Here is a 57671-nt window from a genome sequence, read left to right as displayed (position 1 = left end):
AGCGAGCGCCCCGATCTTCCAAGAAGCGCGATATTGATGAGGAAGAGCAGCAGACCACGGTCATGGAGCCCCTGCCCCCCAGCTTCACGCCTGAGATCCACTCCATGCCGGCGCCGGTGACCTATTCGGAACTTCCGGACGATAGCCAGGACGAGGATCTGGATGACGAGACAGACATGGCCGACACCCGTCTATTCGGCCGTTTTACGACTCGCTCCGTAGTTATTGCGGTAGCGGCCGCAATCATCGTAGTGGCCTTGGTTTGGGCGATCTCGACTATCTCCGGCTCTCGGCCCAACGCCGGCAAGGAGGAGGGCGGCTGGCCGGTCATGTCCAACGTCCCCTTCCCCGGTGGGACTGATGGGGACGAGGAGGCGACAACTTCCAACAATGGCAAGGCCAAGGCTAACGGCAAGGCCAAGGCCGGAGCCGACAAGGTCAGCCATGCCGACAAGGAGGCCAAGAAGGTCCCCGACCCGCCCAAGCCCAAGAACACCACAGCCTATCAGTCGGATCGGCAGCTCTTCCTGAACAAGCCCGCCGGCCTGCAGGGATTCGGATGGTACATGCACCTGACCAAGCCGGAGGAAGTCTCCCGCCTGACCATCGTCATGCCCCAGAGCGGCGGCCATGCTCAGATCTACGCGAACTCCACAGCGGCCCAGCCCAACCAGGGGCAGCCGCTGGCCGACTTCAGCTTCGATCCCTCGGGCACCACCCAGGTCACCCTGCGTGAACCGGTCACGACCCAGGACCTGGTCGTCTGGGTGCCCATGGACGGCATGCCGGGCAACTCCCTACGCTTCACGTCTGTCCAGGCCTTCTAAGCAGGTCCGTCACACGTCCTTGGCGAAAAACTTGGCTGTTCATCCTTACCGCTGCCTTGCTGTTGCCGATCTTCAAAGCAGCTAGGATTGATAGTTCCTGGAAAATGGGCAGGAATCCCAGGCGGGGTTCCGACCATGGGTGTACCGAAATGGTAATGTGTTGGATTTTTCCTCCAACAAAGCCCTTGCAGGTAATACAGTTTCCTTAGACAACGGCGGCAGGAAGGCGGAAGTCAGTTATGGCGGATGATCCCAATATCGCATCCAAGGTCATCAAGAACGATCCCTGGTACAGCTCCTATGCGGCACGGGCCGAGCAGATGCGCGCCTCCGAAATTCGTGCCCTCTTCGCTGTGGCCAACCGGCCCGAGGTGGTCTCCTTGGCCGGCGGCATGCCCTACCTGGGCCGGATGCCTTTCGATAAGCTGGCCGACCAGCTTGGCGACATGCTGCGGAACAAGGGCCAGGTGGCCTGGCAGTATGGGTCAGCACAGGGCGATCCCCACCTGCGCGAGGATGTGCTGCCCATTATGGAGCTGGAAGGCATTAAGGATGTCCAGCCTGATGATGTGGTTATCGTCAACGGCTCCCAGTCGGGACTGGATCTGATCACCAGGATTATGTGCGACCCCGGCGATGTCGTGCTGGCTGAAGCACCTAATTATGTGGGTGCTCTGGGCGTCTTCCAGTCCTTCCAGGTCGATGTGGTCAATGTGGCCATGGACGGAGACGGACTGATTCCCGAGGCTCTGGAGGAGACCATTCTGGAACAGCGCCGCCAAGGCAAAGCAGTCAAATTCCTCTACACTGTACCCAACTTCCACAATCCTGCCGGCGCCACCATGAGTGTTGAGCGGCGGCCACGGATCATCGAGATCGCCAGAAAGTACCACGTGCTTATTGTCGAGGACAATCCCTACGGACTGCTGGCCTTCGACGGCCAGACCTATCCGGCCCTGCGCTCCTACGACTCAGAGGGCATTGTCTACCTGAGCAGTTTCTCAAAGATCATCGCCCCGGGCATGCGCGTGGCCTGGATGGTTGCGCCTCCTGGCATCCGACAGAAGCTGGTTCTGGCCAACGAGTCAGCCATTCTCTGCCCCTCCAACATGAGCCAGATGACCATCACCACCTACCTGGACAACTTCGACTGGAAATCGCAGATCAATGATTACCGGGGGATGTACAAGGAACGCTGCGATGCCATGGACGAGGCTTTGAAAAAATATTTGCCCTACTGCTCATGGCTCAAGCCCAAGGGCGGCTTCTACATCTGGCTGAAGATACCCCAGGGGCTCAACGCCAAGGACATGCTGCCCAGGGCGATCACCGCCAAGGTAGCTTACGTGTCAGGCACAGCCTTCTACGATAACGGGGAGGGAGCGGACCACATGCGCCTGTCCTTCTGCTACCCCACCCCCGATCGGATCCGGGAAGGAATACGCAGACTGTCCACAGTCATCGAGAACGAACTCGCCACCGTCCGGCTGTTCGAGCCTGACAGCGGCAAGGAAAGGGGCTGAATCATGGCGCCCAAGCACAGCAAGACACCTCGGCAGCAGACCGGGGGCAAAACCGCGGCAGCAAGCAAGGCCAAGGCAACCGCGAGCGCGACGACGACCACGGTCGCAAGCCCGACCAGCACTGCGGCCACCACTTCAGCCACAGCTGCTGGCGAAGTGGCCAAAAAAGCCAGGCGGACCTCACATCGCTCCATCCGTGAGGCTACGCCAGTCACCATGGACGATGTCACCTCCCTGGCCAGCAAGGCCACTAAGCGTGCTGATAAGTCGATCCTGGTGATCTGCGGGGGCCTCAGCCATGAGCGTGATGTCTCCATCAGCTCGGGACATCGGGTCCAGGGATTCCTGGAGGAGGCCGGGTGGACAGTCCGCGTCCACGACATGGATGGCTCGCTTCTGCCGTACTTGACCGACGAGTCGACCCGCCCCGATCTGGTCTGGCCTCTGCTGCACGGCGCCAACGGCGAAGACGGCTCCATCCGCGATGTCTTGGAGATGGCGGAACTGCCCTACATCGGATCCCGGGCCAAGGCCTCACGGACCGCTTGGAGCAAGCCCATCGCCAAGAACGTTGTCCGCATGGCCGGATTGCACACTCCGCATTCCGTGACGCTGCCCGAATCCATGTTCCGCGAACTGGGTGTCGAACCCGTTATCGATATGCTTCTCGGCTCGCTAGGACTTCCGCTCTTCATCAAACCCACCATGGGTGGCTCAGCCATGGGTTGCACCATGGTGACTGAACAGGGCCAGCTCACTCAGGCACTGATCAACTGCTTTGCCTATGGTGATGTAGCGCTGATCGAGCAGGCTGTCACGGGTACCGAGGTCTCTGTGTCCATCCTCGAGTTTGACGGACACCCCCTGGTGCTGCCTCCACTTGAAATCTGGACTCCCTCAGGCACCTACGATTTCGAAGCTCGTTCCACACCCGGCCCGACAGAGTTCTATGTTCCAGCCCGACTGGATGCCAAGACCACGCAGGCTGTCAGCAATGCCGCACTGACTGCTCACCGTGCTCTGGGGCTCCGCGATATTTCACGAACCGATTTCATCGTTGATGCCCAAGGTCAGCCGCAATTCCTGGAGTCCAATGTGGCGCCCGGCATGACGGACACTTCGCTGCTGCCACAGTCAGCGCAGGCCGCTGGTTACAATCTGCCAGAGCTATACACGGCATTGGTTCAATCAGTTTTGAATCAAAAGCGAACCGATTGAGATAGCAAAGCATCTCTGGTCCCGCCTATCGTTCGACTGGCACGAGCAGGGTCCGCCTGGTGCATAGTTTGCAATTCGTGCAATATGCGCCAGGCGGATCTGCAATATACACGGATTGCAATACAGGCCGAGCGGATAGCACCCAGGGCAGGCACCATATTCTCATTAGCATCGTTTTCAGGACATCGAATGACGGCTGTTCACCATTCACCATTCATTGTCGGTTATTTCCTTCCTTCTATTTGATGTGCTCGCCTCTCCGCATCTGCTGTATTCTCAACTTCTTCTCTACTACTCAGCCAAGGCCAACATTGCCCGAAAGGCATGTTCAATCAGGTTCCGGCTTTTATATTGCCGACAAGACTTACTCGCAGAAGCGACGCGGACTAATGAATTGTCGATGCTGCAATAACTGGGTCATCCTCCAAGACTCCACGCTCAGTAAACCGCAGTATTGATACACACCCTTGAATACAAACACAGTCGATATCGAATGTTTCACGTGAAACATTCCGAGGTGATCAACTTACGTCATCAACTCCAGCGAGAGCCTCACACGATATAGCGGTCTATGACCGGCAACGGATTCTCCCGTTAAAAGTGCTAGTCGGATAAAGATATGATCGAGCGAGAATGAAGACAGCCTTCATAGGGTTGCAATCACAACAAGTTTCGCATCATGTTGCTCAAGTTATCTCACCAAGATATCTCATCAAAAACCCGCAAGGCGGCATATAGGTGATGCTGCTTTTAAAGCATCGAGAATCAGGCCATTTCGACTATGCCATCATGAACTGAGAGCGAAAGGTGTGTTTTCACCTGCGAATTATCATTCGGTTCTAGACATTGTTATCCCAGTTCATTTGCCCTAGTTTGTTCATCGCCCTCGCTGAGAGCATGATCTTCCTATCAGAATTCATTTATCGAGTCATATTGTGCTGACGCGGTTTGCTCCCCCTTGCCCGCTTCAAGACCTATAGATGCAAGCCCATAACTACTCTGCAAATCAGTGGATCAATATATCCAAGTGCATCAATCTGTCCTTGTTCAGGGACTGCATTTCACAAGATCAACCAAACAATCGAAACCGCACCCCACTATGATTGAACAGTCTGCGGCCTTGCTCAATATGCCTTACTTATCTCCGCCGCTTTCCTCGCCCTTGTCCGATGCGCGCGAAGAACTTTCACCCGGTTCTTCTTGAGTCGAGGATGTGTATCGGTCGGCAGACCTAACCGTCATATCATCATCAGCCCCAAGGCTTTTGTCTGTTACCGGAGAATCTGCGTCCAACTTGTCTTCATTGCCATCAGAGCTTGGAGGATTCCAAAAACGCCAGCTATGCCAGCTGTCATCCTCATCCTTATCATCTGTCTGATGGCTGGGATGCTCCCGCAGCAATCGATCAACTCGGAGCATAAACCAGATCAGCACCAGAATCGTCCCAAGATTGGTTACAATAGCCACTATCACGGTTTTCTCCATGGTTTAAGAATAGCCTGCTCTGTCAGGAACGGACTTACAGTGAGATAAGTAAGGACCCTTTTCGCCCACCGCGTGTGACCCGGTCATCATGCATGGATACAGTAGCGTTATGAAGCAAACTGTTCACGATGCCATTGTCATAGGGTCCGGACCAGCGGGTTACACCGCCGCCATTTATCTTGGCAGAGCCGGTTATGCTCCCCTCGTTATTGCTGGAGCCCTAACGCCCGGCGGTCAGCTTATGAACACGACAGAAGTAGAGAATTTCCCAGGATTTCCAAAAGCTGTACTGGGACCGGATCTGATGGATCAGATGCGCGAGCAGGCCGAACATTTTGGTGCTCAGATCGAATACGATGATGTCGTCTCAGTCGACTTGAGTGGAGACATCAAACGGATCACCACCGATGGCGGTGATGAATATCAAACTCGAGCAGTCGTTATCACCACTGGTTCACAATATCGAAAGTTGGAGATTCCCGGAGAGCGCGAATTTTCTGGGCGAGGGGTTTCCTACTGCGCCACATGTGACGGATTCTTCTTCAAGAATAAGCCGATCGTGGTCGTTGGCGGCGGCGACTCTGCCATGAGTGACGCAGACTTTCTGACCCGTTTCGGCTCCTCTGTCACGTTGATTCACCGTCGCCAAGGCTTCCGCGCTTCAAAAATCATGGTGGACCGAGCCAAGGCCAATGACAAGATCAGCTTCCTTCTCGATTCAGTCGTCACGCGGATCAACGGCGATGGTAGCGGCGTAACCTCTTTGGATGTACGCAATACAGCAACAGGTCAGCAGTCCAATATTCCGGCGAATGGAGTTTTTGTTGCCATTGGATTCACCCCTCAGACTGCTTTCTTTAATGGCCAAGTCGACCTGGATCAGGACGGCTATATCCTGGTCAAGGGTGGGTCAACGAAAACCTCCGTACCCGGAGTCTTTGCCGCTGGTGACGTAACCGACAAGATCTATCGTCAGGCCATTTCTGCTGCCGGTATGGGTTGCCGTGCAGCCTTGGATGCTCAAGAGTATCTTACGAGCCTGGATAAGCGATAAGGCCTGATACGCCTTGTAAACAAGAATTCATGTGCCCGGCAGTTTACGATTGCCAGGCACATCGTTTATTGACCATCACAGCCGCCTATTCAGCTGCCCTTAATTGTCCATTGGCCACGACGGAATAGCCCGCTCAATAGGAACATCACTGACCTTACAGCTGCTACTATCGCCCCCACTGAAATAACTGCTCCCCGTTGAGGAGACATTGCACAACCCAGCCCCCCTCGCCACATCGAAAATTCTAAAGGCCCTGCCAGCTCAGGTATACTATCGCCCTACCAGACAAGAGCGATGCTTGCTCTAGAACCACCTTTAAGCGGTGAAGACTCACCTATCTAGCTGACACACACAAGCCATTCCAGTATGCCCCACTAGCTGGCTGGCTAGTCAACGACTCACCGCACGCCCCCACTATTGGAGGCACTCATCCATCTATGACAGCTAAAGAGCTGAGATACCGATCGAATCTGATGTCGTGAGCCCGCAACATAATCTGGTTGCTCGGTTAGCAGTCATTCGGAATCCGACAGTCTGGCAGTGTATATATTGCACACAGCCTTTCAGCACCGATATATCTGTGCAGAGAATGGCACATACTAACGGCATTCAACCATCCCGGGTTTAAGACAAATGCAGCGATTGCTCATCAGCTCATACAAAACCAAATTGAGCTATGAAACAATCGCTTGCCTTATCGGCAGGGTTTGGTTGACCAACCCCTGCGGTCGCAGTTTCAGAATGGGATCAAACCCAGCCTTTGTCGCCTGAATGACTGCTATTACTCGCGGATTGATCCTTTTCCAGGAGTATGGCAACAATGCGGTCCATATCTTCAGGCGAAGAAAACACGATTTCTATTTTCCCGTGCTTTTTAGTGCCCTTAATAGCCACCTTTGTATCAAAGCGGCTTTCCAAATCTTGGCGTACAGGACTATCTACCCATGCGTTGACCTTAGGCTTTTTTGCTCTCTTCTTCGTCTGCCCGGTCTGCAATGCTACGAGTTCCTCCGTAGATCTTACCGACAGTCCTTCAGCAATAATCTTGTCTGCCAGAGCCGTCATGGATTTTTCATCTGGCAAAGTAAGCAGGGCACGGGCATGTCCAGCTGACAACACCCCGGAGCTTACTTTTTTCTGCACACTTGGAGGCAACTTCAACAATCGAAGCGTGTTGGTGATCTGAGGTCTGGACTTAGAGATTGACTTAGACAAACCGTCCTGAGTCAAGCCGAACTCATCGATCATTTGCTGATAAGCCGCTGCTTCTTCCAAGGGATTAAGAGCTACTCTATGGAGATTCTCGAGCAATGCATCACGCAACATGGCGTCATCGCTCGTTGTTTTCACAATTGCAGGTATGGTATTTAGGCCAGCCAACCTAGTAGCACGCCACCGACGTTCGCCCATTATGATTTCATAATGGGTTGTTTGCCCCAGATTAGCGTTTCTCTGGTTTAAATGCTGGTCCGATTGCTCTTCACTAGTCTTAGTGTCAAATGCTTCGGATTTACCTCCTGCACTGGCAGCGGAAGTTGTTTTATCCTCGATTGTTCTTGGCCGGTCTGCAAAAGTTGATTTTCGCACAACTATGGGCTGCAATACACCGACTTCCTTGATGGAGCGGGACAGCTCCAACAGTTCATCTTCATCGAAAATCTGCCGTGGTTGCTGAGCATTGGGCCTAATGTCGTCCACACGCACTTCAGCCAAATACCCGCCTTGGACAGGCTTCAGCTCCTCTTGGCTATTGCCCTCCGCTTTATTTAGCCCACTATCATTGTCGATAGCAGCTGCTCGGTTAATGCTTTGCCGAGTTTCCTTTGTCCGAAGGTCATCAGCCTCTATCGATCCCGCAATCGGCGATGTTTCACGTGAAACATTTGTCGTCGTAGAACCGAAGAATAGATCACTCGGATGCTCCAAGCTGCTGATGGATGGGACAGACCTACGCTTGGTAGCCCTCTTAGAGGATGATGTTTCACGTGAAACATCACCGTCGAGCGACTTGGAAATACTGACTCGCTTTTGTCCTGTGTTGGTATGTTTACGACCGCTTTTAGACAATCTTTCAGAATCCGCGAGCTCTGAGCTAGCAGGATCCGAATGCCTAGTTCTTCTTTCTGGTTTTGCCTCGCCTTTTGCTGTGTCGTCCTTCTCTAGGCGCTTTCGTCCATTCGACTCCGCACCCAAACCTTGAAGAGCAGGCTGTTTATTGCTTGGATTTGGTACTTTGTTATCTTCTCGCCGACTATTGTCAGCATTGGTTTCATCATCTTCACCTGGCAGGGCAGGGAATAGAGCCCCCAAGCCTTTGCCTAACCGTGAACGGCTTGTCATGTCCTCACTCCCCCTGTCTTCTATTGGCAATATGTTCCAGCACTTGCTCGGATCTCTGCGCGATTTCTAACGCTGCCTCTTCATAAGCGATAGCGCCGGCTCCCTTAGGGTCGTAGGTGACAACGCTTTGCCGAAAGCTGGGAGCTTCAGAGATTTTGACAGAACGCGGAATGGTCGTATTCAGCACTATCTCTGGATAGTGTTCCTTGACTTGATCAAACACTTCTTTGCTGAGCAACGTTCGCCTGTCGTACATCGTCAACAACATGGTAGAGATTACGAGATAAGGATTATAACTTTGCTGAACAAGTCCGATAGTATGCAGTAGTTGTTGCAGTCCTTCAAGAGCATAATACTCAGCTTGCACTGGGATCAATACTTCGTTGACTGAACACATGGCATTCAGAACTAGCAGTCCGAGACTAGGTGGGCAATCAACGAGAACATAGTCATAGTGTTGGTGACAGACTTTGAGATAGTCGGCAACTGCTTTTTTCATCAACTGATTACGGTTGGGCATATCCGCAACTTCCAGCTCAGCACCACTTAGATCAATAGAAGATGGGACCACCTCGAGGTTAGGGAATTCAGGGGAAACCACCTTAACGTCATCGATCCCAAGACGACCCTCAAGCACATCATATGTTGATGGTGTACCAGACTCATGGGCCACACCCAATGCAGTAGAAGCGTTGCCTTGTGGATCCATATCGATGACCAGCACCTGTTCATCGAATTCAGCAAACGCGCATGCCAGATTGACTGTGGTCGTGGTTTTCCCTACCCCGCCTTTTTGATTGGCAACGGCAATGAATCGGGTTTTTGAAGGATGAGGGAATTGAGCCTGGCGTAAAGCCTGATAACGTGCAGAAAGATCTGCCATCTCCGCACCGGACACCGAACCTGACCCGTCAGCGAATATTCGATTCAGAATATCCGTTGCCGACTCCATACCTGATGCGTTCGGCGTGCTTTGCTCACCGCTATCCGAGGTATTTCTCGTAACGGGTTTCACCTTCTTCGATGCGGCCACGAACCTTCCTCCTTTTGATAACAACTCAATTTTCCCGTCCTAGTTGGACATGTCAGAATAACCGCTAGTTACACACAGCCGTTGTTCATAACTGTGGATAAGTGTGGATAGTTACATTGGTGCCTCCAGCGCTGTCGCTTTCTATAGATTATTAGCTTTGCCTTGTGATTATTGACAATTCTGGCGCTACCCACAAGGCGGCATGGTCTACAAACGATAATGTGGATAATTCATTTGTGAGGTCTAAATTGTGCATAACTTAAAAGTCGGGAATCAATAAATTCACTACCTCACTTATTCATGCAATACTATTCATGGGACTTATCAATGAATACATCAACATGTCGGATAGCGGTTATAACACTGCTTCAACGCTCCTATTAAACCTCTTGGCGACGGACCTTGTACAGCTGTACTGCAGAGTAGTGTTTCACGTGAAACATCTCTACTGTCTGGGAAGTACTATTACCTTGTTGATTGTTGGCTCACGTAGTTGCGTGCTTTAATCTTGCCGGTTGTATCTTCAAAGCCTGCCCTTCTACAAGCAGTCAATATTACGGATTCAATAGACACTTTTCAATTTTAAATTATAAAAATGTATTTATAATTGTTAAGCGACAGGTCTTACTAACCGATAAGCGTCGTATTCTACCTGGTATAAGTGTGGTTGCATAAAGGACTCTAAGAAAGAGATCACGGACTACCCGTTTCCTAATGAAGATATAGAAGCTAGTGCCGTATTCTTTCACATGTACTCCAATAACCGTGATCTAGATTATTGAATTCCGCGTCGATTGTTTCACCTGAAACATTGCAAACAATCTCCACTAAGAAATCATCCACTAGGATCAGCAACAACTGAATAGGATCATGGCTAAGATGCTGCTGAATACAGCTGTCTCGGATACCTCTCTTGGATACCTCTCTCTTATGTCACATACCCTCAGCGATCAACTCGGGTATTAACCTGTGACATCGGTAAGCAACGAAGCATGATTTTTCAGTTAAATGTTAAATAAGATGTGTATTTACAATGTTTCACGTGAAACACTCTCTAGTGCACACATCAGGAACTAGTGAATATCTCTCTTGTGCTCAGTGCAGCCCTCCACTCTATCTCCAACATCAGAAGAATATTCAGTGTTGGGGAGTGATTCCGGAGTTTCTCCGGGGCTGATCAATCGATTACTCCAGCTATCGCTCATACATGTGCAAAGATCAATATTGCTCTGTAAGTGTTAATGATTAGACAACGAAGGGCGATGCACAGGTTCAAATACGTTAAATCCCCTGTATGTAATGGGACCTGCAAATGAACACACCATGGCGAGTATAAATAGCATGGTCTACGCAAGAACTGGGTAAAGCAGGTCAATTTATAAATCACTGAGCACCAAAAGGACAACGTCGCGAGAGACGGTTAATCAAGCATCAGAAAGTTGGCGGTATATATCAAGTTCGAAGATATATCCCATACAATTAGCCCAACGATGTACGGGAGGCAAAACCAGCATCAACTAAGACTCGGAGCGAAGCAACCGGAAGATACAAAGCGTTGTGCTCAATCGCAAATGAGACAGGTATGACTATTTCAAATATTATAATTATGTGTAAACAGCTGCAGCCTTACTCTTTGACACAGGATAGATACTGGAGTGTCAAAGTTCATAAAAGCTCCGGAATGACAACCATTCTAAGGAAGGCAATACAGGATCACAAGTGTGCTTGCACTCCCCTTAACTGAGCATGGCGCCCATTACGATAAGGAGGCAACCACTCATGTTGCTGTCCGGAAAAGGCAGTTTCGATCAAGAAGAGTTGTTCAATAATTTCTCATTAGCTTTGACATGACTCTGTTTGAAGGCTGATAATTTATTCTCTGATATAGCAAATTCCTAGGTTGCCTGATTTTTATCACGCTATTAGGTAAATGCTCTGACAAGGCAGTCATAAAATAATGTTGTATCGACGTCGTGTTTTAGCGTTTGTCCACAAGAACTACGTGGGTTTCTTCAAGACCAGGTGCAACTGGAGCTTGGCTGACCCGTGGATTCACTCCATGATATTTTTTTATCTCTTTAGCAGCTTTATCAAGCTCATTTTGCGCCGAACGGCCTTTAAGAGCAATAAGCTGACCCCCTGATCTCAAGAGAGGTAGGGTCCACCCAGCGAGCTTTGTCATAGGTGCTACAGCCCGGCAGGTCACGACATCAAAAGTCTCAGGTACCGAAGGCGTGGAACCTACCCTTGCCAGACTTTCTCCGCCCATCGCTGCCGATGATTTAGGACCATTCACGGTTTGCTGACTATCACCATTCCTGGTGGTGACCAAAGTTGAAGAACCATGGCCAGAAACAGAATTGGACCCTTCCTCGCTTCGGCGACGACCATGACGGTGGCCTTGTGAAGCTCTTTTCTTGTGCCGATTCGATGCGTGAGAGGATTGCGGGGCCAGATCCTCTGCATGTTTGCGAAGCACTGAGGCATTAACCAGGTGCAACTCATCAATGACTTCCCGCAACCAGAGCACACGCCGCTCCATTGGCTCGACAAGCACAACACTGCACTGCGGAAGACATGCAGCTAGCACAATGCCCGGAAAGCCCCCACCAGAACCTATATCTGCCACCGTTGCTGTCTGACCATCAGTAGTCAATCGTTCTCGCACAAAAGGCACAATGGCAGCTGAATTGAGTATGTGTCGTTCCCAAATAATGTCTTCATCGCGAGGGCCGATGATGCCCCTCTCCACACCCTCACCTAAGAGCTTGTCGTGAAAACGCTGCATGGGTGCCAAAGCATCGCCAAGCACCTGCCTCAAGAGGGGACTATCGTTCAGTTCGTCATCCACAACAGCCATTTCAACTCCTCACATTCACATTCGACGCGCAGTCAATCACAGCCACAGACCCCGACAGCGTCATACTGTCTTGCATCTTGCATCCAGGAGATTCCACCATGTCAGAATCTGAAACCACTGGATTCTGAAGGCAGTTACCAACATGCGGTTTTCAACTACAAAAGAGCGTCGAAGGCACACATCAGTATCCTAACGGAACCAGCATAGGAAGCGGCCTGCTATAGGGGATGACCAACCAAGATCATTCCGAATTAAGCAGCATGGCAAACTCAGCACCATCATGAGCCAGACAAGGCAATACATCTGACAGATGGCACGACCCTGGCCGATAGCACAGCAAACTTAGACAGTCTGTCTGCAGCAAACAATGAAACAATCCAAACAAGGCGGACGTCACCAATACTTCATCGGCGCACAGCCCTACTTGGTTCTGCAATCACTCCCTGTCCGCGCCAGCAGGATCGTCATCAGCCGCGTAGTTAGCCGAATCATCGGCCTGATCAGTTTCATCCGAGTCCAGCGGGGCATCATACCCGACTGGTTCGTCCTCAACATCGTCAGGCAGGTCCTCGTCTTCGCTCTTGACCTTCAGGTAGACGGTGACGTACCGGTGAGGCTCCTCACCGTGGGAGCGTGACTTCAGCCCCTCCTCTCGGACCATGTCATGGACGATCTTGCGTTCGAAGGAGTTCATGGGCTTCATATTGACGGGATCGCCGGTCTCACGGACCTCGTCGATCACATCCAGGGCCTGCTCGCGAAGATGCTCGCGCTTGCGCCGCAGGAAGCCGTCCACATCCACGATCAGATGGGAGCGCTCCCCTATCTTCTGCTGCACGGCTAGCCGCGTCAGCTGTTGCAGGGCATCCACCACCTCGCCATCCTTGCCGATCAGATGCTTGATATCCGTGTCGTCGTCAGCCACAATCTGCACGGTCGGACGGTGGTTGCGCACCCCCATCTCGATATCGCCCTCGTAATCGACGATGTCCAGCAACCCCTCCAGATAGTCGGCGGCGACATCCGCCTCCTCATTGAGTTGCTCGATGGTCTTTCCCTGGTCCAGAGACTGAGACATCTATGCTCTCCTTACACGCGTTTACATCCGATTCATAACCTCAGGTCCACTGGATTCCTGGTCACCAATCGAGTGTCCAGTACTGAGGATACACGGACGTGATGATTGCAGACTACTCCAGTATCCGCCCGACCGAAAGCTTGGTCGCCGCACCGGCCACCGCTGCCAGTAGCTGCATCAACGACCGCGACGCTTGCGGTGGGGCTGAGAACGCTGGTGGGAGACGTTCTTGTTGTTGCGGGCTTCCTCCTCCAGCCGCTTGGCCTCCATCAGCTGCTCCTCCTCCAAAGAGGGCAGCCCCTGGCGCTTGCGACGAGCGTTCTCACGGCGGTGGTCCCGCTCCTCCTTGCTCTCTGCAGCCGGCGAGCCCGGCGTAGGCATATGGCGGACCTGGAAGAGGGTTCGGCCCAGATTCCAAAGGTTGTTGGTCAGCCAGTAAATCAGCACGGCGAAGGGGAAGTAGATGCCTGAGAAGATGTACATGACCGGGAAGATGAAGGCCATCATCTGCTGCATCTTGTACTGCTGTCCCTGCATGGCCGACCTGGGCATGTTCCGCCGGACGTTGTGGAACTGCGAGTAGAACATGGCCAGGCACATGAGCACGATGAAGACCACTATGACTATGCGGCCCGCACCCTGGGCGGACATGAAGTTGTCCGAAATCCGCAGCCCGAAGAAGGTGGTCTCCTCGAATTCTCGCGCCACCTGTCGGTTGAAGGCTCCAAGGGGCGCCCGCTTGCCCCGGGCGATGAAGGGCACAGCCGAAAGCACGTAGAACATGGTCATGAAGACCGGGCCCTGGACCAGCGCGGGCAGACAGGAACTCATGGGGTTGGCATGGTTATCCTGGTAGACCTTCATGGTCTCCCGGCTCATGGCCTCTCGGCTGGCTGGATCCTTCTTGTTGCGGTACTTGTTCTGGATCTTCATCAGCTTGGGCTGCAGGGCCTGCATCTTTTGCATGGATCGCAGCTGCTTGATGAAGAGCGGCAGCACGCAGAGGTTGACGACCAGCACCAGCATCACTACCGAAAGCGCCCAGGCCACCCCGGGACCCTTATGGAGCCCGATCAGGGTCAGGAACTTGTGGCAGTAGGTCATGATGTAGGTCATGAGCCACTCGATGGGGTAGAGGATCTTATAGAAGAAGCCGTATATGCCCGTATCGAAAGTGAAAGTGTCGTTGTTCTGGAACATTGTCAGGCCGTCTCCTTGTCTGGGGCCATGGGGGTCAGCCGGGCCTCCTCATGGGCCTTGGACCACGGGAACCGATAGAAGATGGAAAACCTCTGGGGCACGTCATCGATCCCGCCGTTGTTGAAAGGCGTGCAGCGCAATAGCCGCAGAACGGCCAGGATGGTTCCACGCAAGGCCCCGAACCGCCTCAGAGCGGTCAGAGCGTACTGGGAGCAGGTCGGGTAGTAACGGCACTGCGGCGGCGAGAGGGGTGAGATGTGGCGCTGATACCAGCGGACTGCACCCTGCAGAGCCCGGGAGGCCAGGCCGCTCATGCCCTGCATCCTTCATTGGCTTCCAGCCGTTGAGCCGGTTGACGCTTGGACCCGACGAGCTGCAAACCTGATTGCATTCGCCCTTCAGAGCCGCCGGCAATCTTGCCAGTCTTGCGCATAAGGTCACGGAAGAGCCTGTCCACTTGCTCCTCCAGCTGCTCATAGGTGGCTCTGGCAGCGCTGGGCTTGGCGCGCATGACCAGATCACAGGAGGATGGCAGCAGGCCCTCCTTGGATCCGGCAAGTTGCCTGAATCTGCGCTTGACCTTGTTCCTAGTCACGGCCTTGCCTACATTTTTGGATACAGCGAGCCCCATGCGGCGTCTGCCCGCAGGCAGGATGTCATGCCGCCCTTCGTGCGCAACCGATGCCACCGGCAGCGGGGTCACCGTCTGGTCAGATCCAGGGATCGAATAATGAATGACCAGATCCCGGCTGCTGACCCGATGGTGTCGCCTGAGCACCGCCGTGAACTCCCGGTGGCTCCTCAGCCGTTCCACCTTTTGCGAAAGGATCGAAATCCGATTCAGGCGGAGAGCGTCCGACGGCCCTTGGCCCGGCGACGATTGATCAGAGCGCGGCCAGATCGGGTGCGCATGCGAGCGCGGAACCCGTGCTTCATGTGACGACGGCGGTTATTGGGCTGGAATGTCCTCTTCATAATTCGTTGCTCCCGTGTGTAGACATACTCGAGTACGGCTCGTTATGAGTCAAGCTATATCACGGTACACAGGAGCCGGGACGGAGTCAAACAGGCATCCGCCCCTCAGATGACAAGGACCGCCTCGTATCCTGCACAAACCCTGTCATGGCGCGAGAAAGCGCATCCTCACTTATCCACAAATTACATCACTGTTATTCACATTCAGCGCAGACACAACACGCTATCCTGTGGATAACCGCGCAAAGTCGGTGTAACAATGGGCTACTGTCGACTTTGAGAGAAGCAGGAAACACGGGAAATCCGTCGTCGAGAAGAGAGGAGCACACTGATGGCGCAGGATCCGCTGGATGCCGCTGCCCAGGCCAAGAGAATCTGGGATGCGGTCCTGCAGGTGCTCCGCTACAGCAGTTCGCTGACCTCCAGGGACAAGGGCTGGCTTGAAGACATCACCCCCGAGGCGGTCTTCGGCACCACCATCGTTCTGCGGGTCTCCTCCAAGGCCACCCAGGAAGCTATTCAGGGACCGCTCAGCCAGCCCGTCCTCAGCGCATTGCAACTTGTCACCAATCAGGAAATGTTCCCGGCCATCAAAATCGTCTACCCTGAGCAGATGGCCAAGCAGATGGCTGCCGACCAACAGAACGACCAACGCGCATCCGCCATGGCTGGCTCCGCCCCGGGAAGCGGCGAGTTCCGTCAGGTCCCCGGCCCAGCCCAGGATCCATACGGCGACTACCAGCGCCAGAACAGCACCGGCCGATCCTCCTCCGACACAGAGACCCGTTCAAATTGGAGGCCTGAGACCGCAGGAACCGCCAAAACCCCGATCGTCTCGGCCAATGATTTCCATCAGGGCACCTACGTGCCCATGACTTTGGACATGCAGGCCGAGCTGTCCGAATCCTCCCCCGCTACCAGATCCACGGCCAGCGCCGATGCCGATCAGCAGACCGAGGCCGAGCGGGCAACGTCTCGGCCCGCTTTTACCGTGCCTCGCTTCCCCATGAGCCAGAACCGGGTGGAGCGCGATCCGCAGACTCATCTGAACAAGAACGCCACTTTCGATACCTTCGTCCCTGGCGACTCCAACCGCTTCGCGCGGACCGTGGCCCTGGCCGTGGCCGAAGGCTCGGGCCAGGACTTTAATCCCCTGTGCATCTATGGCAGTTCGGGTCTGGGCAAGACCCATCTGCTCAACGCCATTGGCAACTATGCCCTGGTTAAGGATCCTTCGCTCAAGGTCCGGTACGTCAACTCGGAGGAATTCACCAACGAGTTCATCGACGCCCTGCAGAACTCAACCCAAGGCTCGGGCCAGATCGCGGAATTCAACCGCCGCTACCGGCAGGTGGATGTGCTCCTTATCGATGACATCCAGTTCCTGGGGGGCAAGGAAGCCACCCTGGACCAGTTCTTCCACACCTTCAACGCCCTGCACGACGCCAACAAGCGCATCGTCATCGCCTCGGACGTGGCCCCCAAGAATCTGAAAGGCTTCGAATCGCGACTGATCTCGCGCTTCGACTCGGGCCTGACCGTGGACGTCAAGCCGCCAGACCGGGAGACCCGGGTGGCCATCCTGAGAATGATGGCCTCCATGAACGGGGTCAGCATTCCCAACGAGGTCCTGGATCTGATCGCGGAACGCTTCACCGAGAACATCCGAGAGCTTGAGGGCGCCCTGACCCGTGTCACCGCCGTGGCCAGCCTCAATAACCAGCCGGTCACCACAGCTCTGGCCGAACAGACCCTGCAGGACTTCTTCTCTACGGACGTAGAGATCAAGCCCACCGACATCATCTCCCAGGTGGCCAAATACTTCCATCTGACCTTTGACGATATCGTCGGCCGTACGCGTACCAAGAACATTGCCCTGGCCCGGCAGATCGCCATGTACTTGGCCCGGGAAATGACCAGCATGTCCTTGGTAGACATCGGCGAGGTCTTCGGCGGCCGCGACCACACGACAGTCATGCACGCCTACACGCGTATCTCCAATGAGATGCAGGAAAAGCGAGAGATTTACAACTACGTCATGGAACTGACTGTCCGGCTCAAGCAGCCTCAGAATTGATGCGACACGCAGGCACCAGTGTGGATCACCAGAAAAAGATATCCACCTTCTTATCCCCAGATGTGGGCAAACCTTGGGAATAACCCACCGATTTTCCGGGGACAAGTGGTGGATCTTCAGCGAATAACCACCATGCATTTGTGGATAACTCAGCAAAAATCCGACCTTGTGGATAATTTGGCTTTTTAGTCACATCGATCTCACCACTTATCCACAACGCCTGGAGGAGGTATATCCACCGCATTGCAAGGATTTAGAAACTTATCCACACCATCCACCGAGCTTATTACGATGACTCTATGTATATTTATGCAATGATCATCGTCACATTCAAGCACACTTCTTCACTCCAACCACATCCCCAGGCCTATTCGATAGAATGAGTCCAGTTCATTCATCGACAAGAAGGCTCCCATGAAAGTAGAAGTGAATTCATCCGCACTCTCAGATGCAGTGGCTTGGACCACCCGCATCATCCCTTCCCGACCGGCTTCGCCGATTCTGGCGGGCGTGAGAATGGAAGCCTCTGACGGAACATTGAAGCTCTCTGCTTTCGATTACGAGGTTTCGGCGAGAAACCACATCGAGGCAGGCATCGACGAATCCGGAACGGCTCTGGTGTTGGGCAAACTTCTAGCGGACATCACTAAATCACTGCCTTCGGAGAAGACCTACCTATCAACCGAGGGATCCAAGATGACCATCACTTCGGGCAAATCCACTTTTTCCCTGCAGCTGATGCCTGACAGCGAGTATCCCGACCTCCCTGCCGTTCCCGAACCCATGGGCCAGGTGGATGCTGAGACCTTTATCCAATCTATCTCCCAATCCATCGTCGCAGTTTCCCGGGAAGAGAGCCGTCCAGTCCTGACTAGCGTAAAAACCGAAATCAGCGGGGACAAGGTGGTCATGACCGCCACCGACCGTTTCAGGCTGTCCCGTTCGAGCTTCACCTGGACTCCTCGCGACGCCGACTTCTCCACCTCGATGCTGATCCGCGGTTCTCTGCTGCGAGACATCGCGCGCTCCCTCGACGAACACCAGAACGTGACCATGGATTACGAGGCTGACAACCCCACCATCATGGGCGTGGAAAACGCCGGCAAGATATCCACCACCCAGTTGATTGATGGGGAATTTCCGGCCGTGGATCGTCTCTTTTCGGACGAGTACCCCATCCAGGCGGTCATCGCTCGGCAGGATCTGATCGATGCCATCAAGCGCGTGGCCCTGGTCGCCGAACGCAACGCCCCTATTCGCATGGTCTTCTCCGGCAATGAGGTGACCCTGAGCGCAGGCACAGCTGACGAGGCACAGGCCCATGAGGTTTTGCAGGCGGATCTAGATGGCGAGGACATCACGGTGGCCTTCAATCCCAGCTATCTGATCGACGGGCTGGGCGCCATCGCCGAGCCCTATGTCCGCATCAAAATGACCTCGGCGGTCAAGGCCGTGGAGTTCAACGGCCAGCAGGAGCAGGATTCCGAGGAGTCCATGGATTACCGGTACCTGCTGGTGCCCATGCGTTTCAACAACTGACACCCGGGCAGGTTCGAGGAACGATCGCCGTGCACATCTCCCGTCTGGTTCTGGATCATTTCCGTTCCTGGGAGCATTGCGTCCTCGATCTGGAGCCCGGAGTGACCATTCTGGAGGGGCGCAACGGCCTAGGCAAGACCAACCTGGTCGAAGCCATCGAGGTCCTGTCCACCGGCGGCAGCCATAGGACCTCATCCTCGCTGCCCCTGGTAGAGCGTGGGCAGTCCAAGGCCACTGTCAGGGCCAGGCTGGAGCAGGACGGGACTGCCACCGACTATGAGCTGACGATTGCCGCCAAGGGGGCCAACCGGGGAAGAATCAACGGCGGGCCTTCCCTCTATCAGCGTGACCTGGTAGGCCGGGTGCCCTGCGTGACCTTCAGCCCCGAGGATCAGCTAATGGTCTCCGGAGAGCCGGCAGTCAGGCGGGCCGTGCTGGACCAGGCCGGCAGCCAGCTCGATGCCGACTACTTCCAGGTTCGGCAGGATTTTCGCCATGTGGCCAGGCAGCGCGCCGCCCTGCTCAAGCAGCTCTCCCAGGCGGGCCGCGACCCCTCGGGTGACGGGCGTGACGCAGCCCTGTCCGGCCTGGAGGTATGGACTGGGCAGTTCATTCGCACCGGGCTGGATCTGAGCCGACGACGGGCGGCTCTGGTAGAGGCTCTGGACCAGCCCTTCAGTGATCTGTATGGTCGGCTGGCAGGCCCTGATCAGGATGCTCGATTGACCTACCGGCCCTCCCTGGAGGAGATAGGACCCGATGGGCAGACCGGTCCCGAGGTCGCCGAGGCCGTCAGCCGCCACTTTCAGCGGATATACCCGGGAGAAGTGGCCCGGGGCACCAATCTGATCGGCCCCCAGCGCGATGATCTGGCCTTCACCCTCAACGGCATGCCTGCCAGGGAGTTCGCCTCCAACGGTGAGATGTGGACCCTGGCCCTGGCTCTGAGGCTGGCTCTGCTGCAGGTGGTCAAGGATCGTCGCGCCCTGGAGCCGATCGTCATTCTGGATGATGTCTTCGCCCAGTTGGATCGGGGCCGCAGGGATCAGATCCTGGACTTTGCCCGCCAGCAGGACCAGGTGCTGATCACTGTGGCCGCCGACAGCGATATCCCCTCCCTGCAGGGTGCCAGCTTGGTGGATGTGTCCGCACTGAGGCCCGTGCAGCCATCCGATCCGGCTGCCCAGGATCCGGCCATCGCCAGTGCCATGCAGGATCTGCGTCGAACCAGAGGGACGGCTCATGACGACTCGGATATGAAGGATGGGCCAGAGGGGAACGACCTGTCATGAAGGCTCCCATGGTTGAGACCCTGCACCTGGACCAGCGTCGATTGCCGGCCTTGGTCTTCGAGGATTGCACGCGACGGGCGGCTACTCGTCGGCAGCGGGAGGATGACTCCCGCAAGGCCTGGTATGCATTCGGCAAGCCAGGCCGCGACCCCGCCAAACTGGGAGGAGTGGTGACCAGCCTGGCTGCCGGGAGCGGGTGGACCAGCCATCTGAAGGTGGCCCGGCTGCGCAACCAGTGGGACAGTGTGGTGGGACCCGGCATCGCCGCCCATTCGAGAGTGGTCTCCTACCGGGAGGGCGTGCTGATCATCCAGGCGCAGACCACAGTCTGGGCCACCCAGCTGACCTACCTGGTCCCCCAGCTCAAGGCGACCATTGTCAAGCGGCTGGGCATGCCGGTCAAGCAGATCCGGGTGACCGGCCCCCACAACTACAGCTTTCGCCGTTCACGGTTCGATCCGCCGGGCCGAGGCGTGCGCGACACCTACGGGTGAACCCATAATCTGCGGATACCGTCTTCCCAGCTTTCTGTCAGCCTAAAGTCCCCTAGCGCTGGTAATCTATAGGTTATAGGGTCAAACGCTTCCAAGGCCCCTTTATGGACGATTTGGAACCTGGTGACCATGACTCGATCCCCCGCTCGACCACGAACGGAAGCTGCTTTGTCGTCAGTGGGCGACCATGGGGGTGCAGAAAGGACTATCCGTGGCAGATCTCAACACTGACCCGTCCCGGACCCCGCAAGAGGGCCGGGAGCATGAGGAGGACAAGCCTCAGGATGACGGCATGACGGGCCAGGATCAGCTGGACGACGCGCAGCTGGATGACTCGCTCTCCCCCGAACACTATGACGCCAGCGATCTGAAAGTGCTGGAGGGGCTGGAGGCGGTTCGCGTCCGTCCCGGTATGTACATCGGTTCTACAGGTCCCAGGGGCCTGCACCATCTGGTCTACGAGATCGTCGACAACTCGGTCGACGAGGCTCTGGCCGGGTACGCTGATCACATTGAAGTCACCATCCTGCCCGACAACGGCATCCGGGTGGACGACAACGGCCGTGGCATACCTGTGGACGAGGTGCCAGGCGAGGGCAAGAGCGGCGTCGAGGTGGTCATGACCAAGCTGCATGCCGGCGGCAAGTTCGGCGGCGGCGGCTACGCGGTCTCGGGCGGCCTGCACGGCGTGGGCATCTCCGTGGTGAACGCCCTGTCCACCCGGATCGACGTCCAGGTGCGCCGTCAGGGTTACCACTGGCATCAGAGTTTCCACAACCAGAAGCCCACCGCTCCCCTGTCCAAGGATCAGGCCATGGGACCGGACGAGGGCACCGGCACCTCCGTGACCTTCTGGGCCGATCCCAAAATCTTCGAGACCACGGTCTACGACTTCGAGACCCTGCGCAGCCGTTTCCAGCAGATGGCCTTCCTCAACAAGGGCTTGAGAATCACCCTGACCGATCTGCGCCCCAACAACCAGGCCGGTGACGAGGTGGCGGGCGAGGAGCAGACCCCTGAGCAGAAGGGCCAGTCCGTCAGCTACCAGTATGCCAACGGCATCAAGGACTATGTGGACTACCTGGTCAAGGTCAGGAAGGCCACGCCTGTGGAGGCCGAGGTCATCGACTTCGAGGCCGAGGACCTGAAGCTGGGCATCTCCGCCGAGGTGGCTATGCAGTGGACCACCGCCTACTCGGAGTCGGTCCACACTTTCGCCAACACCATCGCGACCACCGAGGGCGGCACCCACGAAGAGGGGTTCCGTGCAGCTCTGACCAGCATGATCAACCGCTACGCCCGGGACAAGAACATCCTCAAGGACAAGGATGACAACCTCTCGGGCGATGACGTGCGCGAGGGGTTGACCGCCGTGGTCTCCGTCAAGCTGACCAATCCGCAGTTCGAGGGCCAGACCAAGACCAAGCTGGGCAACTCCGAGGCCAAGACCTTCGTCCAGCGGGTCATGACCGAAAGGCTGAGCGACTGGTTCGACGCCCATCCCGGCGAGGCCAAGTCCATCATCCAGAAGGCCATGGAGGCCTCCCGGGCCAGGATCGCGGCCAAGAAGGCCCGCGAGAACACTCGCCGCAAGTCCATCTTCGAGACGGCCGGCATGCCCGACAAGCTCAAGGACTGCCAGTCCAGCGACCCCGAGGAGTGCGAGCTGTTCATCGTGGAGGGCGACTCCGCAGGCGGCTCGGCCATCCAGGGGCGCAACCCCATGACCCAGGCCATCCTGCCCTTGCGCGGCAAGATCCTCAACACGGAGCGGGCCAGTCTGGACCGCATGATGAAGTCCGACACCATCGAATCCCTGATCACGGCTGTGGGCGGCGGATACGGCGAGGACTTCAACATCGACAAGGTGCGCTACCACAAGGTCATCATCATGGCCGACGCCGATGTGGACGGCGCCCACATCGCCACCCTGAATCTGACCCTCTTCTTCCGCTACATGCGGCCCATGATCGAGGCTGGCTACGTCTACGTGGCCATGCCCCCGCTCTACCGGCTCAAGTGGACCAAGGGGCCCCACAGCTTCGTCTACACCGATGCCGAGCGCGACAGGGTCCTGGCCGAGGGCAAGGCCTCCGGCCGACAGCTGCCCAAGGGCGAAGGGATCCAGCGTTACAAGGGTCTGGGCGAGATGAGCTACCAGGAGCTCTGGGAGACCACCATGGATCCGGATCACCGCATCCTCAAGAAGATCCGCATCGATGACGCCGAACAGGCCGACGAGACCTTCACCATGCTCATGGGCGACGAGGTCGAACCTCGGCGTCTGTTCATCCAGCGCAACGCCCACGACGCCCGTTTCATCGACGCCTGAGACGGATGCCTCTCCCTTTTCACCATTTGAGCTAAGGATCGATTTTGGCAGACGATAACAACAATGACAACAGCCCGGACCAGGACGGCCTCAACCTGCCCGACGGGTCCCGCGAGCCGCTCAGCCCCCAGGAGATGGACAACACCGATTATGGCCTCCTTAAGGGCGAGCGGATTCAGCCCATTGACCTCCAGCAGGAGATGCGGGAATCCTACCTGTCCTATGCCCTGTCTGTGATCGTGGAGCGGGCCCTGCCTGATGTCCGCGACGGCATGAAGCCGGTTCACCGCAGGGTCATCTACGCCATGTACGACGGCGGATACCGGCCCGACCGCGGCTACAACAAGTGCTCGCGCGTGGTGGGCGACGTCATGGGCAAGTACCACCCCCATGGCGATGCGGCCATCTATGACACCATCGTGCGTCTGGCCCAGTCCTGGTCCATGCGCTACCCGCTGGTGGACGGCCAGGGCAACTTCGGCTCCCCCGGCGACGACCCGGCGGCCGCCATGAGGTACACCGAGTGCCGTATGGCCCCCCTGGCCATGGAGATGGTGCGCGACATCGACAAGGACACGGTCGATTTCATCCCCAACTACGACGGGAAAACCCAGGAGCCTACGGTTCTGCCCTCCCGCTTCCCCAACCTGCTGGTCAATGGATCAGCCGGCATCGCCGTGGGCATGGCCACCAACATCCCTCCGCACAACCTGCGCGAGGTATCCAAGGGCGTGCACTGGGCACTGGAGCATCCCGAGGCCTCCAAGGAGGAGCTGCTCAACGCCCTGATCGCCATCATCAAGGGACCGGACTTCCCTACCGGCGCCACCATTCTGGGTCACAAGGGCATCGAGCAGGCCTACCGGACCGGACGCGGCCTGATCACCATGCGGGCCGTGGTCAACACCGAGGAGATCCGCGGAAGGATGTGCCTGGTGGTCACCGAGCTGCCCTACCAGGTCAACCCCGACCGGCTGGCCTCCTCCATCCGCGAGGCGGTGCGCGACGGCAAGATCCAGGGCATCGCCGACATGCGCGATGAGACCTCGGGCCGTACCGGCCAGCGCCTGGTCCTGGTGCTCAAGCGTGATGCCGTGCCCAAGGTGGTCCTCAACAACCTCTACAAGCACACCCAGCTGCAGCAAACCTTCGGGGCCAACATGCTGGCCCTGGTGGACGGGGTCCCCAGGACCTTGAGTCTGGATGCCTTCATCCGTCACTGGGTGGACCACCAGCTGGATGTGGTCGAGCGGCGCACCCGCTATCTGAAGCGGGAGGCCGAGGATCGCGACCACATCCTGCAGGGGTATCTGAAGGCCCTGGACATGATCGACCAGGTCATCGCCCTGATCCGCGCCTCCAAGGATGTGGAGACGGCCCGCACTGGCCTGATGGAGCTGCTGGATGTGGACGAGGTCCAGGCCGATGCCATCCTGGCCATGCAGCTGCGCCGTCTGGCCGCCCTGGAACGGCAGAAGATCCTGGACGAGCATGAGGATCTCATGCGCAAGATCGCCGACTACAACGACATTCTGGCCCACCCCGAGCGCCAGCGCACCATCGTGGGCGACGAGCTGGACGAGATCGTCGACAAGTACGGCGACGAGCGGCGCACCCGGATCGTCCCATACTCGGGCGAGATGAACGTGGAGGACCTGATCGCTGATGAGCAGGTGGTGGTCACCGTCACCCACTCCGGCTTCGTCAAGCGGACCAAGGCCGACGAATACCGGGCCCAGCACCGCGGCGGCAAGGGCATCCGCGGGGCCAGGCTGCGCGAGGACGACGTGGTGGACCACTTCTTCCTGACCAGCACCCACAACTGGCTGCTCTTCTTCACCAACAAGGGGCGGGTGTACCGGCTCAAAGCCTATGAGCTGCCCGAGGGCTCCCGCGACTCCAAGGGACAGCATGTGGCCAATCTGCTCCAGCTGGGCCCGGACGAGCGGATCGAACAGGTCCTTTCCCTGCATGGCTACGACGATGCCGACTATCTGGTCCTGGCCACCCGGACCGGACGGGTCAAGAAGACCCGTCTGGCCGAGTATGATTCGCCACGCCAAGGCGGCCTGATCGCTGTGCGGCTGATGGAGCTGGGCACCGTCACCGACGAGGACGGGCAGGAGGTGCCCCAGAGCGACGAGCTGGTGGGCGCCGGCCTCTGCAATGCCGACGACGAGATCATCCTGGTCTCCCGCAAGGGCATGAGCGTGCGCTTCCCGGCCGACGACTCCACCCTGCGGCCCATGGGACGGCAGACCGCTGGCGTCCAAGGCATGCGGTTCCGCCCCGGCGACGAACTGCTGAGCATGGACGTGATCGCCAAGGAGTCCGGGGATGATCTGCTGGTGGTCACCGACGAGGGCTTCGCCAAGCGCACCGCTCTGAGCGAGTACCGCCTGCAGGGCCGCAACGGCTACGGCGTCAAGGCCATAGCCATGGTCGAGGGCCGTGGTTCTCTGGTCGGCGCCCTGGTGGTGAACGAGGACGATCAGATCATGGCCATCATGAAGTCCGGCAAGGTCATCCGCTCCGATGTGGCCGAGGTCAAGCGGACCGGCCGCAACACCCAGGGGGTCACCCTGGCCAAGCCCGATAAAGGCGATGAGATCCTCTCCATCGCCCGCAATGCCGAGCGTGACGATCAGGAGGAGAGTAGCGGTCAGGTTGACGTGGCTCCTGCAGCTCCCCTGGCGGCCAAGGATCAGCCCATCGCCACCACCGGAACCGGCGACGGCCAAGGTCTGGCCCAAGAGGACTGAGCAGGTCCGCTACCAGTCTGACAAGACTGGTAGCCTCGTAAGAAGTCGTGCAGGTCCTGCGGCGGTGTGCGCGGACTGGTGAATGCAAGGATCAAGGAGTGCCGATGAGCCAGGATGATCAGAAGCAGGCCAAGGCCGGTACCGGTAAGAAGGGTACAGCAAAGCCCAAAACCGGAAAGACCAAGGCTGATGAATCCGAAAAGGACGAGTCCCGCCGACCATCATCGGCCACTCCCCCGGCTTCTGCTGCCGGCCGGACGGCATCAGGGCGTTCCGTAAGAGCCGCAGCTTCTGCTGCCGGTCCGGTCAAGGCCTCTTCAACCACGCGTCCTCACGTGCCTCGGGCCCGGCGCATGCAGCTGTCCTTGACCCGGCTGGAACCTTGGTCCGTGGCCAAGGTCACCTTCCTGCTGTCCATCGCCGGGGCCATCATCCAGGTGGTGGCCGCCGCCCTGCTCTGGATCCTGCTCAATGCTATGGGGCTCTTTGACAACCTGACCCAGGTCATCTCCAAGACAGGCCTGGATGCGGGTGGCTTCGACCTGGGCCAGGTGCTGAGCTTGGGGACGGTCCTGAGCTCGGTGACCATTTTCTCTATCTTCGAGATCGTCATAGTAGTGGCTCTGGTCACCATTTTTGCCTTTCTCTACAACCTGGTCAGCTCCCTGGTTGGCGGCATCCACGTAACCTTGGGCGACGACTGAGCTCTTCGTCGGCGCAGTCAATCGGTCGATAGGCCTAAGCACGATTTAGACTGGAATTGTGCTCTCGACATACCTGGACTACTTCAGCGGCTCCTTCGGCATATCTCTGGTCTTTTGGCCCCTGGCCTCGCTGATCCTGACCCTGCCCATTCTTGCCCTGATCTACAACCGCTATCACCGGCTCCGGCTGACAGCAGCCATGGCGGCCTACCTGACCGTCTTATACCTGCTGGCCTTGGTCTTCTTCACCCTCTGGCCCATGCCCGACGACCGTGCCGCCTTCTGCGCCACCCATCATCTGACCCCCCAGCTCAATCCCATGCAGTTCCTGGCCGACCTGAGGACAGGCGGGCGGATGGCCATGCTGCAGATCCTGCTCAATGTGGCCTTCTTCCTGCCTCTGGGCTTCATCATGGGGCGGGTCTTCCGCTGGCGCTTCATCCTGGCCTTGCCGGTTGCCTTCCTGGTCTCCCTCTTCATCGAAACGGCCCAGCTGACCGGAGTTTTCGGCATCGTGGGCTGCGCCTACCGCCTCTTCGATGTGGACGACCTGATCTGGAACACTTCAGGCGCTCTGATCGGCTATCTGGTGGCCATGGTGGCCAACAAGCTCGTTCCCACTCGTCAGGCTGACGCTGCCCAGCTGGTCACCAATCCCGGATTCATACACCGTGCCGTCTCCCTGGCTTTGGATCTGCTTCTGGCCACCATTCTGTCCCTGTCTCTGGGGATGGGCGTGACCTATGCGGTCCATCGCCTGGGCACCTATCAGCTGGATGGTCACTACCGCTTTGGCGGATTGCTGATCGCCCCATCCGCTCTGGATGTGTTCGGGACCGTGGTGGATCTGGCCATGCTGCTGATCTTTGAACTACTCATACCCCTGCCCCGCCGGGGACGGACGCTGGGCGCCACCTTCACCCACATGACCGTCGAAACCAAGCAGCGGCATGGCTGGTCCCGCTTCCTCTTCTATCTGTTCAGGACTGCAGTCATCCTGGCTGTCTTCGGCCCTTGGACCGGCAAGGTTCAGACTGCGACGCGCATCCTGGCCCTGCTCCTGCTGGTCTTCTACCTGATCAAGCGGCAGATGCCCTATGACCTCTTGCCTGGGGCATCCTACCGGGAGGAGGACACCGGTGCAGAGGAATCCGCCGACGACCGGCGTGGGTGAAGCCTGACCTCGGACAGGATGATGGCGGCGAAGATGATGGCGAAGCCCAGCAGATGGGTGGCCGTCAGCTCCTCGTGCAGGACCAGTACCGAGACCAGCATGCCGAACAGGCTCTCCGAGCACAGGATCAGCGAACCTTGGGCGGCGGGGACCCTGGAGAAGGCAATGTTCTGGAAGTTCTGAGCCATCAGGGTCGAGATCAGCGTCAGATACATCATGGAACCCAGGGTCGAGGGCGTGAAGTCGGCCGCAGTGGGCAAGGGATCGAAGATCAGCGCGCAGACCAGGAAGAGCATGCCGCCGAAGAGGAGCTCCAGGTAGGTCAGCGTGGGGGCATCAAACTTCTTGGTTAGGAAACCGGTGATCACCAGGTTGACCCCGTAGAGCAGGGCGCCGGCCAGAGTCAGCAGGTCGCCAGTGCTCAGAACCAGCCCCTGTCCCCCGCCTTGGGCCGGCAGCGAGATCAGAGCCACGCCCAGGATGCAGATGGCGGCCGCGACGAAGTGCCTCAGGGCCGGCCGTCGGCGGGCCATGATCCAGACCAGGAAGGGCACAAAGATGCAGTAGGTGGCCGTCAGGAAGGAGTTCCGGCCCGGAGCGATGGTGGTCAGCCCCATCATCTGCAGGCTGAAGGCCGCCCAGTAACTGATCCCCAGAATCAGCCCCGGTACCAGGGTGTGTATGGCCCCGGTTCTGCGCAGCCGGGGCAGCAAAAAGGGTGTCATGATGACGATGGCGCAGAGGATGCGAATGCCCATCAGCCAGCGAACGGTCAGGGTCTCCATGGCAACCTTTTCGAAGGTGTATCCGGCCCCCCAGGCGGCCGCGGCCATCAGCAGCATCAGACGGGCCAGCCAGGTGGAGGGTTTCCAGGACGAAGAGGGTGCGAAGGTAGACATGTTTCGACTCTAATCGTGCCCGTCCACAAGTGAGAATTCATTCGCAACGTACAAAACGAGTAGTTCAAACTTGTTTGCTTTTTTCAAGCCAACCCCCCTGCTTGTCAGCGTTCGGCTTCAGGCAAGCGGGGTCTGCCATGCGGACATCTCCGATATCATTGAAGAACGGTGATAACGGCGGCCATGGGTCCTTGGTCGACGGGGTAAGGAGTGTGTGCCAGGATGATCAGAATCGCAGTGGTGGATGACGACTCCATCAGCTGTCGGACCATGGTCAATTACCTGAGCCGTTACCGCAAGGAACGTCAGGAAGAACTGACGGTCAGCGTCTTCACCGAAGGCAAGGCTTTTGCGGATGGCTATCGACCCGTATATGACATCCTCCTTCTGGACATTCAGATGACCCCCATGGACGGAATCGAAGTGGCCCGTAGGGTGCGCGCCCGTGACGAGTCGGTGGTCATCGTCTTCATCACCTCCGCCCCCCAATACGCCATCAACGGCTATGAGGTGGGCGCTCTCTCCTACCTGCTCAAGCCCCTGCCCTGGTTCGCCTTCTCCCAGGAGCTGGACCGGTCCATCGCCCAGGTGCGCGGACGCGTGGACCTGTCCATTCTGATCACCGAGGGTGCCCGATCCACCAGGATCCCCCTCAAGGACATCGTTTTCATCGAATCCGTCCGCCACAGCAGCGTCATTCACACCTTGGATTCCTCACTGACCACGAACAGCACGCTGAAAAGCCTGGAGGGCCAGCTGGACCAGCAAGGATTCTTCCGCTCCAACTCCTGTTACCTGGTCAACCTAGCCCATGTGACGGGCATGGAGGACCAGGACTGCATCATGTCTACCGGCCAGCGGCTGAGGGTCAGCCGACCCCGCAAGAAGGCCTTCATGACGGCTCTGACCGCCTATGTGGCAGGTCGGCCATGACCAGCACCCACATCCTCAATGCCCTGCCCGACATCCCCCGGCTCTATACGGCCATCAGCGAGTGGCTGGGTTGCCTGGTCTATCTGCTGGCCATCGGGGTGAGGACCTCACGCCTAAGAATGGTGGCTGTGCTTCTGCCCGGTCTGGCCGTGCTCATCGGGGTCCAGTACTGGGCCGGCACCCTGCCTATCGCTTTCTGGATCATCAGCATGTGCCTGGCCGTGGCCTGCATGTATGCCATCATCATGCTGGCTTCGGGGTTGCGTCCGTTGGATGGGGCCTATCTGCTGGCCCGTGCCTTCGTCCTGGCCGAGCTGGTTGCCTCCCTGCACTGGCAGCTGGACTCCTTCATGCGTCCTTCCAGCCACAGCCTGTACGACCCGGCCTCCCTGATGCTGCTGGTGCTGATCTACGGGGGCGTAGGGCTGCTGGCCTGGGTGGCGGAACGGCGCAACTTCGCTAATGCCCAGCCTTCTGTGCCAGGACGCAGCGTCTTCATGGCTGCAGTCATCGCTGTGGTTACTTTCGCCATGTCCAACCTGAGTTTCGTCTCCACCAACACCCCCTTCTCCGGTCGGGTCGGCCTGGAGGTCTTCTACATCCGCACGCTGGTGGATCTGTGCGGCTTTGCCATGCTCTACGCCCAGCAGGAACAGCTGCGGGAGAGCCATACCAGCGCCGAGCTGGCCTCCATCAACGCCCGGGCTTACAGCCAGCATCGGGAGTACATACGATCCAAGGAAAATCTGGAGGCCATGGGCAGGCTCGCCCACGACCTCAAGCATCAGATCGCCGCCTTGCGCTCGCAGATGGACCCTGAGCGCAAGTCCCAGGATTTCGAGGAGCTGGAGGCTGCAGTCGGGCGGTACGGGTCGCAGCAGCACACCGGCAACCCCATCCTGGACGTGGTCATGTCAACCAAGGAGCGCATCTGCTCCGAAGAGGGGATCACCCTGACCATGGTGGCTGAGGGCTCCCTCTTGGAGGGGATGTCGCCCATGGATGTCTCCACCCTCTTCGGCAACGCCTTGGACAATGCCATTGAGGCTTTGAGGAAGGTTGAGGAACCCGACCGCCGCCTGATCAAGGTGGCCCTGTATGCCCGGGGACAATTCGTGGTGATTCGCATTGAAAACTACTTCGCATCGCCCCTGAATTGGAAAGGCAATGGCGAGCTGGCCACCACCAAGACCAGGACTGAGGATGGCCTGCATGGCTACGGGGTCAAGTCCATTCGGCACATAGCCCACCGCTATCAGGGCGAGATGACCCTGCGGACCGAACATCACTGGTTCAGCCTCTGTGTGCTCCTGCCGCGGGTGGGCGATCAGTTGAAGCCCATGGCGGCCTCGGCGGCCTTGTAACCCAGGCGAATGGCCAAGCGGCCCGGCCTGCCCGGCATGTTGATCATCCGGCAGAGCAGGGTGGAGCGCACGTCGGAGGCGATGACGGGGGAGCGGTGCTCCAGCCTTCGCCAGAGCATGTCCTTGTTTCGGTAGTTGCTGGGCTTGCGCGAAAGAATCAGGAAGACCGAGGTCACCACGCAGTTAATGGACAGATAGTGGATCATATAACGATAAAGTCCACGGGGAACCGTCCCTGGTTCAGGCGTGGAGTCAGCCATGAGCCCGTTGACCAGCAGCAGTTGTGAAACCCGGGCGATCATGATCGAGGTCTGCACTGACTGGCCTTGACGGCCGGTGTGGTAACGATAGAAATCCGTGTCCAGGTAGAGCAGGGTGTGCACCCAGGGCAGGGGCTGATAGGAGTAGATGAAGTCCACGTAGTAGGTGTGTTCGGGCAGGCGGGTGTGGGCCTGGCGGAGCACCTCAGTGCGCATGATCAGGGCATGCATGATCATGTACTGGGCCAGCCCGAACCGCCGCAGATGGTTCCAGTCCAGCACCCGTCCCGGGTCCATGACGCTGCGGAAGTTGATGACCCGCTTGTGCTTGCGGCCTTCCTTTTCATAGACATAGTTGGTGACCACCATGTCCACCGGATTCGAACGTCGCGACTGGTTGCGCAGTTGGTCCAGAACCAGACTCAGGGAGGTCGGGTCCACCCAGTCGTCGGCATCGACCACCTTGATATAGCTGCCCTGGGCGGCTGCCAGACCCGTGTTGACCGCGCCGCCGTGGCCCTTGTTGGTCTGGCTGATCAGGCGGACAGTGTGCGGATGGCGTGCCTGATATGACTGCACTACCTGCGCTGTGGCATCGGTGGATCCGTCATCGACCACGATGACCTCCAGGTCCTCCCCCTCCCGGCTCAGGAGCGAATCCAGGCAGGTCGGCAGATGCTGGGCCATGTTGTAGGCGGGGACGATGAAGGTAAGAACGGGCGGGCTCGTGGAGGCCGGTCGGTCAGCTGTCATGAACGATCACTTCGCAAAAGAATGGGTCGGCGGGGTTGTCGGCGGGGTTGCCGTAATCCCGTCGGCGGCCGTTGTATGCGACCACTGTACATGATGGGTTTGAGGAAAAGGCCCCGCCCCTCTGGCTGCCGATGCATGCCGGTTCATTGGCGGCCGGGGGAGTGGGGCCGGAATTTTACTGGGCGCTCGCCTCGGATTCGGTGGGCTCCTGACGGAAGATGACCTTGAAGATGGGGAAGAAGACCCAGAAGGAGATGGCCGAGTTGATGATCATGGTGACCAGATCAGCAATGGTGGTCCCCAGGCTGCCCCAGTTCAGGGTGTGCTGGAAGAAGCCGTAGATGGGATCCTTGTACCAGCCCTGCAGCGCCGCCGCGATGATGGTGATGATCACGTAGGCCACCAGGTACCAGAAGGCCGCCTTCCAGACCGAGGAGTTGGACTTGAAGGTGATGTTGCGCTGGAGGAAGAAGTTGATGATCTGGGCGATCAGCAGGGTGATCTCCACCGCAAGGAAGTAGGCCAGGCCGCCCCCGCCGCCGTGGCCGATGGACCCGGCCGCGTAGTCGAACAGGTAGTAGGGCTTGCCGCCGACGGTCCCCATGCGCCAGATCTGGAAGTTGGTGCCCACCAGGGAGGTGCCGTTGAAGATGGCCTTGAGCACGGGCATGAGCACCAGCTGCAGGACGGTGACCCCGTTGGACAGGATGAAGAAGACGATGAACTGGGCCAGGGTGGTGTGCCGGTCGCTGAATCGCCGCCACCAGCGGACGATCGCCCACTGCGAGGCCGTTGTCGTCTTCCCCTGGGCCGGCTGTCCGGCCTGCTGGCTGTGCTGATCACTCATGATTGAGCTCCTTTCCGGTCCTGCGGTTGGCAGCCATGTTCCTGAAGAATCCAGCGATGAATCCGCCCAGCCCCCTCCATAGGTGGCCGTTGGGAATGCGGACGATGGCCTCGACCATGGCCGTGTCGATCAGCCCGTTGGTCATCTTGGCCATGGCCCTGGGGGGCATGTTGAGCAGGAAGAGGGTGTTCAGGTCGGGGTTGCCGGTCTTGGCTTCGTGACGTCTCTCGCTCTTGGCCAGGAAGTTGGCCACGAACCTGGCCAAGGCGCTTCTGGAGTCCTTCCAGGATGAGAGCGGATCGTTGACGCCGAAGGTGCTGACGGCGCCCTGTCGGACCACCGGGTGGCCGAAGAGCGCTGTCACAGCGGCATCGTCGACCTCCTTGACCCGGCCGGTCAGGTAGGCGCCCAAGGCAGGGTCGGGACTCTGCGGGTCGACGGTGCCCTGGACGCTCAGGTGCCTGCTCAGCTCCATGGTGCGCGCGTCGGACCCGATCATGATGGTCCAGTCGCCGGACTCGACCTGCCAGGAGTTGCTGGCCGTGTCGAAGTGCCGGAAGGTCGTCTGATCGAAGTCGATGCGGACCTGGGTTGACTGGCCGGCCTCCAGGCTGACCTTCTTGAAGCCCTTCAGCTCGCGGATCGGTCTGAGCACGCCACCCTTGGGCGCCTGGACGTAGAGCTGGGGAACGGTGGCTCCCTGCCTGTCCGAATCATTGGTCAGGGTGAAGGTGACTCCCTTGTCGTCCACGGTCAGATCGGCGTAGGTGAAGTGCGCATAAGACAGGCCGTATCCGAAGGGGAAGCGCTCCTCTACGTCGGCGGTCAGGTAGTAGCGGTAGCCGACGAAGGGACCCTCCCGGTAGATCGACTCGTGCGCCGAGTCGGGGTACCAGTCGGCGCTGGGGCAGTCGGCATAGGACTTGGGCCAGGTTTCCGCCAGGTGGCCGGAGGGGTTGACCCGGCCCGTCAGGATGTTCAGGGTGGCTGAAGCTCCAGCCTGCCCGGACAGCCCTATGTAGAGGACGGCATCGCACTGGTCAATCCAGTCGGTGGTGACGGGGGAGCCTGTCACCAGGACGACCACCAGGGGCTTGTCCGTCGCACCCAGCGCCTTGATCAGGTCGACCTGGTTGCTGGGAATGTCCATGTGGGAGCGGTCCAGGCCCTCGGATTCACTGCGCTCATCCAGGCCCACGCAGGCGACAATCACGTCAGCCTGGCCAGCCGCAGCCACGGCCTGGTCGATCAAAGACCGGTTCTTCTCGCCATGGCGTTCGTAGCCCTGGCTGTAGGAGGCCAGCTCCAGTCCGTCGCCGTTGCCCTGCCTGAGCAGGTCCAGCATGCTCTCCTGCTTGGCTGCGTTGACCTTTGAGGATCCGGATCCCTGGAACCTGGCGGTTTTGGCCATATCCCCGACCAGGGCGACCCGGGTGCCGGCGGCCAGTGGCAGGCGTCCCTCCCGGTTGACCAGAAGGACAGCGGATCCCTCGGCGATGCTCCGTGCCACCTGATGGTGGTCCCGTATCTGATCCGCGGTCAGATTCCCATCGGGGTCCATGTCAGAGTGGTAGGTCAGCTTGGCCAGCCGTGCCACCTCTTCGGCCCGGGCGTTCAGGTCGGCTTCGTCCAGGCGGCCCTCCTGCACGGCCTTGGCAACCTGGCGCACGGAGTCGTATCCGGCCTGAGGCATCTCCAGGGAGGAGCCATTGGCGGCTGCGGCGACTGCACTGTTGGAGCCGCCCCAATCCGAGACCACCATGCCGTCGAAGCCCCACTCTTTGCGCAGGATGTCCTTGAGCAGGTGGGGATTCTCGTTGGCATAGGTGCCGTTGACCATGTTGTATGAGGTCATGATGGCCCAGGGGTGGGCCTGGCGCACAGCAATCTCGAATCCGGTCAGATAGAGTTCGCGCATGGTGCGCTCGTCCACCACGGAGTCGGATGCCTGGCGGCGCAGCTCCTGGCTGTTCATGGCGAAATGCTTGGGGGTGGCGGCCACGCCCTGGGACTGGATGCCCTCGATCAGGCCTGCAGCCATGTGACCGGCCACCTGGGGGTCTTCGGAATAGTATTCAAAGTTTCTGCCGCACAGGGGATTGCGCTTGATGTTCATGCCCGGACCCAGGACCATGTTGACGCCCAGGCTCCTGGCCTCGTTGCCCAGCGCCTGGCCCATGGTTTTGGCCAGCTCCGGGTCCCATGAGCAGGCCACCGTGCCGGCTGTGGGGAAGCAGGTGGCGGGCTTGGACTTGCCCATGCCCAGGTTGTCCCCTGATCCGGTCTGGCGGCGCAGACCGTGCGGTCCGTCGCTCAGGACTATGCTCGGGATGCCCGCCCTCTTCAAGGCACGGGTCGCCCAGGTGGATTTTCCGGAGAGCAGCGATGCCCGTTCCAGAACTGTCAGATCCTTGACTTCCATAGTGTTCCCTCTCTGTGACGGGGGCCGATCCTGCTGCGGGAACCCTCGTTGCTTCCACAATCGGCCTCGGACTGGTACTGAATTTCATTATTCCCCGACTGCCAAGGCCTGCCCGAGCGGGTTGCATAACCTGTTGTTTTCCCGGTATGAATGTTGCCTGGGCATCAACGGGGGTGTCGATCCGCTCCTTGGCGGACGGTGCATAGGTCCGTCTGCCAAGGAGCAAATCAACAGAGATGGAGGATCAGGCCGTCGGCCCTTGGTCGGAGCTGTCCTCGGACGGCGTGGTCTCCATGCTGGCCGGATCCTGGGCGCGGGTCTGCCGGGCGTCGTCCGCCAGATCGCTCAGGGTGCCCACGTCGACAGCGCTGCGCCGTGCCTTGAACCTTCTGAAGGCCAGGTACTCCAAGGCCAGGAAGATCAGGGCCAGCACAACCAGTGCCACATAGAGGGCGATCTGCCAGGCCGGGGTCTGCACCTTGGGGTCGCCATTGGCGTACTTGTAGCCGTGCACGACCGTATAGAGGATGTTGTGGCTGGCCTGGCGCATGGCCTTGACCGAGGTGGCGCTCTTGTCCTTGACATGGTTGGTCACCTCGGTGGTGGCCAGCATGGCGTCGTTCCCGTTGCGGATCAACTGGTCGGCGTTCTGGTAACCATAGACGCCGAAGTAGTCGGTCAGCACCATGCCACGGAAGCCCCACTCACCGCGCAGCACATCCTGCATCAGCGGCGCATAGGCGGCCACGTAGGTGGTGCCGATGTAGTTGAAGGAACTCATGGCAGCCTGGGCGCCGCCCTTGACTACAGCAGCCTGGAATGGCTTCAGGTAGATCTCGCGGATGGTCTGCTCGTTGGCCCAGGTGGCCAGCATGTTGGTACGGTTGGTCTCCTGGTCGTTCATGGCGAAGTGCTTCATGAAGGAGTAGACGCCCTTGGACCTGGCTGCCGCGACCTCGTTGGATCCCATGACCGCATTGATTTCGGGGTCTTCAGAGAAGTATTCGAAGTTACGTCCGGAGAAGGCGCTGCGGTGGATGTTGAAAGCTGGCGCATACCAGCCGGAGACATCCATGTCATGGGCCATGGTACCGATCATCTCGCCGTAGCGGGTGGCCAGACCGGGGTTCCAGGTGCAGGCCAGGGAGGTGGATGAGGGGAAGCCCAGGGAGCCGACCTTGGTGAAGTTGTTGTTCAGGGCGGCGGGGCCATCGGCGTCGGTGAGCTCGATCTTGCCGATGCCCTTGACGGCCTGGGTACCATAGCCGCTCATGGCGATCAGGCTGTCCATATCCTTGACGCTGAGCTGGTCCAGCAGCTTGTCCCACATGGGGTCGTCGTACTTCTTGTCACGCAGCTGGTAGAGCTTGACGTTGTTCTTGGCGCCTGTCGTGGGCATCTTGTCGCTGTCGTTGTCGAACTTCTTGGGGTCGTAGTTGCTGTTGTTGTAGAAGTGGGCCTTGGCCTCCTCAGGTAGTTCAGTGCTCTTGGGCGCCGCCACGGCATCCTCATAGTTGGCGAAGTGGTTGGCCCGGGACAGATAGGTCACCGTGCCCTTGGCATCGTCGAACCTGTTGGTGGCCGCGACCTTGTCGACGGAGCGGGGATTGCTCTTGTCATAGGTGACCGTATGGGCGATGTTGACCGTGTCGGACTGGATCGGACGATGGGAGTCGGAACGAATGGAGATGCCGTAGTCGCCCTGGTCCAGCACGTAGGCCTTGGCATGGTCGGCATCATAGGAGGCCATGTCCTCGTCCTTGAAGCTCACAGGGATGGTCTGGCTCTTGCCGGGATCCAGGATCCTGGTCTTCTTGAAGGAGATCAGGTTGGCGCTGGCCTTCTCTATGCCCCCGTCGATATAGGGGGGATCGAAGTAGGTCTGGACAGTGTCGCGGCCGGCCTTGGCGCCGGTGTTGGTGACGGTCACATCGAAGGAGATCTTCCCGTCAGCATGATGGATCGGTCCCATCTTCTGGCTGAAGGTGGTGTATGACAGGCCGTATCCGAAGGGGTACTGGACCATCTGGTCGTAGTTGATCAGGCCTTCCTTGGCTGCAGTCTCCCAGAAGCGGTAGCCCACGTAAATGCCCTCGTTGTAGTCCACGAAGGTGGGCGTACTGGTTTCGGGCTTGCCGGTGAATCCGGTGAAGGTGGCCTTGTGGTCATCCATATTGGTGTAGGTGAATGAGCCGAAGTTGTTGTAGGTCGGCGTCTTGGTTAGATCGCGCACGAAGGTGTCGGAGGTCTTGCCCGAGGGGTTGACCTTGCCTTTCAGGACCTCGCCCAGGGCGGTGAAGCCGGCCTGGCCTGGGGGCGGGCACCAGAGGACGGACTTGATCTGCGGATATTGACCCACGAAGTTCAGGTTGAAGGTGTTGGCGCCGTTGTAGACCAGGACCACCTTGTCGAAGGAGCTGGTGACCTTGGCGATCATGTCGTTTTCGGGCTTGGACAGCTCCAGGAAGCTCTGGCCCTGCTTGAAGTCCGGGTTGGCCTTGTCGTTGTCGTGATAGGTGATGTCCTTGGCTTTCATGTCCTTCGGCAGGTCGGCGCCCTCGCCGCCCACTCGGCCGATGACCACTACAGCGGTGTCGGAGAACTGCTTGGCGTCATCCATGAGCTTGCTGGTGTACTTGTCGGCCGTGGGCTCGGGCAGGGTCCAATCCTGGGCGAACATCTCGACCTTGGGGCGGTCCGCACGGTACTTGGTATAGAAGTCGCTCAGTTCCTTGTTGGTCTTCAGACCGGCTGAGGAGATGCCGTCGAGCAGGCTGGTGGTGGGGTTGTCAGCCGACATGGAGCCGGAGCCTGTGCCGCCGTAGACGGGGTTGGTCGAGGCCCAGCCGAAGACGTTGACCTTGTCGGACTTCATGGGGAGCGTGCCATCCGAATTCTGCAGCATGGTGACGGACTCACGCTGGATGTCCTTGGCCAGGTTCCGGGCTGCGGTAACGGTCGCCGGCTGCAGCTCGTGCTTGCTGGTGGACTTGGTGATCAGGTTGGACAAGGGTCCCAGGAGCATGGTCGCCAGGGCTGCGACGACAGCCACAAAGGCCACCAGCCAGGACTGGGAGTGAATCATCTTTCGGTTGGCTACGTTTTTGACGGTGTGCTTGTTCACGGCGATCGTGATCAGCAGGGCCAGTACCAGAAAGACGCCGATGACCACCAGCTGGGGTATCAGCGACTTGAGTACGGCGACCACATCGCTCAGATTGACACTGAACATGTTCGCTACTTTCCTCTGTTCTCTGCCGAAGCTTCACCCGGTCACGACTATGGGCCGGTCACGAAGTAGACGGAGCGCTTGAACTGTGATCCGTCTCCTGGGTGGGCGAGCGACCTTCAGCTGCATCGACACGCCTTTATGCCACGATTTCAGTTAATCATTTACAACGTGTTTCTGTGGCTATACATGCGCGAACTGTCGAATTTGCCGCATAACCTGACTTGTTTTGCGGCGTGTATTTGCAGGTGTTATGGGAACGGATTCTCTGACTCCTGTGTTATTTCGATCTGGGAACCCCGGTCGACTCTCGTTCGATCAGGTGGCCTGGCAGCTCCACCAGCCTGTTCCAGTCATCGGTCCTGCCCCGCCCTTGATCGATGTCATCAATTTCTGTTTTCAATAGGTCGAAGGCCTTTTCTCCGGCCTTGAAGAAATCCTGATGGATCGTCGTCAGGGAGGGATTCCAGATCTTGGCAATGGGGTGATCGTCAAAGCCTGCTACTGATACATCTTCGGGCACTCGTCGGCCCACATCGTTGAGGCCTCGGATGATGCCCATGCCGATCTCGTCATTGCCGGCGAAAATGGCGGTGACCTCAGGCTTTCGTCCCAAGGCTGACCCTATGCGCTTGCCGGACTCAGGATCCCAATCAGCCTTTATGGGTGCTGGCGCCGGCACCCCGGCATCTTCACAGGCGGATCTCCAACCGGCTAGGCGGCTGTACCCGCCAGCACCACCGGGAATGCTGACGTGATACACGGTTTTATGTCCCAACCCCAACAGATAGGAGGTTACCGCATACCCTCCGTCGCGCTCCTGCATGGAAATTTGAGTGACATCCGATTTCCGGTTGCCGGCAATGAGGATGATGGGCAGATCCTTGTTCACGTAGGCGAAGGCATCGTCGCTAACCTGATCGTAATCAAGGAGCACGATGCCTGCCGGATTCTGGTCCAGGATTGATTGGATGCGCTGGCGCGACTGCTCGCCCGCTTCTGGGCTCAGAACTCCGATATTCAGTGTGTATCCAGCCTTTTGTGCTCTTTCCTCGATGCCGAAGATGGTCTGCGATTGGCCGAACAGGGTGGTATTCGTCGATAGAACAGCGATGGTTTTGGTCCGTTCCTTAACCAAGGCTCTGGCAATAGGATTGGGGCGGTAGCGTAGGAGCTTCACAGCTTTGGCAATTCTGTCGCGTTTTTCCTTGCTGACCCGTTCGGGGCTGTTGAGATACCGGGACACAGTAGGAACCGAAACCTGGGCCAGGACAGCGACATCTTTGATGGATGCCGGTTTATTGTGATCGACCGTCCTAGCCATAGCAACTCCCATACCCATATGCCGCCTTATGCCTGACCATCGAATGGAATTCATGCATACCCGCAGAATCAGACTGACGAACCGGCATCTGTTCGTCCGTCCTTTTGGCCGACTGCCACTGCCGTCGACTTCCGGCCACTTCATAGTACATGAGGAGGCCGGACGCGGGCGGTGTCATGCTGATACCCTGCCGTCGGCTTCCGGCCTCCTCATTTCGGTCTACTTCACTGCTCCACCGGTGATGCCTGAAATGATCTTGCGCTGTGCCAGTGCGAAGATGATCAGCAGCGGCAGGCTCATCAGAATGATGTAGGCGAAGATCAGATGCCAGTTGTTTAGGTAGAGTCCGGCAGAGGCGATGTTATAGAGGTTCAGCGGCAACAGATCCATCTTGCCGGAAAGTATGAAGAGCGAGTAGAAGACGTCGTTCCAGATATAGAGGGTGACCAGAATGGTTGCTGTGGCAAGCGTCGGTCCCAGGAGGGGAAGGATGATCGTGAAGAATATCCGCATAGGACTCGCCCCGTCCATGCGTGCGGCCTCTTCAAGAGAGATCGGTATCGTCCGGATGAATCCAGTGACGAAGAAGATAACCGTAGACAGGTAGATTCCGACATAGACCCCGATCATTCCCAGAGCTGTTCCTGACAGGCCGATGATCTTGAGCAGCATCATAACGGTCACCACTGCCGGCGGCAGGACAAGGCCAGAGATAGAAAGGGCATACACCACAGTCATTGGCTTGGTGGCTCGACGGGCAAGTACCCAGGATGCCATAGACCCCAACAGCAGAGCCAGAAAGACCGAGGGCACTGTTACAATCACCGATCCGAAGAAGGCCTTGACCATTTTGCCATCGGTGATGACAGTCGAGAAGTTCTGTAGGAGCTGCCAATGACTGGGCAGGCTCATCGTGGGACGGATTGCCTCGGCCTGGCTCTTTCCTGCTGTAACGATGAGCAGCCAGAAAGGAACGCCCAAGAGAACCAGCATGACCAGAACCACCAGTACCGCATGGACGATGGTGCCGGTTTTGGATCGTTTGTTTACAATTGTGCTACTTTGGGCCTGGGTGGCCGTATCCGGCGTGTAGGTTGCCGATGTCATAGGATCTTTGCCTCTCTTCTCCGCAGGTAGATGATCAGGGGGATGGCGATGATCATTACCATGACAAACAGGACCAGGCTCATGGTTGTCGACTGCGAGTAGAGTCCCTGACCGAAAGTTCTCCAAATAAAGATGTTCAGTATTTCTGTAGATCCACCAGGTCCTCCTGCTGTAGTCGCCTGGACAATGTCAAAGCCGTTCATCGAGCCCAGGAGTGATGTGGCGACATTGAAAGTGAATGCTGGAGCCAGCAGCGGGAACTTGATCTTCCAGAATATCTGGCTTTTGCTGGCGCCATCAATGCTTGCAGCTTCCAAAACATCAGGATCGATGGTTTTGAGTCCGGCCAGGAAGATCAGCATAGACAAGCCCATCCATTTCCATCCGTGGATTGCTGCGACAAGAACGATGGTCCATGTGGTGTTACCCAGCCAAGCCAGGTCGATTGTCCGTCCCAGGAAGAAGGAGAGTATCTGATTGAGGGCGCCATCAGATTTGAGCACGGCCTGCCATATGTAGCCAACCGCTAGGGCCGACATGATGACTGGGACGAAGAACATGACGCGAGCGAACCTGTTGAGGCGGGTGTCTTCTTCGAGAAAGACCGCCAGGATCAAGCCGAAGGTGTTCTGGAATATGGCCACGAGAATGGCATAGACCAGGGTGATGCGCAGGTCCCGCATCAAGGTGCCCGAACGGAACAGATCGACGAAATTGCGTACCCCGTTGAAATCAATCGTCTTGCCAAAGGCTGACCAGTTGGTGAAGGCGTAGATGAAATTCATGATCGTCGGAATGAAGAAGAAGATCAGCAGGACCACAAATGCCGGAATGACGAATTGCAGCGGGTAGTTCTGCTTCATAAGCGTTTTGATGGGATTGACGGGGGTGATCAATCTGTTCCTTCTTCGCCCTCCGTGAGGTGTGACCCCCTCGGTTGCATGGTTTACCATACTTATCTGCTTTTCCTTCCATGAGATGGGCATCAGGATCAGGAGCGCCGGCCCCGATGCCCATCCGATGTCGTGCATGATGACCGCTTCCGGCTGTTGCCTTGGTGCGAGCAGCTGCCGGAAGCAGGACAAAGACAGGAACCTTTAGAAGTTCTTGGCCCCCTGTGCTTTAGCCAATTGAGCGAACTGGTCCTGGGTCGCCTTGGTCACATCCTGGGGCGACTTCGTGCCGTTGACCATATCGGCCAAATTGATGTAAAGATCAGGATTGGCTATGGCCAGGGACTGCATGGAGCCTACGCCGGTCTTGATCGCAGCTGCGGAATCAATCAAGGCTTGGGGAACCGAATCAGGGGACTTAACCCCCTTCAGTACGGAGATGATCTTCTGATCCTTGACGAAGTCTGCGTATCCGGTGCTCATCCAGTAATTGATGAGCTGACGAGCGGCGGCTTCCTTTTTGCTGTCCTTGCTCTTAAAGGCCACCAGCGCGTTGTTCTGTTCGGGGATGATGGTTCCGACATTCCCATCCTTGGAAATGGGGAAGAAGCCGATTCTTTCGTCCAAGGCCTGTTTATCATTCTTGGCCAGAGCCGCCACGGCGTTGAACAGCGAATTGACCTGGATGATCATTCCGGTCTTGCCGTCCCAGAGCGCTGCAGCCTGGTCGGTGTCCTTGGCTGATCCTGCGTCCTTGTTATAGAGGCCCTCATCAAAGAGCTGCTTGTAGTTGTCGACTGCGGTCTGAATGGTCTTGTCGGTGAACTTCTCTTTTCCGGTATTGATGCGATCCCAAAGGCCGTTCTGAGCCGCCTCGGCCAGTTGGACGGATACCGCGTACTGGGTACCCCATTGTGAGCCTGCCATTTCGAACAGGGGGGAGTTCACTCCAGGGACATTGGCCGCTTTGATCTTCTTAGCGGTCTCGACCAGGTCGTTCCAATTTTTAGGTGTCTCGGTGATACCGGCCTTCTTGAAGACTTCCTTGTTGTAGAAGACGCCCTCAACTGGCGGGGTGGAGAAAAGAGCCGCATAACGGGTGCCGTCCACTACGCCACCGGCATCGGCGATGCCCTGGGTGTAGTTCTTTACCCAAGGCGCATTATCGAGCTTTTGCAGCTTATCCTGGGCGATAAAACCAGCCAGCATGGACTTGGTGGGCTGCCAGAAAGCCAGGTCGGGTGTATCTCCAGTCGTGATCTTCGTCTGGACATTCTGCTCGTACGGATCAGGAATGGTCTGGACATCGATTTTGGCACCCGTAGCCTTCTCGAAGTTCGAGACCACTTTCAGCGGAATCTTGTTGGAGTTCTGGGCTACCCACATCTTCAGCTCGACTCCGTCGAGTTTTTGCGTTGCCGAAGGCCAATAATCCTTAGAGCTTGTATCGGCACTGTCACTGCTGCCAGTCGAGGGATTCGAGCACCCGACCAGAGAGAAAACCATTGCACCCGTCAGGGCGATGGCCGCGCCGACTCGGGTTGTGTTGAATATCTTCATTGAAATTCCTTTCCTAGGTTCCACGATCTTTCGTGGAACCTTCTGCCCATCATGAATGGCTACTCGGAAACCCCGGTTTGTAGGTGTTGACGCCTGCCGGTAATTCCTTAAAGACGACTTTGACCTTGGGCCTCCTTTCTTGTGACTAATATGGTTCGGGACGTGAATCGACGCTCTGGCGCTTGCAAACGCAGCTTGGCAGCGTTCTGGTCCCAAAGGATTTTCCATGGTGCGAATCGTTCGCCTGTGGGGAAGATGGTATGAATGTCAACGGCTGAGTCGGCGAAATCAGGCAGGGATAAGACCACATTGCTTTCTTCGCCGGCAGGGTCTCGAGCCCACACCGTCACTAGTGCGCTCTGGTCATAGCGAAGACCGAGGGCCAGTGCCTTGTCTGTCCATCCGGGCAGTCCCATGGGCCAAAAAGGAACAGCTCTGGAAACGATGGGCTGTATGTGATGCTTGTAGGTCTGTACGGCCTGGGCAATCAGGTTGCGCTGGTCCTCATTCATGGCATTGAGAAAGCCCGAAATGAAAAATCTGCCCAGCATGCTGGTGTTCAGGTTGAAGGCGATCTCTTCCAAGCTCATGGAAGCTTGTGGATAGGCCCAGTTGGCCGTCTGCTCCGGCACGGTCATCATTGGTGAAGATGCTGCGATCGGTGGATAGAGACGATAATCCTGCTGGTCCGAAGTTGATTGGACACGGAAGTGACTGGTCTGCATGAAGTCTTCGCGCATGCCACCTGAGGAGCAGTTCTCAAGAATTAGATTTGGATAACGCTCATGCAAAGCATCCAACCAGCCGCAGTAGGCCCGATTGTGACCTAGAAGCCCGTCTCCTAGGCTGTCGGCTTGATTGTCGGTGCCGGCTCCTGGAGAGACGTTGTAGTCGAACTTAAAGTAGCCGATGCCGAATTCGCCGATAAGTCTGTCGACGACCGAGTCCATATACTCTCGAGCCTTATCAGCTCGAAAGTCGAGTAGATAACGGTCCTGTTCGACTACACGTCGACCATTGCGTTGGAAGAAGGCCGCGTTTGGCAGTGCGGCGGCGATAGGGCTACGCACGCCCACAACCTCGGGTTCCATCCACAGGCCTGGAACCATGCCACGCGAGACGATGGCATCAATCACCTCGGCGAATCCCCCCGGGAAGCGCGTCGTGGAGGGTTTCCATTCGCCCACCGAAGGCCACCAATCACCGGAATCGTCATACCAGCCGCAGTCGATGCAGAAGACCTGGGCACCTACTTCAGCTGCGCTGTCGATAAGGGGAAGCAGCTTCTCAGTGGTCGGGTCGCCGTTGATGGTATTCATGTAGTCGTTGAAAACCACTAGCGGATATTGGTCCTTGGCTACATGTGTTCCGGAAGTCCGCCGATAAGCGATCAGGGAATCGTAGGCCGATTGAAAGGAAGAGGCCAGAGTGACCGAGGCTGGTACGGACGTAAAGGTTTGCCCCGGCGCAAGGCATTTTGACCAGGAGTGATCTTCATTTGTGGGTCCGGATAAAGCCATGTATCCATCGACGGTGTAGTCGCCGACCTCCCATCGCCAAGCTCCGTTGTGCTCGACTTGGAAAATCCAAGTGGCTGTATGGCTCTTGTTGCACAGGACTGCGAGCGGGGCCTGGCGACCAGTTGACCAAGTGCCTGTGGAGATCGCTTTGTACTCGTTACGTGGATTGTTGCCAGTCAGTTCCTGTGAGAGCTGAGGGAAGAGATCCTCGGTTTTTTCAGAGTGCCAGCGGTTTTCGCCCAACCAGGCGAAAGCGCCATGAAGAAGTTTCCAGCTGCCTGCATCCTGCTGCGCTCCGGGCGTGGATCCGAACAGACTGACCCAGCTAGTGACTGATTCGAGGCTGATCGGGCGGTTTCCGATATTGGTCACTGTTACAAAGGTTCGAAACATGGTCTGATTCGTAGGAAGCTGATAGGTCACATCGGCTTGAAGACCGGCAGTACGATTCTCCATTCGTACGTGCAACGAATTGATACCGTTTTCAGTTTCTTCAGAATAATGAGAAACGTACCGCATGCCAGCCCCAATTGAAGTGCTGACCAGTCTTTCGCAGGCAATCCAATGACCGAAGCCGGCGGCCATGATCTCCACAAGGGGCAGATTGTCATCGATCCTCATGTCCACATCATCCGACGTAATCCGACCTATGCTGACTGGAGCATCGTCATCCCAATGAAAGAACAAGGATAGACGATTATTGCCCCATTGAAAGTCATGTGTCATGATGTCCTCTGCCATATGATTACAGCCAAGTCGGGTGTCGGTGGAGATCGTGGTGACCGATAACCGCAAACAACCTTCCCTGCTTATTTGCTGATCGCCTCTCTGTGGTCTTGGAGAATGTTCATATCCCTATGACCGCGAAGGTCAATCCCTATAAACACAGAGTAGTTTGAAAACGTTATCGAGTCAATTATGCGTGTCGTTTTCTGTCAAGAAGTAAGCGAGTTTGCCTGTGATGCCGGTTTTCCTGTGGCCATCGGAATGGTGGATGGCCACAGGAAAATCGTTAATTCGACAAAGCCTCACAGTATGTCATGACTGTTTGCCGTGAGAATGCTGGACCATCATGAAAGTCAGAACGGAAGTTCCTACAAGCACGATGGTTGTAAGGAGGATGAGCGTAACTGCAGACCCTGTGGATGAAAGTCGGAATTCCTGACCTTTTTGTCCTGCTGTTTTCGCGCTCGACCTAGGTTTAGCTTTTGAATCGTTCGCGGTTGACGCATCTGCGGATGTCGCCGGAATCACCTGAAGACGGAAGGACGAGCTGGCACTTCCGGAACTTGCTGTGATCGTGCAGTTGCCAACCTCAAGGGCAGACAGCATGCCTTGGGGGTCTACCGTTGCGATGCGTGGATCCGATGTGGACCAGGTGATGGCGGCATCAGATGATCTCTGCGAATCTGTGGCGGTCAACTGCAATTTCTGGCCCTTGCGCAGTGTCATTCGGCCCTGAGCTAGGCCGGGGGCATGGATGGTGACTGAACCTGGTTCTGATGGGTGGGACTCTAGGTCTTCGGATGTCGGCGTCCCGATGATTTCAGAGTAGAAAATCAGGGAGTCGATATTCGGTGCCACTCCCCAAGAGACAGCGCCTCTGCCCGTTCCAGCCGGATCCCAGTTCCCCAGTGATAGGGCCCCTCCATTCGTGGATATCTGCAGTGAACGGTTCAAGAAGCTTCTGTCGGAATAGGTATACCTAAACGAACCTCTGGCAAGTTCGGGGCCGTGGCCATCCCCCTGGCGGATTTGCAGTCCGAGGTCCACGATTTGCGGGTTATAGTCGTGCCTGCCGATGAAGGCATCGTTGGAGAATCTGACGGCCACCATATAGTCCCCACGAGGAACCGTGCCTGCCGGAATGGTCATGATGCCGGGATTGTGCGTATTCACCTTTGGTCTGTTGTTGCTATTCTCAACCACTACACGGGTGCGATCGCCGTATCCGGCCGGGCCGCTTTCAGCAGTGGTGAACTGATTTCCCAGGCCGATCACGTATTGGTGGTTTTCGGCATTGGACGAATTCTCAGTGGTCGCGCTCGCCCCGCCGTTCAATTGTTGATCCTCTGCCTGAAGGGAGATGGCAGAGTGACGCAGATCCTTGGATGCGGCGACCTGAACATCGCGTAGACTCACGCCTGTTCCCGAAAGGTCCAGACTGTTGATGCCTTCACTCAGTGCCACCTCAAGACTGGTCGATTGCAGACCTGAGTAGGCGGCAGTGATTCCCGGGAGGGTTTTTCCATTCATGTTCAGGGCAATCGGTGTTCCTTTGGCGGCCCGATAGACGAGTTTGATCGTGTGATATCCCTGGGACCAGCCGTGGATGAAGGCATGAGCATGGCCTGATCGAAGTTCGGCGAACCCGCGACTGCCTTCATTGGAAAAATCGAGCGAGGCTCCGCCGGCAAGGCGAAATTGCGTAGCTGGGTAGTCTACGGCATCGCTGGTTCCATCGCGATCCTCGGGAATCCTGTACAGGAGGAACTTGTCAAGGGTGTTATCCAAGGCCGTCGACCCATGGATACTGATGATGTGTCGTCCTTGAGTAAGGTTCATCTCCAGCTGAGTGCTTCCCCTATACAGCCATTTCGCGGCATCTTTCATGGCAAGTTCGGCGTGATAGTCCAATTCGCCAACGGCTTTGGAGTCCACGCTGACCTTATTAGTCCCTGGGAATCCAGTATTTCCGCTGATTACCTGCAGCCTGTATTTGCCGTCAGCAGGGGTTTGGACTTCCCAGTCAGCTGTGGCCCCATCCTTGAAGTTGCCTACATCACCGTTGCCGGACGTCATGAAGTAGCTCCATCCATTGCCTGAAGGTGTTTTGTCGTAAGCACGGGCGCCGCCGGATAATTTGGTCCGTTCAGCTTCTGTAACTTGGAGATTTCGGCCCAATTGGTCATCTGTGCGAAGTGACCGGTCCTGGTGTGGCGTGACGACGAGTTGATATGAGGCATACCGATCCACACTGGTTGTGGTGACGTCGAGTGTGCCATTGCGTACCTGAGCATTTGAGAGCGTATTAACTACGCGAGGAGTTGCAGCGATGCCGTCTGGCCCCGTAAACGCATTCTCGCGCACTTCGACATCCACTGTGGAGCCAAACCCCGCCTTGTCCAATCCCGTCAGTTGCACGGTCACTGGAATGTTGGCCCCGGTATTCTTCACTTGATCGGCGTTATCGTCGTTGGCGCCTCCGTATAAGACTGTTCCCTTATGGTTGGCGGTATCCAATGCCCCGATACCTTGGAGCGAGTCGATTTTGTCGCGGTGATCGGAATCCACCTGAACAGTCTGATCTCCTCTCAGGTCTCCATACCATTTGAACTGCCACCAGCCTGCATTGGCGGCATTGGCATTGGCCATATTGTCCGATAGGTTGCCTGCATAGTTCCAGTAGGCGGTCTCGGCCTGGACTTTGGTGTCCTCGAACATGCTCATCCATTGCACCAGCTGACCTGGTACAGACATGTCGCGTAGCTCTCCGTACTCGGTGATGTTGATTTTTCTGGCAGGCACGCCGATGCCGTGTTCCAAGGTGCGGTAATTCGCGTAGTGGGTTCGATAGTTCTGCAGGCTCTCTTTGCCCAGCTCATGCCAGACGAAGATATCCGGCAGGGTTCCCGCTTCCTTGGTGTGGCGCAGAAAAGCTTCTGATCTATTCTGCCTGAAGGATGAGTCCCCAGGGCCGGCTATGCGGGCGTGCGCTGCTGTGGGGCGCACCTTGCTTGGTTTTTCGCCGGTTTTGTATTGTTGCCAGATGGTTTGTATCAGTTGGTAGTCTGCGTCCCAGTCGTTCAGGAAAGTTGTTTTGAACAGCGGGTTCTGGGCATCATCGCCCGTGTAGTACCAGTTGCCTCCGTCTGGCTCGTTGAAGGGGATGAAGGTGTATTGGTCAGGATGCTCTGATTGGGACAATATCTTATTGACGACGATTTCGACGACTTCGCTATAATCCCAACGTCCATTGGACTGATCGGTATAGGTGCCATATCTAGGATCGCTGACAGGAACGTCAGTCACATATGATCGGCCATCTCCCGGGCGTGAACCATGGTTATAGGACCAATCTGGGTAATAATCCTGCATGTATACGGCCAGTTCTCGTCCTCCATTGGCAAAGAACTGGCGCTCCAAGGCCAGGGCGTCCCCGCTGGGGTGTTGGGAGCCCGTTGGCGGTTTCTGTGAGGAATTCTCCACACGGGCGCCGTCGAGAATGGCATCTGTCGGCGATCCTTCGTCGCCCAAGCCGTACAGGGTTCCCGAGGCTCCGCCGAGGAAGTCCCCGGTTGTCTTGCCCATATCGACTTTGAGGACTTGTGCAGGTTTGGCTTCATCGGCGTAGGCTGCTGGCAGAACGCATGTTCCGATCAGCAGGCTCGCGCTCGCCGCTAATGCTATAAGTGTCTGATATTTTCCCATGATGCGTTTCTTCCATCGGAATGCAAAGCAATCGCTCGATTCGGATAGTTCAGGATCCGAGTGAGTGATGCTGAGAACTACATTGTTCACGCGTTGGCCGTCTGATCCTCAACGGCGAGGTCATAATCGGCTGGGTGCGTTGATATGTGCAAGGCCCCCTTCCCTTTAATCGCGGGTTCTGCCTGGTGAATGTCCGTCGCTGGCATATCATCGACGCGACTAAAAACAGCATATTGTGAAAACGTTCTATCGTCAAATATATGCTTCTATAGAGTCATAAAACCTATAGATCAAAGGATTTCTATAGAGGCTATGCTTCATATAGATAACGTTCTCATATTTAAGAAGACGGCAGTGCTTGTGGGCGCAAAGAAGGGGCGATCTTACCGCTGAGATGACTATGTCTGTGGCAGGCAAAAAATAGATACAACGTTAGTATCTATTTGAGCGGATACTTAAATGTTGAACACTGTATATTAGGAAAGGAGTAGTTCAGAATACTTGATTTGTCAGGCAATCGTATATAGAGTACATTGTCAGTTAAGAAGTACAAGGTTGTATTAAATATCAGGGCGCTGATGCACTGGCATCGGTTCCCGGGTTTAAGACAACGTTGTTTCGCTTCATTCTGTATGGAGGTAGCAGAGGAATGGAATCTATGGCGCAAACCCGTCAGAGACGGTCGTGTATGCATGTGGATGGGAGATATCAGTTAGCGGCGGTCGATGATAGGCTGTTCGGCTCATTCGTTGAGCATCTTGGTCGGTGTGTATATACGGGGATCTACGAACCTGACCATCCGAGAGCCGATGGCCACGGATTCAGGCAGGATGTCATCGATCTGGTAAAGGAACTGGGTGTTTCGACCATTAGATATCCTGGCGGCAACTACGTGTCAGGCTACCGTTGGCAAGACGGAATCGGTAACCCTGCCAGCCGGCCACGTCGGCTTGATTTGGCATGGCATTCAACTGAAACCAATCAGTTTGGCCTCCATGAGATGGAGGACTGGCTTGCTGAACTCGGCGGCAATGAGCTGATGGAAGCTGTGAACCTGGGGACACAGGGGATCCAGGAAGCCCTGGATCTTTTGGAGTACTGCAACATTCCCTCTGGAACAGCTCTGTCGGATTTGCGACGCCAGAATGGGGCAGACCGGCCTTTCGACATTCGTATGTGGTGTTTGGGCAATGAGATGGACGGTCCCTGGCAGCTAGGCCATTGCGATGCGATTGATTATGCCCGGATGGCGGCCAAGACTGCGGCAGGAATGAAGCAGCTTGACCCGGATCTGGATTTGGTCGTCTGCGGTTCTTCCAGCCATGCCATGGACTCGTTCGGCAAATGGGAACGGACAGTGCTGGAACATACCTATGATTATGTGGATTTCATCTCTTGCCATGCCTATTACCAGCCTCACGATGGCGATATGGAAAGTTTTCTGGCTTCCGGGGTTGATATGAACTCCTTCATCAGGGATGTATCCGCAGTGATTAACTCTGTGAAAGCCGAACGGCATAGTGATCATCAGGTCTATATCTCCTTTGATGAATGGAACGTGTGGTATCAGGATGGGGAGAAATCGAAGAATCCAGAGGGTATCGACAACTGGCCGATCGCTCCCCGCCTTCTTGAGGACACATATACTGTCATGGATGCCGTCGTCTTCGGCGACCTGCTGATCACCCTTCTGCAAAATGTAGACGTTGTTAGGTCCGCTTCTTTGGCACAATTGGTAAACGTCATAGCTCCCATCATGACGGAACCAGGCGGGGACGCCTGGAGGCAGACGATTTTCTATCCATTTGCATATGCTGCACGGTATGCCAAAGGTGGCACGGTATTGTCTGCACCGCTAGAAGGCTCTGAGCATCATACCAACCAGTACGGCACGGTGGCCGATGTCAATGCTGTAGCTGTTCGGCGCTCTGACGGCACGCTGGCGGTGTTCGTCGTCAATCGTTCGGTGAAAGGCGACAATCAATTTACCGTTGATCTCAGCGAGAGTGCCTCATATTCACAGGTCGAAGCCTTTACCCTCCATGATGATGATTCACAAGCCGCGAATACGGCTCAGAAACAAGAAAGGGTGGTCCCTTACCGGAACAGGACCGCAGTCATCGAAAACAATGGCAGGCAGGGATGTGTCACGCTTCCTCCTGTGTCCTGGACGATGCTGTTGTTCGCATGAATCAGGTTTGCCGCCCAACAAGGAAGTGGGCGGCACAGTTCAAAAAGGAGAAAAGATGAAAACAGCACGACTCATGGGTGCGTCGGTACTGGTAGCTGTAATGGCGCTGGCAGCAGGAGCTTGCGGTTCTCCTGGGTCGCCCTCTGGCTCGTCCAATAACGAGGCATCCCAGGTGCATAACGATGCCAAAGCCAACGATACTGCCAAATGCCGCAATACAGTTAAAAAGCCCAATGCCGAAAAGGTGACTGTGTGGGCTTGGTACCCTGCTTTCGGCAAGTTGGTTGATCACTTCAACGAAACACATGATGATCTTCAGGTCTGCTGGACCAGCGCCGATCAGTCTGCCAAGGCATACTCTCGATTCAACACCACCATTAAGGCCAAGTCCGGTGCTCCCGATGTGATTCAGCTCGAGTATGCGGTTATGCCACAATTCGCTTCAGGTGTGGAAAAGCATCTGGTGGACCTGTCGAAGTTCGGCGTAAATAAGATCCGGAGCAATTACACAGCAGGCGCTTGGAAGGATGTCCAACTGGGAGGTTCTAAGGGAGTCTACGGAGTGCCGGTGGATGTGGGTCCTGTGGTCATGTATTACCGCAAGGATATCTTCGACAAGTATCAGGTCAAGCCGCCAACGACTTGGGATGAGTATGAACAAGCGGGGCGTGAGCTCAAGCAGAAGGGTTACGCAGGGCATATAGGCAACTGGCAGCCTAATGGCACGCTGTTCAACTACGCCTACTACGATCAGAATGGCGCTAAAGTCTTCAAGTATTCAGCCAATGACCCTGAAAATGTCGGTATCAACATTAATTCCGACAAGGTGAAGAAAGTCGTCTCCTTCTGGCAGAAACTAGCCAAGGATGACATTGTTGCGACGGACGATACAGACACCGCAGAATGGAATAAGAAAAACGTCGACGGTTCGTATGCGACAATCATCCATGCCTCTTGGCTGGTCGGATACCTCAATGGTGTCAGCGGAGTGCAGGAGGGGTCACAATGGCAAATTGCCAAAGCCCCTGTTTGGAACCAGTCAGATCCTGATGTCAATTGCGGCGGTTCTGGAATGGCTGTGACTGATCAGGCCAAGCATACCGAGGCTGCAGCGAAGGTGGCCATGGAGCTCTTTGGGGATGATGCCGCACAGGATATCGCGGTCAATGACAGCGGCCTGTATCCTACATGGACCAAGAAACTCAGCTCGGCAGCCTTCTTGGATAGGCAGGAGCCGTTCTTTGGCAATCAAAAGATCAATAAGATTATTGCTCCGGTGGCTCAGGGGTACAAGGGCTATCAGTTCCTTCCGTTCCAGACATATGCCAATGACGAACAGACCAAGACACTCTCTGCCATTCTCCGAGACGGGAAGAATGTCTCAACGAGCTTGGATTCCTTGCAACAAACGCTAAGCGACTACGCCAAGCAGCAAGGATTCAAGGTATCTCAGTAAGTCTGGTCGGATCTCATGGGGGGAGCTGATCACTCCCCCCGGGAGGATAAATCATGTCAGCAAAATATGTGTCTGCCAAAAGACGTCGTCGGCTGAGCAAGGATAATCTGTGGGGTTGGTTCTTCACGCTGCCTTTCGGCATCGTTTTTATTGTATTTCTAGTCGTCCCGCTAGTTTATGCCTTTTACGTGTCCCTTTTCACCTACACGCAAGTGCGTGGAAGTGTTTTCACCGGCCTGGAAAACTATCGACGGGCCTTTTCGGATCCTATATTCCTCAAAGGCATGGGCAGGGTCGTAATCTATACGTTGGTCATGGTGCCGATTCAACTTGGCTTGGCGCTAATTCTGGCCTTGGTTATCGATTCCATGATGACGCGTTTGGCATCCGCTTCCCGGTTGCTGTTCTTCCTTCCCTATGCCATCCCGGTGGTCATCGGGGCGTTGATGTGGGGATTCATTTACTCGAAGAACTTGGGTCCGTTTACTTCGATCTTTGCCTTATTCGGTCGTCAGCCACCGGATTTTTTGAGTACAAACGGCATATTCGGAGCATTGGTCAATATGGTCACATGGCAGTGGACAGGGTACTACATGGTAATTCTCTACTCTGCCCTAAGGGCCATACCGCATGACCTATACGAATCCGCCAGGTTGGATGGTGCTTCTGAGCTGCAGATAGCCGTTCGGATCAAGACGCCTATGATCAGCAGCTCGTTGGTCATGGTCACAATCTTTTCGTTGATTGGGACTTTGCAGTTCTATACAGAGCCTATGGTGTTGCGCAATAATGCCAATTCGGCCATACCCCCGGAATACACGCCTAATATGTATGCCCAGGCATTGGCTTTCAACTACAACCAGATTAACTACTCGGCAACGATATCATTCGCTTTGGGGCTTCTGGTCGTCATCTTCAGTGTGATATTCATGCGGGTTACCCGCAAGCAGTCTGGGTTAGGGGATTAGCATGCTAAAGGAAAAGGCTGCGGCTCGTAGAATCGCCCAACCGCATCGTGTGGGCTCGAATCTTCTTTTGATCGTATGCATCATCTATTTCCTGATGCCTGTGTGGTGGCTGGTTGTGGCCGCGACAAAATCCAATTCCGGATTGTTCATGGGTACGGGCGGATCCCTTTGGTTCGATAAGCATTTCGCGCTTTTCGACAATATCAAGGAGCTCAGCACCTATGAAGGAGGCATATATTGGCGATGGCTGCTGAATTCCTTCCTATATGCCTTTGTCGGAGGACTGGGGGCCACTATTATTTCGGTCATGGCCGGTTACGGGTTCGCAAAGTTCAGGTTTGCCGGCAGAAATGCCTATTTCGATATTGTGCTGGGCGCCCTGATGATTCCGACGACTGCCTTGGTCATCCCCACCTTTATTCTGATGTCGCAGATAGGAATGAACGATACTCTCTGGGCGGTTCTGTTGCCTTCGCTGCTGTCACCGTTCGGCACATACCTGATGCGCGTGTACTGCACGGGATCGCTGCCAGACGAAATGCTGGAGGCGGCCAGGGTTGATGGAGCCGGGGAAATCCGGACCTTCATTCAGGTGGCCCTGCCCATCATGACCCCGGCCATAACCACGGTTTTCCTGCTTTCCGTAGTCAACTGCTGGAACAACTATTTTCTTCCGCAAGTTGTGCTTGCCGATACCAAGCTTTTCCCGATTACAGTGGGATTGACCCAGTGGCAGGCCAAGTCGAATGCGGGCTCAGGGTCGGAGCAGGTATGGAACCTGATTACCTCCGGAGCCTTTATCTCTGTCATTCCTCTTGTCTTGGCCTTCCTTTTCCTGCAGAAGTATTGGGTAAGCGGGCTGACGGCTGGTGCCGTTAAAGAATAGGTCTTCCTCGCATGTTCCGCTTGTGCCCCTCGTCGTTTCGGCGGGGGGCACGTATATTCTCGAATAGGGAGTAATCGTTGCATCCATAAGGAGCGGCAATGCGGAGACGAGTGACCATCAAGGATGTGGCCAAAGAGGCGAACGTCTCCATAAAGACCGTTTCCAATGTGTTGAATCATTCAGGCAGTATGCGTCCCGAGACCCGGGAACGTGTCAAAACAGCCATGACCAAATTGGGCTATCAGATCAACATGTCAGCCAGATCGCTCAAGACAGGAGCAACAGGCATTCTAGGGCTGGGAATATTCGATTTCACCCAGCCCTTCGGGGCCTATCTGGCTGACAAGGTGATAGAAACCGCCCGTGAGCGTAAGTATGGTGTGGTAGTTAGTACCTATAGCTCGGGCGGGTCAGGTATTCGAACCATTATCGACGAGACCTACCATCTGGCCGCAGATGGGTGGATATTTTTCGTTGAACGGCCCTTGCGCGACAAGGGTATTCTGCTTTCGCAGACCTACCCTCTGGTGATGACCGGGGACTATCGCCCATATGGCAAGGCAGACTTTGTCACCATGCCGAATACTGAGGCAGAGCGATTTGCAACGGGACGGCTTCTTGACGCGGGTTGCAGACGGTTGGCTCTGGTTGGGGCGCCAGCCAAGTACAGTCGCCGATCGGTCTTTTCCGCGGTGGAAGGAACTCAGGAACTCCGGGTCAGGGGATATATACAAGCTTTTGAGGAGCGCGGACTGGAAGTTGATTCCAGTCTTATTGTCAGCCTGCCGCGCCTGATGACCGACGAGGGGATTAAGGCAGCCGATTTCCTCCTGGATGATCATCCTGATGTCGATGGAATCATTTGCTTGAATGATGCAGTTGCTTATGGAGTGATGCATCAAGTTCAAAAAAGAGGTCGTTCGATTCCAGAGGATATTCAGGTAGTGGGGTTTGACAATACCCCAGAGGGAAGCTATTCCAACCCTGCTTTGACGACTATCGACCCTTTGATTGACGACTATGCCCGGGTGGCGGTCAGCATGCTGATTGAGCGAATCAACGGATATGCGGGCCCTGTGCGTACTTATACCACGGGTTTTGAGCTTGTTGAACGTGATTCAACACAGGTTGGAAAAGATGCCGATAAAATGACTCCATGACTGGTCGCATTGCGGTAGTTCCCAGTAGCTCCCGATTATATGGGACGCGGATCAATGGTGCACGCTTTGTTTTCTCGATGAATCCGGCACCTCCTCGTGCTCCCATCATTCTTTACCTCCATGGTGGTCCGGGTGATGCCTGCATTCCGCTGACCATGCGCTACAACGCGGCCTTGGAGCGCGATTTCCGCTTCATCAACCTGGATCAGCGAGGTAGCGGGCTGTCCTACCATCCTTTTGCACCCGGCGAGGTAGTGACCATCGATTCGATGGTTGAAGATGTTCACCAGTTCGTGCTACAGCTTCTTCGCGCCTACGGGCAGGATTCCCTCATCCTCGTCGGTCATTCATGGGGCAGCGTCCTGGGACTGGAGATGGTGAAGCGGTATCCCTCGCTCGTTCGCTGCTACATCGGCCTTGGGCAGGTCGTCAGCATGCGCGCTGCTCTTCGGCTAAGACGGCATTGGGGACAACAGAGTTTGGGCTCCCGGCTCGGTTCGATCGTCAGCAAGGAGAGCGGGGCTGCCGACGTGGTGCTGATGGTCGATGAGCTGCTGTCGCGTGGCGGGGTTGCCATGCTGTTCGGATCCCTGGGACGGATCATGACCTACCTGCGCTCGCCCTGCTACAACTGGTCGCGTCTGCTCAACCATGTCAAGGGGGTGGCTCAGTCTCGGGCGCGTTTGGACGCGGAGCTGGAGCAGGTCGATTTCAGCGGGCAGACCTCTTTCGGGGCCCCTGTATATTTCATCAGCGGCAAGTATGACCGTCATCTGCCAGGCAGTCTGGTTGAGCGGTTTGCAAATGGGCTGAAGAGCGCGCATCGGTTCATCCGCTTTGACCGTTCAGGGCACTGCCCACAGTGGGACGAGCCAGAACGGTTCGCAGCAACGGTTAAAGCCCTCTGCTTGTAGCGCCTGTGTAAGAAGGAACTGCAGCTTGGCTGCACGCACCCATCCGCATGGTGGAAATACCTCTTGCGAAGAACCGAATCTACTAATATGAGTCATTGAAGATATTGGTTTGAGCCTCGCTGAAGAGTGCGCGGGGCTCCTGGATAGGTGAAGGCCAATTGAGCGGGGCTTGGTCGGCAAAAACCGACACGCCGTAGAAACCGCGAAATCATTGGGTTCCACCGTGATTTCAGTATGCCAATTTGCGGGTCAACCCAAACTCGTGTAAGTTTACTTCTTGCTGCCCGGCAGTGATGAGAACTCTTCGGAGGGCTTGGAGCTGTTGGTGTGGTGGTGGTTTGAGAACTCAAGAGCGTGTTTGTGCTACTTATAGCTTTTTGATTGCCAGTCCGGCGCCTTCCCCTGTTGTGGGGTTTCGTGGGAGCGTGTAATTGGTGTCGGGGTTTTTCGTGGGTTGGTTTCCTCCTTATGGAAGCTGGCCCGTCAATTATTGATGTGAGTCGTTTTAGGCTTCTTCATGGTTTTTTGTGGAGGGTTTGATTCTGGCTCAGGATGAACGCTGGCGGCGTGCTTAACACATGCAAGTC

General features: G+C 56.6%; 38 protein-coding genes, 1 rRNA gene and 2 pseudogenes (1 of these 41 running past the window's edge). 21 read left to right on the top strand and 20 right to left on the bottom strand.

The genetic code is table 11. The annotated features are described in order from the left end of the window. The 3 genes from AC0AII_RS07005 to AC0AII_RS06995 form a co-directional block, all read left to right on the top strand. On the top strand, positions 1–827 hold the 3' portion of the coding sequence (locus tag AC0AII_RS07005) for a lipid II flippase MurJ (protein ID WP_490446619.1). The gene continues 3391 nt to the left of window position 1, outside the view; the window shows 827 of its 4218 coding nt (coding positions 3392–4218); its start codon lies beyond the left edge, outside the window; the stop codon is at positions 825–827. A gap of 239 nt (positions 828–1066) precedes the next feature. Continuing rightward, positions 1067–2350, top strand: coding sequence for an aminotransferase-like domain-containing protein (locus AC0AII_RS07000; protein ID WP_490446618.1), 1284 nt, complete (start codon positions 1067–1069; stop codon positions 2348–2350). Between the two features lie 3 nt (positions 2351–2353). Beyond that, positions 2354–3568 carry a D-alanine--D-alanine ligase family protein gene (locus AC0AII_RS06995; RefSeq protein ID WP_490446617.1) on the top strand — a complete coding sequence of 405 codons (1215 nt, stop codon included), beginning with the start codon at positions 2354–2356 and terminating at the stop codon, positions 3566–3568. Between the two features lie 1134 nt (positions 3569–4702). Here AC0AII_RS06995 and AC0AII_RS06990 read toward each other — a convergent pair. Beyond that, positions 4703–5053 (bottom strand): hypothetical protein, encoded by a 351-nt coding sequence (locus tag AC0AII_RS06990; protein ID WP_490446616.1) that lies wholly within the window; start codon positions 5051–5053, stop codon positions 4703–4705. Between the two features lie 109 nt (positions 5054–5162). Between AC0AII_RS06990 and trxB the strand changes: the two genes are divergently transcribed. Then, a complete protein-coding gene (gene trxB, locus AC0AII_RS06985; RefSeq protein WP_490446615.1) occupies positions 5163–6107 on the top strand; it encodes a thioredoxin-disulfide reductase in 945 nt (314 codons plus the stop codon). A gap of 747 nt (positions 6108–6854) precedes the next feature. Here trxB and AC0AII_RS06980 read toward each other — a convergent pair. The 8 genes and pseudogenes from AC0AII_RS06980 to rpmH all read right to left on the bottom strand — a co-directional run bounded on the left by AC0AII_RS06980 (position 6855) and on the right by rpmH (position 15593). Further along, on the bottom strand, positions 6855–8447 hold the full coding sequence (locus AC0AII_RS06980) for a ParB/RepB/Spo0J family partition protein (protein WP_490446614.1): 1593 nt from the start codon (positions 8445–8447) through the stop codon (positions 6855–6857). A 4-nt stretch (positions 8448–8451) separates the two neighbouring features. After that, positions 8452–9399 carry a ParA family protein gene (locus AC0AII_RS06975; RefSeq protein ID WP_045925192.1) on the bottom strand — a complete coding sequence of 316 codons (948 nt, stop codon included), beginning with the start codon at positions 9397–9399 and terminating at the stop codon, positions 8452–8454. A 2059-nt stretch (positions 9400–11458) separates the two neighbouring features. Then, positions 11459–12340, bottom strand: a complete 882-nt coding sequence (locus tag AC0AII_RS06970; protein ID WP_490446613.1) for a 16S rRNA (guanine(527)-N(7))-methyltransferase RsmG — start codon at positions 12338–12340, stop codon at positions 11459–11461. A 541-nt stretch (positions 12341–12881) separates the two neighbouring features. Next, a pseudogene (locus tag AC0AII_RS06965) lies at positions 12882–13418 on the bottom strand (Jag family protein); the annotation flags it as partial. Between the two features lie 177 nt (positions 13419–13595). Beyond that, the gene (yidC, locus tag AC0AII_RS06960; protein ID WP_045925058.1) at positions 13596–14618 is read right to left on the bottom strand and encodes a membrane protein insertase YidC; all 1023 of its coding nucleotides are present in this window, start codon (positions 14616–14618) and stop codon (positions 13596–13598) included. A 2-nt stretch (positions 14619–14620) separates the two neighbouring features. After that, positions 14621–14932, bottom strand: coding sequence for a membrane protein insertion efficiency factor YidD (gene yidD / locus AC0AII_RS06955; protein WP_490446612.1), 312 nt, complete (start codon positions 14930–14932; stop codon positions 14621–14623). Positions 14933–15039: 107 nt separating this feature from the next. Further along, positions 15040–15432, bottom strand: a pseudogene (rnpA, locus tag AC0AII_RS06950) (ribonuclease P protein component); the annotation flags it as partial. A 26-nt stretch (positions 15433–15458) separates the two neighbouring features. Next, complete coding sequence (gene rpmH / locus AC0AII_RS06945; RefSeq protein WP_015022700.1) at positions 15459–15593, bottom strand: 50S ribosomal protein L34; 135 nt, start codon at positions 15591–15593, stop codon at positions 15459–15461. 331 nt (positions 15594–15924) lie between these two features. On the opposite strand from rpmH, the gene dnaA reads away from it, so the two are divergent. The 8 genes from dnaA (at position 15925) to AC0AII_RS06905 (ending at position 27967) form a co-directional block, all read left to right on the top strand. Beyond that, on the top strand, positions 15925–17670 hold the full coding sequence (gene dnaA, locus AC0AII_RS06940) for a chromosomal replication initiator protein DnaA (protein WP_490446611.1): 1746 nt from the start codon (positions 15925–15927) through the stop codon (positions 17668–17670). A gap of 414 nt (positions 17671–18084) precedes the next feature. Then, positions 18085–19209: a DNA polymerase III subunit beta gene (gene dnaN, locus AC0AII_RS06935; RefSeq protein ID WP_490446610.1), complete on the top strand. Its 1125-nt coding sequence runs from the start codon at positions 18085–18087 to the stop codon at positions 19207–19209. A gap of 29 nt (positions 19210–19238) precedes the next feature. Further along, positions 19239–20501 (top strand): DNA replication/repair protein RecF, encoded by a 1263-nt coding sequence (gene recF / locus AC0AII_RS06930; RefSeq protein WP_490446609.1) that lies wholly within the window; start codon positions 19239–19241, stop codon positions 20499–20501. Beyond that, on the top strand, positions 20498–20995 hold the full coding sequence (locus AC0AII_RS06925) for a DciA family protein (RefSeq protein ID WP_490446608.1): 498 nt from the start codon (positions 20498–20500) through the stop codon (positions 20993–20995). The genes recF and AC0AII_RS06925 overlap by 4 nt, the downstream gene beginning before the upstream one ends. Positions 20996–21287: 292 nt before the next feature. Further along, the gene (gene gyrB / locus AC0AII_RS06920) at positions 21288–23327 is read left to right on the top strand and encodes a DNA topoisomerase (ATP-hydrolyzing) subunit B (protein ID WP_490446660.1); all 2040 of its coding nucleotides are present in this window, start codon (positions 21288–21290) and stop codon (positions 23325–23327) included. Between the two features lie 134 nt (positions 23328–23461). Then, entirely contained in the window at positions 23462–26089 is a 2628-nt protein-coding gene (gene gyrA, locus AC0AII_RS06915) for a DNA gyrase subunit A (protein ID WP_490446659.1), read from the top strand. Between the two features lie 104 nt (positions 26090–26193). Continuing rightward, positions 26194–26793 (top strand): DUF3566 domain-containing protein, encoded by a 600-nt coding sequence (locus AC0AII_RS06910; RefSeq protein ID WP_490446607.1) that lies wholly within the window; start codon positions 26194–26196, stop codon positions 26791–26793. A 58-nt stretch (positions 26794–26851) separates the two neighbouring features. Further along, positions 26852–27967 (top strand): VanZ family protein, encoded by a 1116-nt coding sequence (locus AC0AII_RS06905; RefSeq protein WP_490446606.1) that lies wholly within the window; start codon positions 26852–26854, stop codon positions 27965–27967. On the opposite strand, the gene AC0AII_RS06900 is transcribed toward AC0AII_RS06905, so the two are convergent. After that, positions 27913–28866 carry a DMT family transporter gene (locus tag AC0AII_RS06900; protein ID WP_490446605.1) on the bottom strand — a complete coding sequence of 318 codons (954 nt, stop codon included), beginning with the start codon at positions 28864–28866 and terminating at the stop codon, positions 27913–27915. The two genes, AC0AII_RS06905 and AC0AII_RS06900, sit on opposite strands and share 55 nt — an antisense overlap. A gap of 222 nt (positions 28867–29088) precedes the next feature. Between AC0AII_RS06900 and AC0AII_RS06895 the strand changes: the two genes are divergently transcribed. Beyond that, complete coding sequence (locus AC0AII_RS06895; protein WP_121914850.1) at positions 29089–29799, top strand: LytR/AlgR family response regulator transcription factor; 711 nt, start codon at positions 29089–29091, stop codon at positions 29797–29799. Next, complete coding sequence (locus tag AC0AII_RS06890) at positions 29796–31163, top strand: GHKL domain-containing protein (protein ID WP_490446604.1); 1368 nt, start codon at positions 29796–29798, stop codon at positions 31161–31163. The genes AC0AII_RS06895 and AC0AII_RS06890 overlap by 4 nt, the downstream gene beginning before the upstream one ends. On the opposite strand, the gene AC0AII_RS06885 is transcribed toward AC0AII_RS06890, so the two are convergent. From AC0AII_RS06885 to AC0AII_RS06840, 10 genes are all read right to left on the bottom strand, one after another. Then, complete coding sequence (locus AC0AII_RS06885; protein WP_490446603.1) at positions 31127–32176, bottom strand: glycosyltransferase family 2 protein; 1050 nt, start codon at positions 32174–32176, stop codon at positions 31127–31129. The two genes, AC0AII_RS06890 and AC0AII_RS06885, sit on opposite strands and share 37 nt — an antisense overlap. Before the next feature lie 175 nt (positions 32177–32351). Further along, positions 32352–33023, bottom strand: coding sequence for a hypothetical protein (locus tag AC0AII_RS06880; RefSeq protein WP_198189407.1), 672 nt, complete (start codon positions 33021–33023; stop codon positions 32352–32354). Then, positions 33016–35445, bottom strand: coding sequence for a glycoside hydrolase family 3 C-terminal domain-containing protein (locus AC0AII_RS06875; protein WP_490446602.1), 2430 nt, complete (start codon positions 35443–35445; stop codon positions 33016–33018). Before AC0AII_RS06875 ends, AC0AII_RS06880 begins: the two co-directional genes overlap by 8 nt. Positions 35446–35689: 244 nt before the next feature. Further along, positions 35690–38677: a glycoside hydrolase family 3 C-terminal domain-containing protein gene (locus tag AC0AII_RS06870; protein ID WP_490446601.1), complete on the bottom strand. Its 2988-nt coding sequence runs from the start codon at positions 38675–38677 to the stop codon at positions 35690–35692. A 277-nt stretch (positions 38678–38954) separates the two neighbouring features. Beyond that, positions 38955–39998, bottom strand: a complete 1044-nt coding sequence (locus AC0AII_RS06865) for a LacI family DNA-binding transcriptional regulator (protein WP_490446600.1) — start codon at positions 39996–39998, stop codon at positions 38955–38957. Positions 39999–40217: 219 nt separating this feature from the next. Beyond that, complete coding sequence (locus AC0AII_RS06860) at positions 40218–41105, bottom strand: carbohydrate ABC transporter permease (protein WP_490446599.1); 888 nt, start codon at positions 41103–41105, stop codon at positions 40218–40220. Then, positions 41102–42058: a carbohydrate ABC transporter permease gene (locus tag AC0AII_RS06855; protein WP_232341855.1), complete on the bottom strand. Its 957-nt coding sequence runs from the start codon at positions 42056–42058 to the stop codon at positions 41102–41104. Before AC0AII_RS06855 ends, AC0AII_RS06860 begins: the two co-directional genes overlap by 4 nt. A gap of 144 nt (positions 42059–42202) precedes the next feature. Continuing rightward, positions 42203–43558 (bottom strand): ABC transporter substrate-binding protein, encoded by a 1356-nt coding sequence (locus tag AC0AII_RS06850; RefSeq protein ID WP_144084790.1) that lies wholly within the window; start codon positions 43556–43558, stop codon positions 42203–42205. A 107-nt stretch (positions 43559–43665) separates the two neighbouring features. Further along, a complete protein-coding gene (locus tag AC0AII_RS06845) occupies positions 43666–45819 on the bottom strand; it encodes a glycoside hydrolase family 36 protein (protein ID WP_490446598.1) in 2154 nt (717 codons plus the stop codon). Positions 45820–46116: 297 nt separating this feature from the next. Then, positions 46117–49509 carry an Ig-like domain-containing protein gene (locus AC0AII_RS06840; RefSeq protein WP_490446597.1) on the bottom strand — a complete coding sequence of 1131 codons (3393 nt, stop codon included), beginning with the start codon at positions 49507–49509 and terminating at the stop codon, positions 46117–46119. A 658-nt stretch (positions 49510–50167) separates the two neighbouring features. Here AC0AII_RS06840 and arfA point away from each other — a divergent pair. The 7 genes from arfA to AC0AII_RS06805 all read left to right on the top strand — a co-directional run. Continuing rightward, complete coding sequence (arfA, locus tag AC0AII_RS06835) at positions 50168–51700, top strand: arabinosylfuranosidase ArfA (RefSeq protein WP_490446596.1); 1533 nt, start codon at positions 50168–50170, stop codon at positions 51698–51700. Between the two features lie 55 nt (positions 51701–51755). Beyond that, complete coding sequence (locus AC0AII_RS06830; RefSeq protein WP_198199360.1) at positions 51756–53156, top strand: ABC transporter substrate-binding protein; 1401 nt, start codon at positions 51756–51758, stop codon at positions 53154–53156. Positions 53157–53209: 53 nt separating this feature from the next. Beyond that, on the top strand, positions 53210–54124 hold the full coding sequence (locus tag AC0AII_RS06825) for a carbohydrate ABC transporter permease (protein WP_144084786.1): 915 nt from the start codon (positions 53210–53212) through the stop codon (positions 54122–54124). Position 54125: 1 nt separating this feature from the next. Then, positions 54126–55010, top strand: coding sequence for a carbohydrate ABC transporter permease (locus AC0AII_RS06820; protein ID WP_198199359.1), 885 nt, complete (start codon positions 54126–54128; stop codon positions 55008–55010). Between the two features lie 98 nt (positions 55011–55108). After that, positions 55109–56170 (top strand): LacI family DNA-binding transcriptional regulator, encoded by a 1062-nt coding sequence (locus AC0AII_RS06815; RefSeq protein ID WP_463428545.1) that lies wholly within the window; start codon positions 55109–55111, stop codon positions 56168–56170. A 77-nt stretch (positions 56171–56247) separates the two neighbouring features. After that, positions 56248–57084: an alpha/beta fold hydrolase gene (locus tag AC0AII_RS06810; RefSeq protein WP_490446595.1), complete on the top strand. Its 837-nt coding sequence runs from the start codon at positions 56248–56250 to the stop codon at positions 57082–57084. 524 nt (positions 57085–57608) lie between these two features. Then, positions 57609–57671: ribosomal RNA gene (locus AC0AII_RS06805) — 16S ribosomal RNA — on the top strand; the annotation flags it as partial.

The organism is Bifidobacterium sp. VU/mBH4 (B4), from assembly GCF_058199535.1.
The sequence above is the reverse complement of the archived record's forward strand: the minus strand, read 5'-3'. Positions and strand labels throughout refer to the sequence as shown.

Bases quoted from the DNA above. Each gene is read 5' to 3' on its own strand.
- AC0AII_RS07000 (WP_490446618.1), top strand. From the start codon at position 1,067: ATGGCGGATGATCCCAATATCGCATCCAAGGTCATCAAGAACGATCCC.
- AC0AII_RS06995 (WP_490446617.1), top strand. From the start codon at position 2,354: ATGGCGCCCAAGCACAGCAAGACACCTCGGCAGCAGACCGGGGGCAAA.
- AC0AII_RS06990 (WP_490446616.1), bottom strand. From the start codon at position 5,053: ATGGAGAAAACCGTGATAGTGGCTATTGTAACCAATCTTGGGACGATT.
- trxB (WP_490446615.1), top strand. From the start codon at position 5,163: ATGAAGCAAACTGTTCACGATGCCATTGTCATAGGGTCCGGACCAGCG.
- AC0AII_RS06980 (WP_490446614.1), bottom strand. From the start codon at position 8,447: ATGACAAGCCGTTCACGGTTAGGCAAAGGCTTGGGGGCTCTATTCCCT.
- AC0AII_RS06975 (WP_045925192.1), bottom strand. From the start codon at position 9,399: ATGGAGTCGGCAACGGATATTCTGAATCGAATATTCGCTGACGGGTCA.
- AC0AII_RS06970 (WP_490446613.1), bottom strand. From the start codon at position 12,340: ATGGCTGTTGTGGATGACGAACTGAACGATAGTCCCCTCTTGAGGCAG.
- yidC (WP_045925058.1), bottom strand. From the start codon at position 14,618: ATGTTCCAGAACAACGACACTTTCACTTTCGATACGGGCATATACGGC.
- yidD (WP_490446612.1), bottom strand. From the start codon at position 14,932: ATGAGCGGCCTGGCCTCCCGGGCTCTGCAGGGTGCAGTCCGCTGGTAT.
- rpmH (WP_015022700.1), bottom strand. From the start codon at position 15,593: ATGAAGAGGACATTCCAGCCCAATAACCGCCGTCGTCACATGAAGCAC.
- dnaA (WP_490446611.1), top strand. From the start codon at position 15,925: ATGGCGCAGGATCCGCTGGATGCCGCTGCCCAGGCCAAGAGAATCTGG.
- dnaN (WP_490446610.1), top strand. From the start codon at position 18,085: ATGAAAGTAGAAGTGAATTCATCCGCACTCTCAGATGCAGTGGCTTGG.
- AC0AII_RS06925 (WP_490446608.1), top strand. From the start codon at position 20,498: ATGAAGGCTCCCATGGTTGAGACCCTGCACCTGGACCAGCGTCGATTG.
- gyrB (WP_490446660.1), top strand. From the start codon at position 21,288: ATGACGGGCCAGGATCAGCTGGACGACGCGCAGCTGGATGACTCGCTC.
- gyrA (WP_490446659.1), top strand. From the start codon at position 23,462: ATGGACAACACCGATTATGGCCTCCTTAAGGGCGAGCGGATTCAGCCC.
- AC0AII_RS06910 (WP_490446607.1), top strand. From the start codon at position 26,194: ATGAGCCAGGATGATCAGAAGCAGGCCAAGGCCGGTACCGGTAAGAAG.
- AC0AII_RS06900 (WP_490446605.1), bottom strand. From the start codon at position 28,866: ATGTCTACCTTCGCACCCTCTTCGTCCTGGAAACCCTCCACCTGGCTG.
- AC0AII_RS06895 (WP_121914850.1), top strand. From the start codon at position 29,089: ATGATCAGAATCGCAGTGGTGGATGACGACTCCATCAGCTGTCGGACC.
- AC0AII_RS06890 (WP_490446604.1), top strand. From the start codon at position 29,796: ATGACCAGCACCCACATCCTCAATGCCCTGCCCGACATCCCCCGGCTC.
- AC0AII_RS06885 (WP_490446603.1), bottom strand. From the start codon at position 32,176: ATGACAGCTGACCGACCGGCCTCCACGAGCCCGCCCGTTCTTACCTTC.
- AC0AII_RS06880 (WP_198189407.1), bottom strand. From the start codon at position 33,023: ATGAGTGATCAGCACAGCCAGCAGGCCGGACAGCCGGCCCAGGGGAAG.
- AC0AII_RS06875 (WP_490446602.1), bottom strand. From the start codon at position 35,445: ATGGAAGTCAAGGATCTGACAGTTCTGGAACGGGCATCGCTGCTCTCC.
- AC0AII_RS06870 (WP_490446601.1), bottom strand. From the start codon at position 38,677: ATGTTCAGTGTCAATCTGAGCGATGTGGTCGCCGTACTCAAGTCGCTG.
- AC0AII_RS06865 (WP_490446600.1), bottom strand. From the start codon at position 39,998: ATGGCTAGGACGGTCGATCACAATAAACCGGCATCCATCAAAGATGTC.
- AC0AII_RS06860 (WP_490446599.1), bottom strand. From the start codon at position 41,105: ATGACATCGGCAACCTACACGCCGGATACGGCCACCCAGGCCCAAAGT.
- AC0AII_RS06855 (WP_232341855.1), bottom strand. From the start codon at position 42,058: ATGGTAAACCATGCAACCGAGGGGGTCACACCTCACGGAGGGCGAAGA.
- AC0AII_RS06850 (WP_144084790.1), bottom strand. From the start codon at position 43,558: ATGAAGATATTCAACACAACCCGAGTCGGCGCGGCCATCGCCCTGACG.
- AC0AII_RS06845 (WP_490446598.1), bottom strand. From the start codon at position 45,819: ATGGCAGAGGACATCATGACACATGACTTTCAATGGGGCAATAATCGT.
- AC0AII_RS06840 (WP_490446597.1), bottom strand. From the start codon at position 49,509: ATGGGAAAATATCAGACACTTATAGCATTAGCGGCGAGCGCGAGCCTG.
- arfA (WP_490446596.1), top strand. From the start codon at position 50,168: ATGGCGCAAACCCGTCAGAGACGGTCGTGTATGCATGTGGATGGGAGA.
- AC0AII_RS06830 (WP_198199360.1), top strand. From the start codon at position 51,756: ATGAAAACAGCACGACTCATGGGTGCGTCGGTACTGGTAGCTGTAATG.
- AC0AII_RS06825 (WP_144084786.1), top strand. From the start codon at position 53,210: ATGTCAGCAAAATATGTGTCTGCCAAAAGACGTCGTCGGCTGAGCAAG.
- AC0AII_RS06820 (WP_198199359.1), top strand. From the start codon at position 54,126: ATGCTAAAGGAAAAGGCTGCGGCTCGTAGAATCGCCCAACCGCATCGT.
- AC0AII_RS06815 (WP_463428545.1), top strand. From the start codon at position 55,109: ATGCGGAGACGAGTGACCATCAAGGATGTGGCCAAAGAGGCGAACGTC.
- AC0AII_RS06810 (WP_490446595.1), top strand. From the start codon at position 56,248: ATGAATCCGGCACCTCCTCGTGCTCCCATCATTCTTTACCTCCATGGT.